The organism is Mycobacterium senriense (assembly GCF_019668465.1).
Taxonomy (GTDB): domain Bacteria; phylum Actinomycetota; class Actinomycetes; order Mycobacteriales; family Mycobacteriaceae; genus Mycobacterium; species Mycobacterium senriense.
Genome location: NZ_AP024828.1, coordinates 2057868 through 2112972, shown reverse-complemented (window position 1 = coordinate 2112972; position 55105 = coordinate 2057868). Strand labels below are relative to the sequence as shown.

General features: G+C 66.1%; 58 protein-coding genes and 5 pseudogenes (2 of these 63 only partly in view). 23 read left to right on the top strand and 40 right to left on the bottom strand.

Annotated elements, in window-relative coordinates:
* Positions 1–39, top strand: the 3' end of a protein-coding gene (locus MTY59_RS10070) for a GNAT family N-acetyltransferase (protein WP_221045508.1). It extends 1179 nt beyond the left edge of the window; 39 of the gene's 1218 nt are visible here — the last part of the coding sequence; the start codon falls outside the window, past its left edge; the stop codon is at positions 37–39.
* 16 nt (positions 40–55) lie between these two features.
* On the opposite strand, the gene MTY59_RS10065 is transcribed toward MTY59_RS10070, so the two are convergent.
* Positions 56–865, bottom strand: coding sequence for an adenylate/guanylate cyclase domain-containing protein (locus MTY59_RS10065; RefSeq protein WP_221045507.1), 810 nt, complete (start codon positions 863–865; stop codon positions 56–58).
* Positions 866–910: 45 nt separating this feature from the next.
* Positions 911–1873, bottom strand: coding sequence for an alpha/beta fold hydrolase (locus MTY59_RS10060; RefSeq protein WP_221045506.1), 963 nt, complete (start codon positions 1871–1873; stop codon positions 911–913).
* Between the two features lie 38 nt (positions 1874–1911).
* Between MTY59_RS10060 and MTY59_RS10055 the strand changes: the two genes are divergently transcribed.
* Positions 1912–2607 carry a DUF998 domain-containing protein gene (locus MTY59_RS10055; RefSeq protein WP_250160794.1) on the top strand — a complete coding sequence of 232 codons (696 nt, stop codon included), beginning with the start codon at positions 1912–1914 and terminating at the stop codon, positions 2605–2607.
* On the opposite strand, the gene MTY59_RS10050 is transcribed toward MTY59_RS10055, so the two are convergent.
* From MTY59_RS10050 to MTY59_RS10035, 4 genes and pseudogenes are all read right to left on the bottom strand, one after another.
* On the bottom strand, positions 2552–3253 hold the full coding sequence (locus MTY59_RS10050) for an ABC transporter permease (RefSeq protein ID WP_221046366.1): 702 nt from the start codon (positions 3251–3253) through the stop codon (positions 2552–2554). The genes MTY59_RS10055 and MTY59_RS10050 overlap by 56 nt on opposite strands.
* A 71-nt stretch (positions 3254–3324) precedes the next feature.
* Positions 3325–4292: pseudogene (locus MTY59_RS10045) on the bottom strand (aliphatic sulfonate ABC transporter substrate-binding protein).
* Positions 4289–5076, bottom strand: a pseudogene (locus tag MTY59_RS10040) (ABC transporter ATP-binding protein). The pseudogenes MTY59_RS10045 and MTY59_RS10040 overlap by 4 nt, the downstream one beginning before the upstream one ends.
* Positions 5077–5334: 258 nt before the next feature.
* On the bottom strand, positions 5335–5616 hold the full coding sequence (locus MTY59_RS10035; protein ID WP_083094372.1) for a hypothetical protein: 282 nt from the start codon (positions 5614–5616) through the stop codon (positions 5335–5337).
* A gap of 245 nt (positions 5617–5861) precedes the next feature.
* Between MTY59_RS10035 and MTY59_RS10030 the strand changes: the two genes are divergently transcribed.
* The gene (locus MTY59_RS10030; protein WP_221045505.1) at positions 5862–7079 is read left to right on the top strand and encodes an MFS transporter; all 1218 of its coding nucleotides are present in this window, start codon (positions 5862–5864) and stop codon (positions 7077–7079) included.
* Positions 7080–7102: 23 nt separating this feature from the next.
* On the opposite strand, the gene MTY59_RS10025 is transcribed toward MTY59_RS10030, so the two are convergent.
* Together MTY59_RS10025 and MTY59_RS10020 are read right to left on the bottom strand one after the other, a co-directional pair.
* Positions 7103–8140, bottom strand: coding sequence for an LLM class F420-dependent oxidoreductase (locus tag MTY59_RS10025; protein ID WP_221045503.1), 1038 nt, complete (start codon positions 8138–8140; stop codon positions 7103–7105).
* Positions 8141–8151: 11 nt separating this feature from the next.
* Complete coding sequence (locus MTY59_RS10020; RefSeq protein ID WP_221045502.1) at positions 8152–8574, bottom strand: nuclear transport factor 2 family protein; 423 nt, start codon at positions 8572–8574, stop codon at positions 8152–8154.
* A 121-nt stretch (positions 8575–8695) separates the two neighbouring features.
* On the opposite strand from MTY59_RS10020, the gene MTY59_RS10015 reads away from it, so the two are divergent.
* Entirely contained in the window at positions 8696–9301 is a 606-nt protein-coding gene (locus MTY59_RS10015) for a PadR family transcriptional regulator (RefSeq protein ID WP_221045501.1), read from the top strand.
* Here the strand turns inward: MTY59_RS10015 and MTY59_RS10010 are convergent.
* The 4 genes and pseudogenes from MTY59_RS10010 to MTY59_RS27675 all read right to left on the bottom strand — a co-directional run.
* Positions 9288–12263 carry an aminotransferase class I/II-fold pyridoxal phosphate-dependent enzyme gene (locus MTY59_RS10010; protein WP_221045500.1) on the bottom strand — a complete coding sequence of 992 codons (2976 nt, stop codon included), beginning with the start codon at positions 12261–12263 and terminating at the stop codon, positions 9288–9290. The genes MTY59_RS10015 and MTY59_RS10010 overlap by 14 nt on opposite strands.
* Before the next feature lie 139 nt (positions 12264–12402).
* The gene (locus MTY59_RS10005; RefSeq protein WP_221045498.1) at positions 12403–13293 is read right to left on the bottom strand and encodes an SAM-dependent methyltransferase; all 891 of its coding nucleotides are present in this window, start codon (positions 13291–13293) and stop codon (positions 12403–12405) included.
* A 94-nt stretch (positions 13294–13387) separates the two neighbouring features.
* Entirely contained in the window at positions 13388–14230 is an 843-nt protein-coding gene (locus tag MTY59_RS27680) for a ketopantoate reductase family protein (RefSeq protein ID WP_284145691.1), read from the bottom strand.
* A gap of 85 nt (positions 14231–14315) precedes the next feature.
* A pseudogene (locus tag MTY59_RS27675) lies at positions 14316–14438 on the bottom strand (2-dehydropantoate 2-reductase N-terminal domain-containing protein); the annotation flags it as partial.
* 93 nt (positions 14439–14531) lie between these two features.
* Here MTY59_RS27675 and MTY59_RS09995 point away from each other — a divergent pair.
* The gene (locus MTY59_RS09995) at positions 14532–15287 is read left to right on the top strand and encodes a haloacid dehalogenase type II (protein ID WP_221045497.1); all 756 of its coding nucleotides are present in this window, start codon (positions 14532–14534) and stop codon (positions 15285–15287) included.
* Between the two features lie 34 nt (positions 15288–15321).
* Here MTY59_RS09995 and MTY59_RS09990 read toward each other — a convergent pair whose 3' ends face one another.
* On the bottom strand, positions 15322–16041 hold the full coding sequence (locus MTY59_RS09990; RefSeq protein WP_221045496.1) for an NUDIX hydrolase: 720 nt from the start codon (positions 16039–16041) through the stop codon (positions 15322–15324).
* Positions 16042–16120: 79 nt separating this feature from the next.
* Here MTY59_RS09990 and MTY59_RS09985 point away from each other — a divergent pair, with 79 nt between their 5' ends.
* The gene (locus MTY59_RS09985; RefSeq protein ID WP_221045495.1) at positions 16121–17014 is read left to right on the top strand and encodes an SCO6745 family protein; all 894 of its coding nucleotides are present in this window, start codon (positions 16121–16123) and stop codon (positions 17012–17014) included.
* The gene (locus tag MTY59_RS09980; protein WP_221045494.1) at positions 17011–17277 is read left to right on the top strand and encodes a YdeI/OmpD-associated family protein; all 267 of its coding nucleotides are present in this window, start codon (positions 17011–17013) and stop codon (positions 17275–17277) included. The genes MTY59_RS09985 and MTY59_RS09980 overlap by 4 nt, the downstream gene beginning before the upstream one ends.
* A gap of 32 nt (positions 17278–17309) precedes the next feature.
* Here MTY59_RS09980 and MTY59_RS09975 read toward each other — a convergent pair whose 3' ends face one another.
* The 5 genes from MTY59_RS09975 to MTY59_RS09955 form a co-directional block, all read right to left on the bottom strand.
* Positions 17310–17663 (bottom strand): VOC family protein, encoded by a 354-nt coding sequence (locus MTY59_RS09975; RefSeq protein ID WP_221045493.1) that lies wholly within the window; start codon positions 17661–17663, stop codon positions 17310–17312.
* A 112-nt stretch (positions 17664–17775) separates the two neighbouring features.
* The gene (locus tag MTY59_RS09970) at positions 17776–18291 is read right to left on the bottom strand and encodes a hypothetical protein (RefSeq protein WP_250160793.1); all 516 of its coding nucleotides are present in this window, start codon (positions 18289–18291) and stop codon (positions 17776–17778) included.
* Between the two features lie 119 nt (positions 18292–18410).
* Complete coding sequence (locus MTY59_RS09965) at positions 18411–19490, bottom strand: zinc-binding dehydrogenase (RefSeq protein ID WP_221045491.1); 1080 nt, start codon at positions 19488–19490, stop codon at positions 18411–18413.
* Positions 19490–20197 (bottom strand): phosphonatase-like hydrolase, encoded by a 708-nt coding sequence (locus MTY59_RS09960; RefSeq protein ID WP_221045490.1) that lies wholly within the window; start codon positions 20195–20197, stop codon positions 19490–19492. The genes MTY59_RS09965 and MTY59_RS09960 overlap by 1 nt, the downstream gene beginning before the upstream one ends.
* Positions 20194–20958, bottom strand: a complete 765-nt coding sequence (locus MTY59_RS09955; RefSeq protein ID WP_221045489.1) for a GntR family transcriptional regulator — start codon at positions 20956–20958, stop codon at positions 20194–20196. The genes MTY59_RS09960 and MTY59_RS09955 overlap by 4 nt, the downstream gene beginning before the upstream one ends.
* 140 nt (positions 20959–21098) lie before the next feature.
* Here MTY59_RS09955 and MTY59_RS27310 point away from each other — a divergent pair.
* Positions 21099–22544: pseudogene (locus MTY59_RS27310) on the top strand (MFS transporter).
* Between the two features lie 90 nt (positions 22545–22634).
* Here MTY59_RS27310 and MTY59_RS09940 read toward each other — a convergent pair.
* On the bottom strand, positions 22635–23519 hold the full coding sequence (locus tag MTY59_RS09940; protein WP_221045486.1) for a cyclopropane mycolic acid synthase family methyltransferase: 885 nt from the start codon (positions 23517–23519) through the stop codon (positions 22635–22637).
* Positions 23520–23867: 348 nt separating this feature from the next.
* Here MTY59_RS09940 and MTY59_RS09935 point away from each other — a divergent pair, with 348 nt between their 5' ends.
* From MTY59_RS09935 to phoU, 3 genes are all read left to right on the top strand, one after another.
* Positions 23868–24443 carry a hemerythrin domain-containing protein gene (locus tag MTY59_RS09935; protein ID WP_221045485.1) on the top strand — a complete coding sequence of 192 codons (576 nt, stop codon included), beginning with the start codon at positions 23868–23870 and terminating at the stop codon, positions 24441–24443.
* Between the two features lie 298 nt (positions 24444–24741).
* The gene (locus MTY59_RS09930; protein ID WP_221045484.1) at positions 24742–26073 is read left to right on the top strand and encodes an MFS transporter; all 1332 of its coding nucleotides are present in this window, start codon (positions 24742–24744) and stop codon (positions 26071–26073) included.
* 75 nt (positions 26074–26148) lie between these two features.
* Positions 26149–26784 (top strand): phosphate signaling complex protein PhoU, encoded by a 636-nt coding sequence (gene phoU / locus MTY59_RS09925; RefSeq protein ID WP_221045483.1) that lies wholly within the window; start codon positions 26149–26151, stop codon positions 26782–26784.
* A gap of 103 nt (positions 26785–26887) precedes the next feature.
* On the opposite strand, the gene MTY59_RS09920 is transcribed toward phoU, so the two are convergent.
* Both MTY59_RS09920 and MTY59_RS09915 read right to left on the bottom strand, forming a co-directional pair.
* The gene (locus tag MTY59_RS09920; protein ID WP_221045482.1) at positions 26888–27643 is read right to left on the bottom strand and encodes a class I SAM-dependent methyltransferase; all 756 of its coding nucleotides are present in this window, start codon (positions 27641–27643) and stop codon (positions 26888–26890) included.
* A gap of 48 nt (positions 27644–27691) precedes the next feature.
* Positions 27692–28672, bottom strand: a complete 981-nt coding sequence (locus MTY59_RS09915; protein WP_221045481.1) for a methylenetetrahydrofolate reductase — start codon at positions 28670–28672, stop codon at positions 27692–27694.
* A 163-nt stretch (positions 28673–28835) separates the two neighbouring features.
* On the opposite strand from MTY59_RS09915, the gene MTY59_RS09910 reads away from it, so the two are divergent.
* The gene (locus MTY59_RS09910; protein ID WP_221045480.1) at positions 28836–30194 is read left to right on the top strand and encodes a WS/DGAT/MGAT family O-acyltransferase; all 1359 of its coding nucleotides are present in this window, start codon (positions 28836–28838) and stop codon (positions 30192–30194) included.
* 77 nt (positions 30195–30271) lie between these two features.
* On the opposite strand, the gene MTY59_RS09905 is transcribed toward MTY59_RS09910, so the two are convergent.
* On the bottom strand, positions 30272–31093 hold the full coding sequence (locus MTY59_RS09905) for a formate/nitrite transporter family protein (protein ID WP_221045479.1): 822 nt from the start codon (positions 31091–31093) through the stop codon (positions 30272–30274).
* 229 nt (positions 31094–31322) lie between these two features.
* Here MTY59_RS09905 and MTY59_RS09900 point away from each other — a divergent pair, with 229 nt between their 5' ends.
* Complete coding sequence (locus MTY59_RS09900) at positions 31323–32540, top strand: cytochrome P450 (RefSeq protein ID WP_221045478.1); 1218 nt, start codon at positions 31323–31325, stop codon at positions 32538–32540.
* A gap of 19 nt (positions 32541–32559) precedes the next feature.
* Here MTY59_RS09900 and MTY59_RS09895 read toward each other — a convergent pair whose 3' ends face one another.
* Positions 32560–32985, bottom strand: a complete 426-nt coding sequence (locus MTY59_RS09895; protein WP_221046364.1) for an ATP-binding protein — start codon at positions 32983–32985, stop codon at positions 32560–32562.
* A 151-nt stretch (positions 32986–33136) separates the two neighbouring features.
* Positions 33137–34060 carry a 2-hydroxyacid dehydrogenase gene (locus MTY59_RS09890; protein WP_415822654.1) on the bottom strand — a complete coding sequence of 308 codons (924 nt, stop codon included), beginning with the start codon at positions 34058–34060 and terminating at the stop codon, positions 33137–33139.
* A gap of 291 nt (positions 34061–34351) precedes the next feature.
* On the opposite strand from MTY59_RS09890, the gene MTY59_RS09885 reads away from it, so the two are divergent.
* On the top strand, positions 34352–35209 hold the full coding sequence (locus tag MTY59_RS09885) for an LLM class F420-dependent oxidoreductase (protein WP_221046363.1): 858 nt from the start codon (positions 34352–34354) through the stop codon (positions 35207–35209).
* A gap of 13 nt (positions 35210–35222) precedes the next feature.
* Here the strand turns inward: MTY59_RS09885 and MTY59_RS09880 are convergent, their stop codons facing one another.
* Positions 35223–36806, bottom strand: a complete 1584-nt coding sequence (locus MTY59_RS09880) for a SulP family inorganic anion transporter (RefSeq protein ID WP_221046362.1) — start codon at positions 36804–36806, stop codon at positions 35223–35225.
* 288 nt (positions 36807–37094) lie between these two features.
* On the bottom strand, positions 37095–37517 hold the full coding sequence (locus tag MTY59_RS09875) for a nitroreductase family deazaflavin-dependent oxidoreductase (RefSeq protein WP_221045476.1): 423 nt from the start codon (positions 37515–37517) through the stop codon (positions 37095–37097).
* A 128-nt stretch (positions 37518–37645) separates the two neighbouring features.
* Between MTY59_RS09875 and MTY59_RS09870 the strand changes: the two genes are divergently transcribed.
* Entirely contained in the window at positions 37646–38575 is a 930-nt protein-coding gene (locus MTY59_RS09870) for a class I SAM-dependent methyltransferase (protein WP_431190733.1), read from the top strand.
* A 133-nt stretch (positions 38576–38708) separates the two neighbouring features.
* On the top strand, positions 38709–39398 hold the full coding sequence (locus MTY59_RS09865; RefSeq protein ID WP_221045475.1) for a class I SAM-dependent methyltransferase: 690 nt from the start codon (positions 38709–38711) through the stop codon (positions 39396–39398).
* A 24-nt stretch (positions 39399–39422) separates the two neighbouring features.
* Here the strand turns inward: MTY59_RS09865 and MTY59_RS09860 are convergent, their stop codons facing one another.
* Genes MTY59_RS09860 through MTY59_RS09850 form a run of 3 tightly spaced genes read right to left on the bottom strand, consistent with a single transcriptional unit; the run spans position 39423 to position 42003 of the window.
* Positions 39423–41117: a PPE family protein gene (locus MTY59_RS09860; RefSeq protein ID WP_221045474.1), complete on the bottom strand. Its 1695-nt coding sequence runs from the start codon at positions 41115–41117 to the stop codon at positions 39423–39425.
* Between the two features lie 2 nt (positions 41118–41119).
* On the bottom strand, positions 41120–41425 hold the full coding sequence (locus MTY59_RS09855) for a PE family protein (RefSeq protein ID WP_221045473.1): 306 nt from the start codon (positions 41423–41425) through the stop codon (positions 41120–41122).
* Positions 41422–42003, bottom strand: coding sequence for a hypothetical protein (locus MTY59_RS09850; RefSeq protein WP_221045472.1), 582 nt, complete (start codon positions 42001–42003; stop codon positions 41422–41424). Before MTY59_RS09850 ends, MTY59_RS09855 begins: the two co-directional genes overlap by 4 nt.
* A 98-nt stretch (positions 42004–42101) precedes the next feature.
* Between MTY59_RS09850 and MTY59_RS09845 the strand changes: the two genes are divergently transcribed.
* The 3 genes from MTY59_RS09845 (at position 42102) to MTY59_RS09835 (ending at position 43567) form a co-directional block, all read left to right on the top strand.
* Positions 42102–42500 (top strand): hypothetical protein, encoded by a 399-nt coding sequence (locus MTY59_RS09845; protein WP_221046360.1) that lies wholly within the window; start codon positions 42102–42104, stop codon positions 42498–42500.
* Positions 42497–43285 carry a hypothetical protein gene (locus tag MTY59_RS09840; protein ID WP_221045471.1) on the top strand — a complete coding sequence of 263 codons (789 nt, stop codon included), beginning with the start codon at positions 42497–42499 and terminating at the stop codon, positions 43283–43285. The genes MTY59_RS09845 and MTY59_RS09840 overlap by 4 nt, the downstream gene beginning before the upstream one ends.
* Positions 43286–43399: 114 nt before the next feature.
* Positions 43400–43567: a hypothetical protein gene (locus tag MTY59_RS09835; RefSeq protein ID WP_170880089.1), complete on the top strand. Its 168-nt coding sequence runs from the start codon at positions 43400–43402 to the stop codon at positions 43565–43567.
* 134 nt (positions 43568–43701) lie between these two features.
* On the opposite strand, the gene MTY59_RS09830 is transcribed toward MTY59_RS09835, so the two are convergent.
* The 6 genes and pseudogenes from MTY59_RS09830 to MTY59_RS09805 form a co-directional block, all read right to left on the bottom strand.
* Positions 43702–43926: a hypothetical protein gene (locus MTY59_RS09830; protein WP_064878624.1), complete on the bottom strand. Its 225-nt coding sequence runs from the start codon at positions 43924–43926 to the stop codon at positions 43702–43704.
* A gap of 197 nt (positions 43927–44123) precedes the next feature.
* A complete protein-coding gene (locus MTY59_RS09825) occupies positions 44124–45386 on the bottom strand; it encodes a TetR/AcrR family transcriptional regulator (protein ID WP_221045470.1) in 1263 nt (420 codons plus the stop codon).
* 203 nt (positions 45387–45589) lie between these two features.
* Positions 45590–46099: pseudogene (locus tag MTY59_RS09820) on the bottom strand (GNAT family N-acetyltransferase).
* A gap of 41 nt (positions 46100–46140) precedes the next feature.
* On the bottom strand, positions 46141–46578 hold the full coding sequence (locus MTY59_RS09815; protein ID WP_221045469.1) for an SgcJ/EcaC family oxidoreductase: 438 nt from the start codon (positions 46576–46578) through the stop codon (positions 46141–46143).
* 33 nt (positions 46579–46611) lie between these two features.
* Positions 46612–47334, bottom strand: coding sequence for an esterase (locus MTY59_RS09810; RefSeq protein WP_250160792.1), 723 nt, complete (start codon positions 47332–47334; stop codon positions 46612–46614).
* 113 nt (positions 47335–47447) lie between these two features.
* Positions 47448–48371: a DMT family transporter gene (locus MTY59_RS09805; RefSeq protein ID WP_221046359.1), complete on the bottom strand. Its 924-nt coding sequence runs from the start codon at positions 48369–48371 to the stop codon at positions 47448–47450.
* A 169-nt stretch (positions 48372–48540) separates the two neighbouring features.
* Here MTY59_RS09805 and MTY59_RS09800 point away from each other — a divergent pair, with 169 nt between their 5' ends.
* Positions 48541–49392, top strand: a complete 852-nt coding sequence (locus tag MTY59_RS09800) for a LysR family transcriptional regulator (protein WP_221045467.1) — start codon at positions 48541–48543, stop codon at positions 49390–49392.
* 232 nt (positions 49393–49624) lie between these two features.
* Here MTY59_RS09800 and MTY59_RS09795 read toward each other — a convergent pair whose 3' ends face one another.
* Positions 49625–51238 (bottom strand): MFS transporter, encoded by a 1614-nt coding sequence (locus tag MTY59_RS09795; protein ID WP_221045466.1) that lies wholly within the window; start codon positions 51236–51238, stop codon positions 49625–49627.
* A 204-nt stretch (positions 51239–51442) separates the two neighbouring features.
* Positions 51443–51796 (bottom strand): UBP-type zinc finger domain-containing protein, encoded by a 354-nt coding sequence (locus MTY59_RS09790; protein ID WP_221045465.1) that lies wholly within the window; start codon positions 51794–51796, stop codon positions 51443–51445.
* Positions 51797–51929: 133 nt separating this feature from the next.
* On the opposite strand from MTY59_RS09790, the gene MTY59_RS09785 reads away from it, so the two are divergent.
* The 3 genes from MTY59_RS09785 to MTY59_RS09775 all read left to right on the top strand — a co-directional run bounded on the left by MTY59_RS09785 (position 51930) and on the right by MTY59_RS09775 (position 53770).
* Positions 51930–52298, top strand: a complete 369-nt coding sequence (locus MTY59_RS09785) for a nitroreductase/quinone reductase family protein (protein ID WP_250160791.1) — start codon at positions 51930–51932, stop codon at positions 52296–52298.
* A gap of 93 nt (positions 52299–52391) precedes the next feature.
* Positions 52392–53288 (top strand): alpha/beta fold hydrolase, encoded by an 897-nt coding sequence (locus MTY59_RS09780; protein ID WP_221046357.1) that lies wholly within the window; start codon positions 52392–52394, stop codon positions 53286–53288.
* Positions 53289–53332: 44 nt separating this feature from the next.
* A complete protein-coding gene (locus MTY59_RS09775; RefSeq protein ID WP_221045464.1) occupies positions 53333–53770 on the top strand; it encodes a VOC family protein in 438 nt (145 codons plus the stop codon).
* Here MTY59_RS09775 and MTY59_RS09770 read toward each other — a convergent pair.
* The 3 genes from MTY59_RS09770 to MTY59_RS09765 form a co-directional block, all read right to left on the bottom strand.
* Entirely contained in the window at positions 53767–54444 is a 678-nt protein-coding gene (locus MTY59_RS09770; protein ID WP_221045463.1) for a Crp/Fnr family transcriptional regulator, read from the bottom strand. The genes MTY59_RS09775 and MTY59_RS09770 overlap by 4 nt on opposite strands.
* 163 nt (positions 54445–54607) lie before the next feature.
* Positions 54608–54739: a hypothetical protein gene (locus MTY59_RS27670; RefSeq protein WP_284145690.1), complete on the bottom strand. Its 132-nt coding sequence runs from the start codon at positions 54737–54739 to the stop codon at positions 54608–54610.
* Between the two features lie 150 nt (positions 54740–54889).
* On the bottom strand, positions 54890–55105 hold the final stretch of the coding sequence (locus MTY59_RS09765; RefSeq protein WP_221045462.1) for an FAD-dependent oxidoreductase. 1218 nt of this gene lie beyond the right edge of the window; the window shows 216 of its 1434 coding nt (coding positions 1219–1434); the start codon falls outside the window, past its right edge; it ends in the stop codon at positions 54890–54892.

Here is a 55105-nt window from a genome sequence, read left to right as displayed (position 1 = left end):
GCGGTGCCCGAAGCGCCGCACGCCGGGACCTTCTTCTAGGCGCAGCGACGTCCGGTCAGTCGGACACCTTGACCGGATAGAGATTATGCGTCCCCTGTAGGCCTTTGAGTTCGGCCTCGTACGGTTCGCACAGCTCGATATCGGGTGTGCCGTCGACCGCGTCGCGCACCGGCTCACTGACGAGAATCTCACCGCCTTCGGCTTGTCCGGCAACGCGAGCCGCCATCGCGACATGGCGCCCGAACAAGTCGTCGCCGCGCCTGACCGACGGGCCGACATGAACGCCGATTCGGACGCGGATGCCTTCCCAGCGGTCCGGGTTGTCGAGGAGGGCGCGTTGCACGCCGATGCCGCACAGCACGGCTTGGCGAGGATCGGCGAAGGCCATCATGAATCCATCGCCTTGATTCTTCACCACGTGGCCGTTGTGGTTGTCGACGAATTTGTGGATGAGTTTGTTGTGCCTGTCCAGCACCTTCACCCATCCTTGGTCGCCCAGGGCCTCGTTGTTGGCGGTCGAATTCTCGATGTCGGAGAAGGCGATGACGACATCGCCGTCGGCGGCGATGCGGGCGAGATCGGGCCGTTCAACCTGCGCCCAGCCGGCGAGGTCTTCGACCGAGTTGCGAACCGTGGCGCCAACGCCTTTCGTCAGTAGCGAATCGGCCGTCTTGAATGCGGTCCTGATCGCGACGGGCGCGACGCCGCGGCGCCGTCGGCGCCGGCCACTGCTACGGCGGCTGCGCTCCAGCGCGGCGCGTGCTCCATTGAGCTGCCGTCGCGACACGATCAACAGGACTCCGAGGGCGACGAGGCCGGCGAATTCGGCCGAAGCGAGCGCGGCCAGCAGTATGGTCACGCTCATTCGTCGTTAGCTTCGGTCATTGGCCGAGTATGCCGCAGCTACGAATCACCGGGTTGGGGCGGACCGTTGCGTCGCCAGACGCACGCCGGCCGCCACCAAATCGGGCTGGTGGATCTGGATGAAGTGGTCGCTGCCGGTCGCGATCAGGTGCGGTGTCTGCGGCCGCAGCGCGATCAGATCCGCCGAGGCCTCTCGCCACGCCCGCTCGAGCTTGGCGCCCTGCTCGGGTGAGACGGTGCCCGCGATCGCGAAAGGTTCGGTCCTGGTCAGCACGACGGTGGGAACGGGTGGGAACGCCGGGGCAGCGCCGACCTGGGCGACACTCTTCTCGATGTCGATCTCCTCAAACCCAGGCGAGTTCGCGAACTGGGGCAGCGGCTGGTCCAACGCCTGGCGATAGGTCGGCCAGTCCACGCCCAGCAGGCCCGGTATCTCAACCGGAAAGGCGTCGACGAACGCCAGCGCCCGCACCTGATCGGGATAGGTCTGCGCGTACAGCCGGATGAACAGCCCGCCCAGCGAGTGCCCGACCAGGACGTACGGGCCCGGAAGATGGGCGGCGGCGAGTAACGCATGCAGATCCTGGACAACGTCCTGCGCGGTGCGGGGCATCGCGACCGGCGAACTGCGGTCGGTGATGCTGGGCGGATCGGGATAGCGCAGGGTGCCGGGCCGGTCGTAGGCGCAGACGCGGTGGTCGGCGGCCAGGGCCGGCAGCACGGCCGGCCCCGTGGCCGGCGCGGCGGCATCGGAGTGACTCCACGGATCCGCTGAGTTGTGGTAACCGGACTCCAAAATGACTGTGGGCCCGCCCTTTCCGTGGCATTCGAGGTACAGGTGCCGTCCGTTGCCGATCTGGATCGGGCCCGCGAACACCCCGCCCGACGACGGCACACCGTGGTTGTGTGCCGGGCCGCCGCATCCCAGGAGGGCAACCAGCAGCGTGGCGGCCAGCAGGCATCGACGAGAACCCGCCGCGAATCTTCGGATCTCCCGGACTGCACGCATCGCGCTATTGTGCGGCTAGCCGGGCCCCACGTGAAAGCATGTCCACCAAAATGGAACGACACAATCTGGCCAGCGCGCGGGGAGCAGCCCTGTGGGTGGTGGCCGCCGTGAGTTACCTGGTCCTGGAGGCGATCGCCGCCGGGGCGTTCGAGCCGGCCTACAGCTATGCACGCGACTACATCAGCGACCTCGGCCTTCCCGGCGGCACGCTGGTTCACGGCCGTCCGATCTACTCGCCCCGCGCCTACTTGATGCATGCGGCGTTCTATCTGCAGGGCATCCTGTTCCTTCTGGGGGCATCGCTGATCGTGGGGGTTCCCGACAACCGAAGGGCCCGACTGTTTTTGGGCGCCGTCGCCACGAACGCCGTCGGCAACATCGTGATCGGGACAGTGCACGGCGGCGCGGTGCACGTTGCCGGTGCTGTGCTGGCCATTGCCGGGGGCAACGCCGCGATCTTGCTGGGGTCCGGCGTCATCGGGCCGCTTGCCGCTTGGCGCCGGTATCGCGGGTTGTCCAAAGCCATTGCGGCCCTTGGCCTGTTGTGCTTGGCCATGCTGATGATCAAATCGGCGACGGCAACGACGTTTCTGCTGCCCGACGGCGCGTGGGAACGCGGCAGCGTGTACTCGATCACCGGCTGGCAGTTGCTCACCGCCGCTTGCCTGCTGGTGGGAACTACCCGCGCCGCCGCACGATCCGGGTCTCGACGGCGCCCAGGGCCCCGTCGGTGAGCTTGCCCAACCCGGCCAACAGCACGATGGCCAGCAGCATCACGTCGGTGCGGCCGCTGTTTTGACTGTCGATGAGAAGAAACCCGAGTCCCTTCGAGGACGCGATCAGCTCGGCCGCGACCACGAAAAGCCACGCGTTCGCCAGGCCCAGCCGCAGCCCGTTGACCAACTCGGGCGCCGCGGCCGGCAACATCACCGTCGCCAACAGCGAGGCGCCGTGCCGCCCATAGGCCCGTCCGACCTCCAGCAAACGGGGGTCGACATGGGAAAGCGCCGACGCCGTCGTCGTATAGATCGGGAAGAACGCGCCGATGGCCACCATGAGGATCTTCGGCGTCTCATCGATGCCAAACCATAAGAGCAGCAACGGCACCCACGCCAAGGACGGCACGGTCCGGAAGGCGCCCAGGGTGGGAGCCAGCAGCCTGCGCACCGTGACCGAGAGGCCGACCAGTGAACCCAGCACCAGGGCGACGCCGGCGCCGGCCAGGTAGCCGACCAACACCCGCGAACCACTGGCCTCGAGGTGTGTCCACAGTTCGCCGTGCCGAAGTAGGCCGCTTAGTGCGGACACCACATCGGCGGGAGGCGGCAGCTGGCTGGCGGCGAAAAAACCGGTAACCGCCGTGGCAAGCTGCCAGATCACCAGCAGCAGTACCGGGACGATCAGCCCGACCAGCACGAGCGGCAACTTAGCCAGCCGCCCGGTCTTGGGCGTCAGTGTGCTTGCTGAGCGAATTTCGGCTCGAACAGTGTGCTCAGTGCGCTGCGGCCGGCGTCCTCGGATTTGATATCGCCGTCCGCCACGGCCAGCGGCACCACCCTGGTCAGCACCGCGCGCAGCGAATCGTCCGGCACCGGTGAGATGTCCAATGCCGTTCGGCCCAACTCCTCTTGCGCCACGCTCAGCGGTACCTTCGCCTGCGAGGCCAGCAATGCCGCCAGCTCGGCCGGGTGCTTCGTTGCCCACTTGCGGGCCTCCTCGTAGGTATTGGCCACCAACTGGACGGAATCCGGATGGGCGGTGATGAAGTCCTCGCGCACGTTCAAGACACCGCCGGAATTGAAATCGGGGTTGCGGTAGATGATGCGGGAACCCTGCTGCTGAATCGTCTCGGCCATGAACGGGTCCAACCCCGACCACGCGTCGACATCGCCGCGCTCCAGTGCGGTTTTGCCGTCGGCGTGCTGCAAGTTGACGATCTCGATGTCAGCGGGCGAAAGCCCGGCTGTCGCAAGCGATTGCAACAGGAAGAAGTAGGGGTCGGTCCCCTTGGTGACCGCGACCTTTTTGCCCTTCAGATCAGCCACGGAGTTGATGGGTGAGTTCTTGGCGACAACCAGCGCCGTCCACTCCCCCTGGCATATACGTCGACGGTCTTGATCGGCGTGCCGTTGGCCCGCGCTAATAGGGCGGGGGAACCGCCGGTGGAGCCGAAGTCCAGCGCCTTTGACCGTAGTCCCTCATTGGCCTTGTTACTGCCCTGCGACAGCACCCAAGTGACGTTGTAACCCTGCTTTTCGAGCAGGTGCTGATCGCGGATGACCAGGCTCAGCGGGTTGTAGTAGGCGTAGTCCAGGTGGAGGTCCTTCGCCGTCGCCGTGCCGTTGCTCGAACAGCAGGCGGACGCCGCGATGACCACTGCGGCGGTCATCGCCATTGTCGTCAGATACCGCCGTTTCACGAGGTTTTCGCCTCCTCATCGATCACGGACGACACGGTGGCACCACCGCGTCGGGGGACGCCGAGTTCGTCCAACAGCTGGTCGCGCAGCGCGGTGATACACGCGGGTCACCGCGGTCGCGTGGCTTGGGAATCGGGATGTCGAATTCCGCGACGATGCGGGCGCCGCCGGTCGCCTCGGCGCGCAGGATCAGCACCCGGTCGGCGAGAATCACCGCCTCGTCCACGTCGTGCGTCACCAGCACCGTCGTGGTACCGGCCTCTTGCTGCACCGTGTCGAGCAGATCCTGCATGCGCAGGCGGGTCAGCGCATCGAGGGCGGCCAGCGGCTCGTCGAGCAGCAGAACGCTGGGGCGCCGGGCCAGGGCCCGGGCCAGGCCCGCACGTTGCGCCATACCCCCGGACACTTGCCGCGGATAATGATCGCGAAATTTGGTCAAGCCGACGACGTCCGGCCAATGCTGCACTGCCGCAGAGCCTTTCGACCGGACTTTGCCCGGTGTCAGGCCGAACTCGACGTTGGCCGACAGCGACCGCCAGGGCAGTAGGCGGGGTTCCTGGAACACCACGGCGCAGCGCGGGTCGATCCCCCGGACGGATACGCCATCGATCTCGATCCGTCCACCGGTGGGTAGGTCCAGGCCGGCGATCAGTCGCAGCAGCGTCGATTTGCCGCTGCCCGAAGACCCGAGCAGTGCGACGACCTCGCCGGGCTCGATCTCGACGTCGACGTCGTGCAGCACGGTGTGCGTTCCGAACGTGCGGTTGACGCCGCGAAGTGACACACGTGCCGGCGCCGGGCTGGTCGATATCACCCCGCGCAGCCTAGGAAGCTCCCGACAGGGCGGGAAGGTTTTCAGGTGGTCATGATTTCAATCGCGGCCCTGGTCCGCCCGATGAACTCGGGCCAACTGCAGATTTGCACCCGGGGTCGCGCAGTAGTGGCCACCATCACGTCGCTCGCCGCGAATTCCGGCTACGCCGTTGGCGATTGCGTCCGGCCCGGCTCCCAATCGGGAACCGGCTGCGCGACCCGGCGGCCGTCAGCCGTGTGGCGCCTCGGAGATCTTGGTGTCGGGCTTGCCGAGCGTCTGGCAGTACGTCATCGCCGAGAGCCGCGTTGCGGAAATCTCCACATTGGTCGGGTCGGCACCGCTCTTGTCTTTGAGCATCTTGCTGACTTCGTCGTTCTGCTTCTTCTCGTCCTGCGTCGTGAAATCTTTGCACTTCGTGTCGCCGCCGGTGTTGATGACCTGTGAGGCCGAACACGCGCTGGACAGCAAGACGGAGATCGCGATCGTGGCTGCCGCAATGTACTTCATCATTTGCCTTCCTGGGTGCGAGTAGTGGTACCAGTACACCAAATCGCCTGATTTCAAACCCCGAAGAGGCATCCGAACCCGCGCTCGCCGTGTTTGCAGGCGCGCGTTGGACGGCGAAATTCAAGTGACATCGAGGTGTCTAACGCGGTGTGATCGCCTCCAGCGGGAATAACCGCCCAGGTGACACCGCGTTCTACCATCGTCGGTCGGCCGCGCATGCACTCTGAGTTCGGGAGGAGAGGAGATCCGTGACCTCGCCGAATGTGCGCACCGGCCACCGTGGCGGTGCCCGGTCGACACGCGAGCCGGCGGGGACCCAGGCGCTGTTCGTCAGCGTGTTGGCGCTGCTGCTGGCCACGGGGTGGGTCGCCAACCACTTCGTCGGGTTGATGCCGGTGATCAGCGACACCGAGCACCTCAGCACGGCCGTGCTCGACGGGATCTTCGGCATTTACGCGCTGGGGCTGCTGCCCGGGTTGCTCGTGGGCGGTCGCGCGTCGGACCCGCTCGGCCGCCGGCCGGTGGCGCTCGCGGGCTCGTCGGCCGCCCTGTTGGGGACGGCGGTGATGCTGCTGTCCCAGCACACGGGCGCTCTGCTGGTGGGTCGCCTGATCGTCGGGATCGGTGTGGGCCTGGCCATCAGCTCGTGCACCGCATGGGCCTCGGATCTGAGAGGCTCCGCGAGTGCCGCGACCGCCGGAGCGGTGCTGACCGCCGGCTTCGCCCTCGGGCCCTTCGCCGGCGGGTTCATCGTGTTGGCCGGACGATCGGGCATCCGGGTGTCGTTCGGTGTCGCCGCCGCCATCGTCGTGCTGGCAGTGTCGGCCGTCGCGGTCACGGCAAGGCGCACCGACGTGGCCGGAACGGCGACGCACTACGACTCGGTACGGGTGGCCCCGGCGGTGAACGGATTCAGCCGGGCCCTGAGTTGGGCCATGCCGCTCGCGCCGTGGGTGTACGCCTCGGCGACACTGGGATTCGTCACCATCCCCACCCGGTTGCATACGGCGCTCGCGGCCCCGATGGCGGCGGGCACGGCCACCCTGATCGTCAACGGTGTCAGCGGCGTCGTGCAGATACTGGCCCGCGCGCTGCGGTGGGGCCCGCAGGCCGGAACGGCGGGTGCGGTGCTGGCCGCGCTCGGCTACGCGACCGCCGCGATCGCGCCGCCCACGCTGACCCCGGCGCTGGGCCTGCCGCTATTGCTTGCCCTCGGCTGCGCGTCGGGGCTGTGCCTGCGCGAAGGATTGATCGACCTGGAGGCCGCCGCGCCGCCGCACCTGCGCGGCGCGCTGACCGGGGTGTTCTACGTCGTTACGTACATCGGCTTCGCGCTGCCGCTGTTCCTGGCCACCGTCGGGTCCGCGGCCTCGGTCGTGATCCTGTCGGTGATGGCGGCGCTGGCGTCGGTGACGGCGGTCGCCAGAGCGGTGCGGTTACGACGGGACAGTCACCGGCAGGAGTGATCGGCCGGGCTCAGCGGCGGCGATCAAACCAATTGGCGCAGCGTCTCGATCAGCTTGATCCGCTCAGCCGTCGTGGACGCAATGGGCGCCACGTTGAGGGTGGTCACCCCCGCCTCGCGGAACGCCGCAAGGCGTTCCTTGACGAATTCGCGGCTACCGATCAGGTTGACGTCTCGCACCAGATCGTCGGGCACCACCTTGGCGGCGCCGTCTTTGTCACCGGCCAGGTAAAGCTCTTGAATCCGGTCGGCTTGGGGGCCGTAGCCGTATTTTGTGGCCAGGGCGTGGTAGAAATTCTTGCCCTTGGCGCCCATCCCACCGATGTAAAGCGCCAGGTGCGGTTTGACGAACTCCCTTAGCGGCTCCACGTTTTCACCGATCGCCAGCACGGGGCCGGCATAGATGTCGAGCTCACCCAGGTCGGGGTCGCGCTTGGCCCGGCCGGCGGCCAGAGCATCCCCCCACACGTCCTGCGCCTTTTCTGGCAGATAGAAGATCGGCTGCCAGCCCTCGGCGATCTCGGCCGCCAGTTCGACGTTCTTGGGCCCCAGCGCTGCCACCAGCACCGGAATGCGCTCGCGGACAGGCTGATTGATCAGCTTGAGCGGCTTACCCAGCCCGGTTCCCCGGTCGGTGGGCAGCGGGATCGTGTAGTGCTTGCCCTGATGTTGCACGGTCTCGCGCCGCCACACCTGCCGACAGATCTCGATGACCTCGCGAGTCCGGCCGATCGGTGCATCGTAGGGAACACCATGGAAGCCTTCGATGACCTGCGGGCCGGAGGCGCCCAGGCCGAGGGTGAACCGGCCGTCGGAGACGTAATCCAGGCCGGCCGCCGTCATCGCGGTCAGCGTGGGGGTCCGGGTGTACAGCTGCAGGATGCCCGAGGCCAACCCGACGCGTTCGGTGCTCGCGGCCAGGTAACCCAGCGCGCTCACCGCGTCGAACGAATACGCCTCGGGGACAAAGACAATGTCCAGTCCGGCGCGCTCGAGGTCGGCCACTTCGGCGGCCACGTCCTTGAACCCGCCCGCATAATTGATGCTCAGCCCAATCCGCATGGTCATTACTTCTACGCGCTACCGGATTGATTGGCCAATTCGAGCGCCTCCTGCTGGATGCGATCGAACTGGGCACCCATCGCCTCGGAAAGCGCTGTCGCGCCTGACAGGGGCCGCACCATCACCATGAAGTCGTCGATCCGACCGTCGTCGTCGAAGTGCAGGAAGTCGCAGCCGGTGATCTTCACCCCCGGCGCCCCGATTATCCCGGTCTCGAATACGAAGGCGTGATCGCGCCCGCTCGGGTCGTGGATCTCGCGGATGTAGTGGAAGTCCTCGAAGATGCGTAACACGCCGCGCAGGATGGCGGCGGTGATCGGCTTGCCGACGTAGGGCTTGAACGCCACCGGGCTGGTGAACACCACGGTGTCGGCCAGCATCGCCTGGATGCGCTTCTCGTCGCGCTCCTCGACGGCCTTGCGGAACGGGTGCATCGGTGACCTCGCATAGTCAACTAGTTGAGTAGGTGGGATCGACGCTAGGGCGCCCGCCACCCGATGTCCAGAGTGCGATTAATCACTTTGTTGAATAATCGCATCGTTGTAGCATCGATCGATGTCGCTGCGTGACGCGGTGTTGGCCGCCCTGCTCGAGGGCGAATCATCCGGGTACGACCTGGCCAAAGACTTCGATGCCTCGGTCGCGAACTTCTGGCCGGCCACCCCGCAGCAGCTGTATCGCGAACTCGACCGGCTCGCCGAGCAGGGTCTCATCCAGGCCCGGATCGTGCAGCAAGAACGCCGGCCCAACAAGCGCATGTTCTCGCTGACCGACGCCGGCCGTGATGCTATCCGGCAGTTCACGGCGAGAGCACCGAAGCCGTCGGTCATCCGTGATGAATTGCTGGTCAAGGTCCAGGCCGCCGACGCCGGAGACGTCGACGCCGTCCGCGAATTCATTCGCGAACGACGGGACTGGGCGAGCGCCAAAGTGCAACGCTACGAACGGTTGCGGACGCGAATGCTGGACGGCCGTAGCGAAGAGGACTACCTCGCCCAGGCCGAACGAGTTGGCCCGTACCTGACGCTGACGCGTGGAATCTCGTTTGAAGAGGAGAACATTCGATGGGCCGAACGCGCGCTGAGCATCGTCGACGCCCGCTTGTCGGCCGGCGCCGCGCGCACCGGGCGGTCACGGCGCCGGGCCGCTACCCGCCGGTGAGTTCGTCCGCCCCCACCTCGGGGACACCGTTTCCGCTTGGCGCGACGGGCGCGGTCAGGCCATCGCCGGGCTGCTGTCGGCCCAGCAGTTCGTCGTGCCCGACCTCGGGGAGGTTGCCGCCCCGGTCGGGGTTGTCGCGCTTCGCCGACTTTTTCTTCGGCGCCTTCCCTGACGCGGGAGCGGGCGCGGTGTCCGCGAGGCGGTCGCCGTTGGACGCCCGGCCGACGGACTGGCTGACCATCTCGATGGCCTTCTCGGTGTAGACGCGGTAGCCGAAATCCGGTAGATAGCCATGGATCTCGGGGGTGTCGAGATCCCGCATGAATTGCAGGATCTCCCGGCTGAACACCTGCCCGGGCACCAGGACCGGAAATCCCGGCGGGTAGGGCGTTACGTAGGTCGCCGACACGACGTCGACGCCCGCATCCAGTTTCTCCACGACCTGCTCGCCGGTGAGGTATTCGCAGTTGGTGTCGTCGTAGGACAGGTAGAACCCGCGGCGCACATCTCCCTCGGGCGTCGGTTCGGTTCCGCTGTGATCCCGGAATGCGGGATGAAATCCGCTGAAATTCGGTAGCGGCAAGGACATTTCGGTGAGGCGAAAGACCGCGCGCTCGAAATGCTCGCGTTCTCCGAGGCTCATCTCGGAGATATTCTGATCCAGCTCGCGGGCGATGTTCACCAGCACTTCCACCAGGAACGCAACCGAGCTGCGGGTGGTGCCGATGTTGGTCATGAACAACACGCTGTTGCGCGACGTCTTGTTGATCTGGATTCCGTAGCGGTCCATCAGCTGCTGACGCTTGAAGGTGTCGCCGTCATAGCCGGTGAGCCCGATGAACAACGTGATCCGGGACGGATCCAGCACGAACTCGTCTTGACCCCAGGCCGCCATCATGTTGCGCAGGCCGGAGCGCAGCGGCTGGGCGATAGCCGATGGCCGGTACTCCTCCGGGATCAGGTCCGATGTGCGCAGGCAGCGCATGTACTTGCTCAGCAGTGGGTGGTTGTCGATGGCATCGCGTAGCTGCATTGCGTTTTCGATCTGCCGCTGCACCAGTTCGACGCCTTCCAGCGCCACCTGACGGCGGCCGAGATCCAGCGACGCGAGTATCTGGTAGTTGGGCGACGTCGACGTGTGCGCCATGTAGGCCTCGTGGAACGGCTCGGCGACCTTCTGGTCGAAATCTTGATCGAAGACGTGGATCATCGATCCCTGCCGCAGCGCGGTGAGCGTCTTGTGCGTCGACTGGGTCGCGTACACCCGTACCCGGGCCCGGGCGGGATCCGGGAGCAGCCGACGGTCCAGGAGGTCGTCGTCGGAGGGTGGGTCGGCGGACTCGGCGGCCAGTTGCTCCTCGTAGCGGCTCAGGTACTCGGGATCCTGGAGCCGCTCGCGCAATGCCCGCGCGGAGGCCATCGCCGTGCGGGTGCGGTAGACAGGGTGGAACCGCGCGAAGGCGAACCACGCCTCGTCCCACAAGAAGACCAGATCGGGCTTGATGGCGAGGCACTCCTGCATGACCCGCTCTACGTCGTAGACGACCCCGTCGAAGGTGCAGTTGGTCAGCGACATCATCTTGACCCGGTCGAGCTTGCCGGCGCGCCGCAGCGCCAGCAGCTTCGATTTGATCTCCCGCAACGGCACCGCGCCGTACATCGAGTACTCGTTGAGCGGATACGCGTCCAAATAAACGACATTCGCGCCGGCCAGCATCATCCCGTAGTGATGCGACTGATGACAGTTGCGGTCGAGCAGCACGATGTCGCCCGGTGCCACCAGCGCTTGGGTGACAACCTTGTTCGCCGTGGACGTTCCGTTGGTGACGAAGTAGGTGTGGCGCGAGCCGTAGGCTTGCGACGCGAGTTGTTGGGCCTCGCGCAGGGGGCCGGTCGGCTCGAGCAACGAGTCCAGGCCACCGCATGTCGCCGATGTCTCGGCCATGAACACGTCCAGGCCGTAGAAACCCACCATGTCCTTGATCCAGTGGGAGTTGACGATCGACTTGCCCTGCGAAATCGGGAGCGCGTGAAAGACACCTGTCGGGCGGTGGCTGTACTGCTTGAGGGCGCTGAAAAATGGTGTGCGGTAGCGCGCGGCCACGCCCTGCAGGATGGACAGGTGCAGCTCGAGCATGCCTTCGCGGGCGTGGAACACCCGGCGGAAGTACTGGCCCAGTCGCCCGGCGATGTCTTCCACCTCGATCTCGGTCATCAAATAGAGGTCCAGTTCGGGCCGCAATTTCGCCAGCGAGAGCGCCAGGATCTGCGCGCGCTCTTCGGGTGACTGGTGATCGTTCAACTCATCCGACACCGCGGTGTCGACGAATTCTGACAGCGCCGAGAGGTCCCGGGTCGATTGGTGGGAAAAGCGCCGGCGGATCACCACCGCCTGCAGGTTGACGTTCAGCCGTGCCGCAATCAGGGCCTCATCCCCGCTGGACACCACCACCAGCTCGTAGACGAATTCGTCGTCGGGCCGTCGCCATTTACGAACCTCGTTGCGCAGCGCCCGCTCCTGCTCTTCGGTCATCTTCTCCACGACGAGCACCTCGAAATACGGCCGGTCGCGCTGCGTCGCGGGTTGATGCTCGAGGAGTTGCCGCGGGTCGGAAGGGAACATGTCCAGCTCGTCAGCGCCGGCGTTGTCCACGTCCCCTGAGCGGTAGGACTCGGTGGTCAGTGCCCGGTTGATCTGCCCGACCGCCTGCGCGAACTTGTCATAGCTGCCAGCCGCGAAAAGCCTTTGGATACGCGCGAATTGGGGTGCACCCGGATACGCCCAGTACGGCTCCAGGGTGCTCAGGCGTGCCAGGAGCTCCTGGCAGGCGCCCGCCCATTTGTCTTTGAGATCTCCGGTAGTGGTTGGGCGGGTCAGCCGGTCAGCGGCCTCCTCGAGCCGGCACCACGAGTCGCTGCGGACCTGCCAGAGACTGTTGTAAGCGCGCAAGTGTTCTGTCATGGCGGCCCTTTCCTCAAGGCGCCGAGACACGTCGGTCCCGATGCGTTGGTCAAGGTTCGCAGAGCCAGTCCGCCCCTTGGTGACCAAAGGACGAACAACGAGCGTCCGTCACATGACAGCCACAGAGATCGCTCGTCGGTCAGCCTTCGCGGACGGCGGTGAAGAATTTAGTGCGCATCAACCGGTCGAAGACCACGGGCAACTCCTGAAAGGGCCGTCCATACTCGGTGGCCGCCTTGTCGACCAGGTCGACGGCCGTGACCTGCCAACCATGCTGGGCCAGAAAGTCTTTGGTGTCCGTGCGCGGATCGTCGTACCACAGGTTGGCGACGGCCGGCTGGCCGGTGTCTTGGCTGATGGTGGGGACGTTGTCGGCGAACTCCTGCACTTCACCGGGCGCCGGTCCGAGCTCGACGGCCAGGCGGCTACCGACAGCCGACAGGCGGTGCAGCTTGTCGAACAGCGCATCCTGCGCCGCCCCAGGCAGATACGGCAGCAAGCCCTCAAGGGCCCATGCCGTCGGTTGGCCGGGGTCGAACCCCGCCGCAATCAGCTCACCCGCCCAGTCGTCGCGTAAGTCGGTTGCGACGGTGACGCGCCGCGTCGACGGTACGGCACCCTGCCGGTCGAGGACATGCTGCTTGAATTCGAGCACTCGCGGTTGGTCGACCTCGAAAATCGTATGTCCGGCGGGCCATTCCAGCCGATACGCCCGGGAATCCAGTCCCGCCGCCAGGATCACCGCCTGGCGCGTTCCGGCTCGACTGGCATCAGCGAAGAACGCGTCGAAGAACCGCGTCCGCACCCCCACCCACTGCGCGTTGAACGCCGCGGCGCTACTCATGTCCGCATTGTCAACTGCCGCAATCAGATTCGGCTCACCGGCAGCAGCGACGAAGCCCGCGGCATACGCGTCGTTCGCCAGCGGCGGCCGCAGCGCCGCGTCGAGGGCACGCGCCGCGCAAACGGCCAACGCGGTGAAGCCGACACTCGTCACGATATCCCAGGTGTCGCCGGCACTTCGGGCCACAACGGCCTCCAATCGTCGATTGAGCCGCCGCACTTTCGTTCGCACGGCTAACGATATGGTACGGCGCGCGCCGGTCCGGCGCATCGCGTCCCGATCAGGTCGGCGATGCGGCGCTCGCGTCGATTCCCAACATTTGCGCCAGGTGCGCCGCCGAGTAGTGCCCCGGCCCCGCACCCTCGCGCACCGCGACGCGGACCGCGCGCGCAACGGCGGCATTCAGCGGCGCCTCGATGCCATTGCGGCGTGCGATCCGGGCGATCTCGCCGTTGAAGAAGTCGGTCTCCACGTTGCCGGTATTGCGGGTGAACGACTGCCAGGTGGAGTTGCTCGACCCGTTGTCCCATCCGGGAATCGGACGGATGGTCGGTCCGTCGGCACGCACCGCTTTCGAGGTTTCGAAGGAGACGAATTCGATTCCGGCGTAGCGCAACACGTCTTCGCCCTCGGCACGTAGCGCGGCCAGGATCTCGCCGGCATCGGTCGCTCCGGCGGTCAGCGCCCCCACCCCATTTCCCAGGTTGCTCAGTAGCTTGTTGTATTTCCAGGGCGCGACATCGGGCGTGACGCGGGTGCGGATGCCCGCCGCGCTCCAGGTCTCGGCGACGCCGGTCAACAGGTCGGCATCGGCCGCGGTTGTGACCGCCGCAGGCCACCGTGCGAGGTGGAACTGGCCGGCGATCGGCCACGACCGCACGATCACTTCGCCGGGTTCCAGGTGTACGGCCGGCAACCACACGCAGATGCCGAACACGCGCGCGAAGTACCGAAGCGCTTTCTCCTCGGCGGCAACACCATTGAGCGCAGTCATCGCCGGGAGCAGTTCGCCCGCGGTGCCGTTCGTCCCCTGTACCGGCCGGTCCACCCACTCCTGCAGGGCACCATCGAGTTGCTGCGTTTTCGTCGTGAAGACCAGCACGTCGCGCTCGGTCAGGTGCACCTGCTCGGGCCGCGTCGCGACCGAGACGGGTGTGGAACGTGCCGTCGGGCGTCCTCAGTGTCAAACCGGCGGCCGCCAGCACCTCGGCATGCCGGCCCCGGGCGACCAAGACGGCGGAAGTTCCTGCGCGCGCCAGCAATCCGCCCAGGGTGCCGCCGATGGCGCCGGCGCCAACGATCACGTATCGGCGTACGTCGGAAGCCGGCATTGCCACGCCCTCTCGGTGAAGTTGCAATCCTCAACGGCGAGATTACGTGTCGCCGCCCGACCGCGCCGCCGCGCGCGGCGTTAGCCTGAGGCGATGACCGATTACCGCTCGCCCTCGACCGGCCGCGCAGTGCGTGCCGTTTTGTTCGACACCTTCGGTACGGTCGTCGACTGGCGTTCCGGGATCGCGGCCTCGGTAGGGCATTTCGCGCACCGCCACCAGCTCAGCCTCGATGCCGCCGCATTTGCGCTGGAGTGGCGCGGTCACTACCTCCCGTCGATGGCCGAAGTCCGCTCGGGCCGCCGGGAATTTGTGTCGCTGGACGTCTTGCATCGAGAGAACCTGCTCGCATCGTTCGAGAAGTTCGGCGTCGGCGCCGAGGCGCTGCCCGGCGGAGAGGTGGACGACCTGGCCCGGTCATGGCGCTGGCTGCCGCCGTGGCCGGACAGCGTCGAAGGCATCCAGGCCATGAAGCGGCACGTGATCGTCGGGCCGCTGTCCAACGGCAACACCGGGCTGCTGGTCGATATGGCGAAGTACGCGGGCCTGCCGTGGGATGTGGTGCTCGGTTCGGATGTCAGCAAGGCCTTCAAGCCCGACCCGCGTGCGTACCGGGCGCCCGCGCAGTTGCTGGGCCTGGAACCCGGTGAGGTGATGCTGGTGGCGGCACACCCCTCCGACCTGGAGGCGGCCCAGGCCAGCGGCTTGGCCACCGGTTTCGTCGCGCGCCCGGCGGAATACGGGCCGGGCCTGCCGGCCGACCCGACGCCCGCGGGCGCCTGGGACGCCTCGGGCACATCGCTGATCGAATTGGCGGCGTCGCTGTTCGGGACGCCGGACCAACGCTGACCTCGGCTGCCCTGCGAGAGGCGGTGGGCGATGGCTACTTCCAGGCGAAGACCGGTTGTTCCAACTCACCCACCGGGTCGGCTCGCCCTTCCAGACCCAGCCAACGCAATTGCAGCAGCACCGCGCCGGTCGGGGCGTGGATGAGGTCATTGCCCAGCGGGATCTGCACGACCGGTCGCGGGCTTTCCGGAATGGTGACGAATCGCGGCGAGTCGTCGCGCTGGAGTTGGTGCAGCCCCACCCGGTACACGGCCACGACCTCGTCGGGCGCCGGTCGAAGCTCGAGCCGTCCCCCTCCCCAGACCACCACCGGGGTGATCACATACCCGGACCGGGTGGGATAGTCGTCGAGCAACCCCAGCACGGTCGAATCGGACAGCTCGATACCGACCTCCTCGCGCAATTCCCGCAGCGCCGCGTCGACCGCCGTCTCGCCCGGATCGAGGCGGCCGCCGGGCAGTGCCCACTGCGCCGCATGTGTGTTGAGCCGAGATGCCCTGCGGCACAGCAAGAAAGCGGCGCCGCCGGACACGTCGACCATGCGACCGTCCAGATGGGCAGCGGGCATCGGACGCCCGGCGTTCCACTCGTCCACCGACACCGGATCGACCCGGTCCTCCCCCACCTCCGAATCGACCAGTACCACCGCTACGGCTGCGTGCCGCTTCGTCGGATCGGTTACCGCGCGGCGGTGGTGGCCGGCCAGGTTGTTCCGAATCCGCTCGCGCAATGGCTGGTCATAAGGGATGGTCACTTCTCGAGCCTAGGCGAGGTGCCTGCTGGGCCGCGGGTCCGTGCTTGGTGGTGGCCGGCGCCAGTGGTTAACTGCGAGCATGCGACGACAACCCGCGTTGGCTCGACGCTTCTTCGATCGCTATGAGCCGGTGCACGCGGTGACCTATTTCGCGCCGGAGGCGCGAGCGGCGTTGGACGCGCTGGGCTACCGGGGTTTCTGGATGGGCTATTTCGCCGCCCGCTCGGCACCGTTGGGTGCGGCGCCCCGCGAGGTGGTCAGCGCGATCTTCTACAACTTCGCACCCGAACGGGTCGCCAAGGCATTGCCGGCGGCATGGGAGATCGCGGGTCCGGAGGCCGCGTTGCAGGCCCGACAGGAGTCCGCGGTGGCCGCGCTGCGTCGCTATGGCCTGGGCTCGGATGAAAACATCCGCGTTGCAGCCGAATTGGCGGGCCGGGCGGCGTGCCATGCTCCGCTCGACGCGCGTCCGCTGTTCGCCGCGAACCTGGCGCTGCCCTGGCCGGATGACCCGCTGTCCGCGCTGTGGCACGCCACGACGCTGCTGCGCGAGCAGCGCGGTGACGGGCACGTGGCGGTGCTGGCCGCGGCCGGCATCCCCGGCCGCGAGTCCAACGTCTTACACGCGGCGGCGGGCAACGTCTCTCGCGATTACATCGCCCGCACCCGCGACTACGACGAGACCACGTGGCGTCACCACGAGCAACGGCTTGCCGAGCGTGGGTTGCTCGACGACGACGGAACACTGACCCCGGCCGGACGGGAATTGAAGGACCACATCGAATTGACCACCGACGCATTGGCCCTGTCCGCGCTCGACGCGCTGAGCGACGACGAGGTGGAGACGCTGTTTCAGGCGCTCACCCCGATCACCCGCGCCGTGGTCGCGGGCGGTGACGTCCCCGCTCTCACCCCGATGACATTGCGCCGCGACGAACTACACGACGACAGCGCGCATTTGGTCAGCCGATGAGCGGCCGGCGCGTGCCCGGCGGCGTCGTGCACAAATTGCCTGCGGACCTGCTCGAGTCGCTGATCGGCAACCCGACCGCGCTCGCCGCCTGGCGTGACATCACGCCGCTGGCCCGAAACGAGTTCATCTGTTGGGTCGAGGATGCCAAGCAGCCGGCGACCCGGGAACGCCGCATCCGCCGGACCCAGGAGGAGCTGGAAGAGGGCAAGCGCCGGCCTTGCTGCTGGCCGGGCTGTAAACATCGCGAGCGCACCGGAAAGTAAACGCGCACCGGCACTTCCGGAGTACGGCGCTCCTATCGGGCCAATGGCTTGTAGAACACCAAGCCGTTGCCCTTGTTGTCGTAGACCACGGCGCGTCGTTCATGGGCATCGTCATAGGGGCCCTTCACGATGCCGCCGCCGCTGGCCTCGACGGCCTTCGCAGCCGCATCGACGTCCGTGGTCTTGATGCCGACCACGACCTGCCCGGGGATGGGGTGGTCGACCGCGGTCGCCAGCGCCAGCGTGACCGGGCCCGCGTCGAGGGCCGCGAAGTGCGCACCATCGCGAAATTTCAGTGGCATGCCCAAGGTCTCGCTGTAAAACCGGATCGACTCATCCAGGTCGTCGGTCGACAAGATGATCATCTTTGCTTCGTGCCCGCCCATGGCGCCTCCTGTGTCCGGATCGCTACCAGACTAGGCCGAGCGCGCATGCCGGCGGCCGGCGGCGCCCGGTTGACGCAGGCGGTTGATGAAACGCAGGTGCCGCAGTGGACCCTCAGGCGGCGCCGGCCGAAACCGCTTGGCCGTCAAGGTTATCCATCGGCGGAGCCTCGCCGTGCCCCGCACCGCGGTAGGCCACCGCGGTGGCCAGTGCCGTACCGCCCTCGATAGTCCCGACCACGATGACCTTGTCGTTGATCGTGAAATGCGGCGCGGCGGTGATGGGTTGGCGGGCGCCATGCGTGACGACGGTGGTGTTCGGGGTGAAGTGGTAGGTCTGGATGTGGCCGTCCGCGCCGCGCATGGTCACCGAGTCCGCCGACACGGCCACCACTGTGCCTTCCTGACTGACCGGCTGCGAGATGGCCGGCGGCTCGAGACTGGCGGCGACACTGCGCTTCTCGTGCTGGCCGACGTTGAGCACCAACGCTGTCAGGCAGGCGGCACACAACAGCGAAGCGGAGATGATGTCGCACACCTTCGCAGCGCCGGACAGGACGCGCCGCTGACCGTGATCGGTCGATGTCGGCATTTGCTCCGGTGACTCGGGCATGCGGTGTTTGGCGCTCACTGTCGGTCCTTCCAGCGGCGTTGCGCCGAAGGAAACCGGCACCCACCGAATCAGGTTGTTGCGGTGGAATTACCCGGGGATCTGGGGCGGTAAACCCAGACCTGGCGTGATCTCCTTTGTCAAGGGGCGATCGAGTATCGCGGCACAGGTCCCGCGGACGCGACCAGCAGGGCGCCGAGGTCGTCGAGTGATCCGGGGTCGGCGACCAACTCGTGCCACGGGAAGCGCTCGCACGTTCGGTGCAAAAAGGTCAGTGCCGCTGCCAGGTGTCGCGGTTCGTAATTGTGTACGCCGAGGATGGACAGTTGACGGCGTACCACCGACTCGGCGTCGACCGCCACGGCCGCATTCGGTGCGACGGAGCCGGCGAGGACGGCTATCCCCTGGACGTCGAGGCCTGCCAGCCCGTCTTGCAGGACATCCGGTACGCCGGAGAATTCCAGCAAGATGTCGCTCGCGTCGGCGCCGCCGACCGAATCCCGCACCGAGGTAGCGCCGAATCGCCGTGCCAACTGCCTTCTGGCCGCGGCCGGATCGACCGCGGTCACCACGGAAGCGCCTGCAGACACGGCGGCGGCGATCGCGGTCAGCCCGAGCATGCCGGCGCCGAGCACAATGACTCGTCGGCCGGCCAGGCTTCCCGCGCGTTCGAGAACGGCCATGACCGTCGCCGTAGCACACGACGCAGGTGCGGCGACCGAATCCATGAGGTCGTCGTCGACCACGGCAACGGGCAAGCCGCGCGGGAGCAGCACGTGCTGGGCGTACCCACCGGACAGCGCCCATTCGGAGTTCAGCGCCTCATGGCCGGCCTTGTGCACCACCCGGCACTTCGCCGTGACGCCGGCCAGGCACCGGTCGCAGGTGCCGCACGGCCACGTCACGCTCCAGATGACGCGTTGACCCACGCGCAACGACCGTCCATCCACGGCCCGTGGCTCACCGGTGCCCAGCGCCACGATCTCACCGACGGTCTCGTGGCCGAGGATCGACGGGCACGGCTGTTGGCGCCGTCCGCTCACCGTAAGTCTGTCGCTACCGCACACCGTGGCAAGCCTGACTCGCACCAACGCATCACCGGGCCCCAGCGGGGGCACGGTCACCGATTCCACCGCGATGTCGGCGCCGCCCCGCCACACGGCCGCCAAGGTGTGGTCGATCCTGACGGCGGCCTTTTGGGGCGATGGCGTCGGCTGCATCACGCGGGGCTGGCCGCCGCGTTGCGCAGCTCGAGCAGCGTGGGCAGGTCGGCCACCGACGCGACCAGATGGGTGTGCCGATGCCTGCCGAGTTCGACCGCGTCCCCGGCCCCGGACAGGACACCGACGACGAACGCCGCGCCGGAGTTGGTTCCGGCTTGCAGGTCACGCGGGGTGTCTCCGGCGATGAGCACGCGGTCCACGCCGACGACACCGAGGTTCTCCATCGCCCGGAAGATCATGAAGGGCGCCGGGCGCCCGGCCGCCACGTCGCTGCCGCAAACGACGTCGTCCGCCACCGAATCGCCGTCCCAGCCCAAAGCGGAAATCAGTGAGTCGACGATGTCGCGATCGAACCCGGTGGTGAGCGCGACCCGGATGCCGGCGGAGCGCAGCACGGCCATCGCGTCGGTAACACCGGGCAGCGGGCATGGCGGCGAGATCGCGTAGGCGGCCGTCAGCCGGGAACGGAAATCGGCGACCACCGTGTCCAGCAGGTCCGCACTCGGGGGCTCACCACCGGGTCCGGTGAGCAGCGCACGCAGCGCCTCGTGTTTGGCCGCCCCGTGCCAGCGAGCGATGTCGGCCGGTGACGGTGTTGCGCCATAGGCGACCGCCGTTTCAGCCAGAACCCGGTAGACCTGCTGTCCCTCGTCAATGGTGGTGCCGGCCATGTCCAGTACGGCCAGCTCGAGCCGGGCGCTCATCGGGCGTCCGCCTCCGCCCCGGGCTTGGCATTTCGGGCGAGGGCGCAGCGCGCGTCCAGGGTGTTCTCCAGTGTGAAGCTGACCATGGAAGGCAGATACCGGTCGTCGTGGTATTCGATGATCTCGCCCCTGACTCCTCGGGTGATCCGCTGCTGCCTTAGCAGCGGATCACCTTGCGCCACAGAGAGATGCGCAGAGTCGACGGGGTCGGCCGCGATCGCGTCGATGACGTGAGAAGCGGTCGAGAACCGCACCCCTTGCGACAACAGGTAAGCCCACAACGACCCTGAGTCGCAATCGAAGTCGAACAACCGGCGACCCACGTCCGCGACGAACGTCGCGCGTTCCAGCATCGCGGGCTCGCCGTCGAGGTAGCGCAACCGCAACATTTGCACGACCGGCGCCCCCTCGTCGATCTGGAGCACCGAGGCCGCGTGTTGATCCGCTCGGCGCAAGGCCAATTCGAGCGTGCGCTGTCCGGGCTTGCGCCCGATCGATTGGGCCCAGGCGGAGTAAGACAGCAGCGTGTCGAACGGCTGGCCGATCGAAGTCGTGCGGACGACCGGCCGTTTCCCGCGACCGCCGGCGATGACTCCTTCGGCGCGCAGCGCCGCCAGCGCCTGGCGCACGGGTCCGCGTGACGCCTTCCACCGGTCGCAGAGCTGAGATTCCGACGGAAGCTCAGCACCCACGGGCAGCTCTCCGGCCCGGATCTGCTCCCGCAGGCTGTCGGCGATCATTTCGTGCAGCGCCACTGCCATGCACTTGACTATACATGCTGACGCTAATAGATCCGGCCCGATGAGCACCGAACCCACTTGTGGTTAACGGATATTGAACATAGCCGAAAAGAACGGTACGCCGTTGACTTGCCTCTGGTGCGTGTTGGACCGTACTTATCATGACAAGTTCGGGGAGCCGGCACGATGTTGGGCCGGCACAGGTCGGTGTCGTCAGGTCGATCGACGACGCAAAGCTCGACATCTTCCACTTCAAGGCGGCGGCGACCGCCGGCGCCGGATTCTTCACGGACTCCTACGATCTCAACGTCATCGGTACGGTAACCCTGCTGACCACTCCGCAGTTCTATCTCACCGGCGGGCAGATTTCGATGCTGACGAGCTCGACACTGTTGGCAGTTGCGTTGGGCGCCATCGCCTTCGGGCGTCTCGGCGACATGCTCGGCCGGCGGCGTGTCTACGGTTTTGAAGCGGTCTTGATGATTGTCGGGGCATTGCTCTCCGCGTTCGCTCCCAACTTCACTGTCCTGGTCGTCGCGCGGCTGATACTGGGAATCGGGATCGGAGGCGACTATCCCGCCAGCGGCGTCATCATGGCCGAATACGCGAACCGGCGAAACCGCGGTCAACTGGTCGGGCTGACCTTCATCTTCTATGTGTTCGGTCAGGTCGTCGCCTATCTGGTCAGCCTCCTGGTACTGGCCGTCGGCGTTCCCGATCACATCGCCTGGCGGCTGATACTCGGGATGGGAGTGATCCCGTCTCTGCTGGTGCTGTATTAGCGTCGTCACATGCCCGAGTCGCCGCGCTGGACCGCCGAACGTGGTGACGAACGGCAGGCGCTGAAAGACTTTGCGGCGTTTGCCCAATCGCGTGCGACATTCACTTCGCCCACCGTTGCCGCGACTCCAGCCGCCAAGATCGGCCTGTCCAATCGGAAAGTCCTCACCATCCTGCTGGGCACCGCCGGGAGCTGGTTCTTCTTCAATGTCGCCGTCTACGGCAGCTACGTCAGCCAACCCTTGCTGATCAAGCACATCGCGCCCCACGGCAGCGTGGTGTCCAACATCGCCCTCAACGCGGTCCTGGTCATTTGTTTCGGTCTCGGCGGAGCGATCGCCGGCCTGCTGGTGCTCGACCGCATGCCCCGACGCGTGCTGCAGGCACTCGGATTCGGTATCTGCGCGTTGGCGATGCTGTTGATAACGGTCTTCCCCGTCATCAGCGCCTCGGTAGTGCCGTTCGCGATCGTGTTCGGCATGTCTTTGTTCGGCGTCGCTTTCGGACCCAACTACACGACGATGCTTCTCGCGGCCGAGTCGTACCCCACCGCCGTTCGCAGTACCTTTCACGGGCTTTCTTCGGCCATCGCGAAAGTCGGGGCCTTCCTAGGTGCTCTGTTTGTGCCGCTCCTGCTCAGCGGCGCCGGGTTACGTGCGGTGACGTTGTTGGGCTTCTGCTGCTACGCCGCAGGGATCGCCACGACCGTCCTGGTGCGCGAACCGGCCGGACTGGCGCTCGACGACGTCAGCGAGGACCTTCGCCGCAAGCCCGCGAGCACCGGCGTGCAGAGCGAGTCCAACGCATCGGAAGGGCTCCCGGTGTGACGAACGGCGCGCGCGGTGCGACGACGCTACGCCCGATCAAAGCCGTTGTCGCTCAGTACGTTTCGAGCGGACTCTCCGGCGGTTAGTGCGTCATCCCTTGGTCAGGGTGAACTGCGCGACGTCGGTGTAGCCCTCGCGGAACAGGTCCGCGCATCCGGTCAGGTACTTCATGTACCGGTCGTAGACCTCTTCGGACTGAATCGCGATGGCCTCGTCCCGGCGCGCCTCGAGCGCCGCCGACCAGGTGTCGAGGGTGCGGGCATAGTGCAGGCGCAGCGGCTGAATCAGCTTCACACCAAAGCCGGCCCGCTCGGCGTGCTCCACGACGCCCTTGGCCTGCGGCAGGTCTCCGCCCGGGAAGATCTCGTCCATGATGAATTTCATGAAGCGCAGCTTGGTCATGGTGATGGGCAGCCCGCGCTCCGCGAATTCCTCGTCGCTGGGCTTGATGATGGTGTGCAGCATCATGACGCCGTCGGCCGGTAGCGCCTCGTAGGCCTTCTTGAAGAATTCGTCGTACCGGTCGCGCCCGAAGTGCTCGAAGGCGCCGATCGACACGATCCGGTCGACCTTCTCGTCGAACTGCTCCCAGCCCTGAAGCAGCACGCGCTTGGACCGCGCCGAGGGATGGCTGTCCAGCCGGCGCTGCACGTGTGCCTGTTGATTGCGGCTGAGCGTGAGGCCGACGACGTTGACGTCGTAGTTCTCCAGGCCGCGGACGATCGTGGTGCCCCACCCGCACCCGATGTCGAGCAATGTCATGCCAGGCTGCAGCCCGAGCTTGCCCAGCGAGAGGTCGACCTTCGCGTACTGCGCCTCTTCCAGCGTCATATCGTCGCGCTCGAAATAGGCGCAGCTGTAGGTCCGCGTCGGGTCCAGGAAGAGCGCGAAGAATTCGTCGGACAGGTCGTAGTGCGCTTGTACGTCCTCGAAATGCGGTTCCAAGCTGACGGCATCACCGGGTTTGTCGGACAAGGCACAACCTCTGACTGATTCGTGTTGGTCTACGGGTGCGATCGAAGCTGATCGCCGAACTGACCGCCCCAGTGTATCCGCCCGGATAACCGCGCCCTCCCGGCGAGTTCCTGTTCAGGGCGTGGCGCCGGCGGGCACCGCGCCGGCGGTGACACCGGCGGCCCACGATCATCAAAGGGCTTACACGTGCGTCAAATTGGTGATTCCGTTGCGGCGCGGAGCACCTCGGTCAACGGCCGTACGCCAGGGAGAGAAACCCGGTTGACGGATCCCGCGTCGGGTTGTTACCTCAGCTGGTAAACGGGGTAAGCCCCGACGGACCGGGATCCAGGGAGGCGGAACTCTCCGATGGCAGATATCACCAGGTTGATCCTGGCCGACCACGAGTGGTTCCGCGAACAGTTCGCGCGCCTGGACGATCTGCAGGCCCAACGCCCCGACGACCCGGGCGCGCTCAAGCGGGTATGGGGTCCGCTCGCCAACAAGCTCGACGTGCACGCCTACATCGAAGAAAAAATCTTCTACCCGCAGTTGCTGATACGCGGGGGTGACGACGCCGAGGGCGAGACCCTCGACGCGATCGGCGATCACAACGACATCCGCGACGGTGTGCGCGACGCCAACGCCGCCGCGCTGGGCAGCGAACAGTGGTGGGCCGCCGTTGGGCGTACCCGGGTGGCGAACGACGACCACATGGCCGAGGAGGAACGCGAAGGACTGTCGGACTTTCGCCGCACCGCCCCCATCGGGCTTCGCGAGGCGCTCGGACGTCAATACAGCGAGTTCATGGCCGAGCACCCGACCACCGAGGGGCTGCCGATCACCGATCGTGACCCCCAGGCCTACGTCGAGCAGTTCGAGGACTCGCCGCCGTCCAAAGCCGCCGACTTCTCGCTGCGCATCGGGAGCTTGAAAGGCCAATGAACCACGCCGCGAACGAGCGGACGTGACGCGAATAACTGATTCTGTTCCGGCGGCGCCGCGCTGTCGTCGTCCGCGGCGGCGGCGACGCGCGCCTAGCTGGAGTTTTCCGGAACCAATCACGTCCGCCCGTGGCCCGGGGGGATGATCTCGGGGGTCTGCGGGTAACCCGGAGAAAGGTCCTATCACCCGACCCCGCCGGTTCGTCCCGGGAATGTTTCGGGTAAGCCATCATTCGATGGGTATTCGACGCCGCCGGAAAAAATGGGCCCGTAAAGACATCAGGGTCGCCGATCCGGCGATGCGGCAGACCATAATGGGTACCGCCATCGGAAACTTCATGGAGTGGTACGACTTCGGGGTTTACGGCTATATCGCCACCACGATCGCCCAGGTGTTCTACCCCGGCAAGAGCGTCAGCGGCGTCCACCTCATCGCGACCTTCGGCACGCTGGCGGCGGCGTTCGTCGTGCGCCCGCTCGGCGGATTCATCTTCGGCCCGCTGGGCGACCGCATCGGGCGGCACCGGGTGCTGGTGGTCACCATCCTCATGATGACGGTGAGCACCACCATGACCGGCCTGCTGCCCACCTACAGCACCATCGGTGTCTGGGCGCCGATCCTGCTCGTCATCGCGCGAATCTTTCAGGGCCTGTCGACCGGCGGAGAGTACGTCGGTGCGATGACCTATCTCGTCGAGCAGGCCCCCGACCACAAACGCGGCATGATGGTCGGCTTCTTGCCGATGGGCAACCTGGTCGGATTCGTCCTCGCCGGGTTGCTGGTGACCGGCCTACAGACCTGGCTGCCGGACGACGCCATGCTGACGTACGGCTGGCGGATTCCGCTGTTGCTGGGCCTGCCCTTCGGCCTGGTCGCCCTGTACCTACGGCTTCGGCTCAAGGAATCCTCCGCCTACCAGAGCGCGAACGACGGGGCGCCCGGGTCGGGCGGCCAAGGATCGCAGCAAATTCTGCGCACGGTCGCGGCCCAGTGGCGCCCGATGCTGATCTGCGCTGCGCTGGTGCTGACCTCCCAGGTCGCCGACTTCATGCTCACCGGATATCTGCCGACCTACCTCAGACTGTTCGTGCGCGTCGGGCGCACCGCCGGACTGGTCATGATCGTGTCGACGCTGGCGATCCTGATGGTCACCGTGGTGCTCGTCGCCGCCTTGTCCGACCGGATCGGCGTCAAACCCATCATGTGGACGGGGTGCGTCCTGCTGATCGGTGCCTCCATCCCGGCGTTCCTGCTCATCCGCTTCGGCGGCGTATACCCGGTGATCTTCATCGGCGTGCTGCTGATCGGCATGATGGAACTGTGCTTCGACAGCACCGGGCCGGCCATGCTGCCGGCCTTGTTCCCCACCAACGTGCGCTACGGATCGCTGGCGATTTCGTACAACATCTCGATCTCCCTCGTCGGCGGCATCACGCCGCTGATCGCCCAGGCGCTGGTGTCGGGCACCGGCAACGTGATGGTGCCGGCCTACATGTTGATCTTCGCCGGCGTGGTGGGGGCGATCACGTTGCTGTTCACCCCTGAAGTCGCCGGCAAGCCGTTGCCCGGCTCCGGGCCCGCCGTCGAAACCGAGCGGGAGGCTCGCGCGCTCGCCGAGGACATCCGCTAGCGGGTAAACCCGTTACGAATTTCTGCCGTTCTGCGCGGGCACGTTTATTTGGCGGTGGCGGGTTATTCAGTGAAGATGAGGACCGGTTTCCACCAGCAGCTGGACACGCTGACCGATCAGCTCGCCGACATGTGCGCGATGGCCGCCCAGGCGATTTCACAGGCGAGCGAGGCGCTGCTGGAAACCGATCTGACGACGGCCGAATCTGTCATCGCCCGCCACGGCAGCGTCCTCGCCCTCGAGGCACACGTCGAGGAGACGGCGTTCGCGTTGTTGGCGTTGCAGGCGCCGGTCGCCACCGACTTGCGCGCGGTCGTCAGCGCTATCCGTATCGCAGCGGATGCGCGACGGATGGTCGAGCTGGCCGTGCACATCGCCGAGATCGCCCGCCGCCGTCACCCCTATCCGGCCGTTTCCGCCGAGGTGCGGCCCTACGTCGCGGCCATGGGTGAGGCGGCCGAGGCATTGGCCCTCGGGGCGCGGCAGGTGCTGGTGTCGCAAGACCCCCGGGGGGCGGCCCAGATTCGCCACGACGACGACGCGATGGACGAGCTGCACCACCGGCTGCTGGCGCTGCTGATGGATCCCGAGAGGACGCAGGGGGTCGCCGCCGCCGTGGACGCCACCCTGTTGGGCCGCTTCTACGAACGCTTCGCCGACCATGCGGTACAGATCGCCCGCCGGGTCATCTTTCAGGCCACCGGGCGTTAGCGGCCGCCGTCACCTGGACATCACGGTGTTGCGGGGCGAGGCCGACGCGGGCGGGTAGGGATCCTCGCGGCGCTTCGCGACTGACGTGGTGTCGCCGGATCGCTCAAGCGTGACGGAGCACCAACAGCTCGCCGGTCAAGGTTCCATCTCCGAGCAGGTCCCCGATCGTCGAGCTTTGACGTTCGGCCAACTGCCATGCCTCCGTGTGTCCGTGTCGGTCGCCGAGGACGCTCTCCACGGTATCGAGACGCGCGTTCCACGTGTCGTCGATCGGCGGAAGGGCGGCGGTGCCGAGCCGCTGCTCGACGTCAAGTGATGCCCCGGCCAACAGCTCGCGCAATCCGGTTGGCGTCGGAAAGTGATTGCCTTCCAGACAATTTGACGGTACATCCCGGTGTGCGACGAACACCAGTAACCCGATGCGCCCTCCAGGCCGCACGACGCGGCGCAACTCCGTGAGCAACTCGAGTTGATCCGGCGTCGTGCACAACACGCCCAACGCCCAGGCGGCGTCGACACTCGCGTCCCTCATCGGCAGGGCCGATCCCGATGCGCACACCACCGAAAAGCCGAACAGTTTGCGCGCCGCGCGGCAGGCACCCGTTTCGGGTTCCACGAGCACAGGCCGCACCGCGCCGGACCGGGCGGCGTAGGCGGCGGGACCCCCGACACCGGCGCCCGAGTCCAGCAGCGTGGCATCGGCCGCCAGCTCCATCCCCTCGATCAGCCAGTCGAGCGCCGCGGGACTCCCGCTTCCCCGGCAGCCGGCGGGTAGGTGGTAGTCCGGCCCGAGTTCCGCGGCGACCTGCGCGGTCCACTCGGCGACGGTATCGAACTCGGCCTCCATCGCATCAGTCATCGTGCCGTCCCTCCCCATCGCCGCACTCTGCACCGTCGGAGACGCGAGTCACGGCGCCGCCTCCGCCCGGACCCGACGACCGACCTCCGCCTTGATCTCCGCACCGATGCGAGGACCCGACGCGGACGCCAGCCCCGAGACGTTGACGCCCTCGACGCCCTCAATCGCCAACAGCGCCCGGGCTTCGCTCACCGCCGCCGCGATCCCGGCGGTCACCGGATCCGGCGCACTCAAAACCTGTTGCATCACAACGGGATCGAGCTCGAGTCCGGGCAAGCCTTCCAGCACCGCCGCCGAGATGCTGTCGGTGAACACCGCCACCGCCGCGATCACCGGGATCGTCAAGCCGACCGATCGCGCTGTCGTCATGAAGTCGGCGACCATGTCGGGCGAAGGCACGTGATTCAGGACGGCCAGGCTCGCCCCGGCGTGCTGCTTCTCGACCAGGCGAGCCGGTCTCCGTTGCACGGGCGGCGCGGTGGGCGTCTCGGGGACCGCCGCGGTCATGCCGACCGAGGCGGCCAGCGAAACCAGCCGGGGCCCGTCGAGGTCGAAGGTCTGCGTGACGTCTGGGCGCACGTCATATCCGCGTCCGTCTCCGGTCACGCACAACACCGTGTCGACATCGATGCTGCGCAATCCCCGCAACTCCTGCTCGAGGACCACGCGGTTGCGGTCGCGGCACGACAACGTGATCCACGGCGTCACACCGGCGTCGAGCAGCAGCGACGCCATAAGGGTGGGCGGGAAGTCGGGCTTGTTCTGGTGCTCGCCGACGAGGACGGCGTCGCACCCGGGTGCCAGAATGTTCGCCGTCATCGCGATGTCGTCGGGATTGAACGGGGTGGCGCTGAAGTCGGTGAGCACCAGCGGAGCGGGCACGCGACGGGGCGCGGGTCGATGGCCCGACCACAGCACCACGTCGTCGAAAGCGCACGGCTTCGGGAGCATCTCGCACCGGCCGTCCGGCCGCACACCGCCGCACGGGCCGAACTCCATCCGCTTGGGACAACCCGAATCCGCCGGCATTTCCTACCTCCTTGAGCGTCAATACCCACGCACACGCCCACACAAGCACTGTGACCGACCGCGAAGTCCGAATGCTCATTCGCGATTAGCAATGCCCGCGGGTGGCTAATACGAAGGGGGCGTGTGCTGGACGGAAGGCACAGCGGAGGGAATGGGAACGACCATGGAACCGATATCACCGACGGACGCGTTGTTCCTCATCGGCGAGTCACGCGAACACCCGATGCACGTGGGCTCGCTGCAGCTCTTCGAACCCCCGGAGGATGCCGGTCCCCATTTCGTGCGCGAGTCATATCAGGCGATGCTCGAGTGCACGGACGTGCAGCCGCCGTTCCGTAAGCGTCCGGCCTTCTTCGGCGGGATCACCAACGTCGCGTGGTCTTTCGACAAGGACGTCGAGCTCGACTATCACCTTCGCCGGTCCGCGCTTCCCGAACCCGGCCGAGTCCGCGACTTGCTCGAGTTGGTGTCGCGCCTGCATGGCAGCCTGCTCGACCGGCACCGTCCGCTGTGGGAGGCGCACCTCGTCGAAGGCCTGCAGGACGGGCGGTACGCGGTCTACACGAAGTATCACCACTCCCTCATGGACGGCGTGTCGGCACTCCGCTTGGTGCAGCGCGCCTTCACGTCCGATCCCGACGATGATGAGGTGCGGGTTCCGTGGAGCCTGGGGCCACGCAAGCGCAGCGGGCGGCGACACCAGCCGTCCCTCTTCAACCGGCTCGGCCGCACCGCGGGTTCGGCGTTCGGCTTGGCGCCGTCCACACTCAAACTCGCGCGCGCGGCGCTGCTCGAACAACAACTGACCCTGCCGTTCCGGGCGCCGCGCTCCATGTTCAACGTGCGGATCGGCGGTGCCAGGCGGGTTGCGGCCCAATCCTATTCGCTGGAGCGCATCAAGGCGGTCAAGGCGGCCACCGGTGTGACGGTCAACGACGTCGTACTCGCCATGTCCGCGGGGGCCCTGCGCGCCTATCTCCTCGATCAGAACGCCCTGCCGGACGCGCCACTGACCGCCATGGTGCCGGTGAATCTGCGCAAAGACGACGACGACCGAAGCGGGAACAACGTCGGGACCTTCCTATGCAATCTCGCAACCGATCTCGACGACCCGGCGAAGCGTCTCGAGACGATCAGCGCGTCCATCCGCGAGACCAAAGAGGTGTTCTGGCAGCTACCTCCGGTGCAGCAACTGGCGTTGTCCGCCTTCAACATCGGGGGGCTGTTCTTCGGTCTGGTCCCGGGCTACCTGTCCGCGGGCTCCCCGCCGTTCAACATTGTCATTTCGAACGTATCGACCGGTAACCCCGATCAATTGTATTGGCGCGGGGCACGATTAGACGGCAACTATCCGCTGTCGATCCCACTCGACGGTCAGGCGGTCAACATCACCGTGACCAACAACGCGGACAACCTCGACTTCGGTCTGGTCGGATGCCGCCGCAGCGTCCCGCACCTGCAGCGGATGCTCGGCCACCTCGAGGCCTCCTTGAAAGATCTGGAGCTCATCGCCGGCATCTGAGACGCGTTGTGTCGCTCGATGAATCGCTCGTGTGCGAGTCGTCGATGCGGCGTTCCGCCGACCTGAACGCCCACCGCTCAGGCGGGGACGGCGGCTTCGGCACGCTCTTCCTCTAGTCGATCCTTGCTGCGCAGCAACCGCAGCAGCGTCACAAACAGTAAGCCGCCCACCAGGTTGCCGACGACGGTGTAGCTGAACCAGCCCAGCCAATCGAGATAGCCGAACGGAGCTTTCCCGGTGACGAGCGCGCCGAAGATGAGCAGGGAATCCAGGATTGAATGGAACAATCGCAACCCGGCCAACAGGAATGCCGCCGCTATGGCTGCGGCGATCTTGGCTGGAACCGAGTCGGTGCCGTGTTGCATCCGGGTCATCAACGTGATCACCATTCCGCCGAGCACGGCCAGACAGAAACTCTGTGCCGATAGTGGCGAGGCAGCGAAGTGGGTCGCGGATTCGACCGTCTGCGAATGCAATTCGGGAAAGCCCGTCATGATCATCCACATGATCGTCCAGCCACCGACGAGATTGGCGAACATGGTGCCGCCCCATAGCTTGAGTAGCTGCGCGAGGCTGGCGCGCTTGGCCGCGACCGTGACGACCGGGATGATGAAGCCCTCGGTGAACAGCTCGCTGCGACCCAGCAGCAGGGCCAAAAAGCCGATGGAGAACGCCAATCCGGCCAGCAGGGGTCGGTGGGTGGCGTCCAGAACGGACAGATAAGCGAGCACGCCGAGGGCTACCTCGGTGCCCCCGAAAAAGCCGGTGACCAGCACACCGCGCCAGCTGCGGTGCAGCCGCTGGGTTCCCTCGCTCAACATCCTGCTGAAGGCGTCTTCGAGCTCGTCCTCGATCGGACTGTCGGTTTTGCCGAGCTGTCGTTGGATGGTCTGGTTCATGATGGATTCCTCGCAGTTGAATGACCGGAGAAAGGGTCATATACCCATTTCTCGGGCGTCCTGCCGCGGCGCTAGGCGTTAGCTGTGCCACACGCGGTGTGCCGGCCTGGCGCCGAACCGTTCGCTGCCCCGATTCGTACCGCCCCCGGGCGCAGCCTTTTGTGGGGAATACCACATCGCCTACTGTAAGGTCCACGGTAATCCAGCGCCGGCGGGAGAAGGGTGGACCGTGCCAAGCACCATCGATACGCGCAGCCAGCTACGGCCCGACGTTGATCTGACCGACGGGGCCTTCTACGCGGGAGATTCGCGGCCGGTCTATCAATGGATGCGTGAGAACGAACCGGTCTTTCGGGACCGCAATGGCCTGGCGGCCGCGGCAAGCTACCAAGCAGTGATCGACGCCGAGCGTGCGCCGGAGTTGTTCTCCAACGCCGGCGGTATCCGACCGGACCAGGACGCTCCCCCGATGATGATCGCGATGGATGACCCCGCGCATCTGCTGCGACGCAAGCTGGTCAACGCGGGCTTTACCCGCAAACGCGTCAAGGACAGGGAGCGCTCGATCGGAGCGCTGTGCGATGCGCTCATCGACAACGTCTGCGAACGGGGCGAGTGCGACTTCGTCTGGGATCTCGCCGCGCCGCTTCCCATGGCGGTGATCGGTGACATGCTCGGGGTGCTTCCGGAGGAGCGCCAGATGTTTCTTCGCTGGTCCGACGACATGGTGACCTTGCTCAGCAGCACGACCGCAGAGAAGGATTTCCAGGTCTCGGTGGATGCGTTCGCCGCGTACACCGAATATATGACGGGCATGATCGCGGCGCGCAAGGCGGATCCGACCGATGACCTGGTCAGCGTGTTGGTGCATGCCGAGGTGGACGGGGAAAAGCTGGCCGACCACGAGATCGTCACCGAGGTGTTGTTACTCCTGATCGGCGGCGACGAGACCACTCGACACACGCTGTCCGGCGGTACCGCGCAAATACTGCGGCACCCGCAACAGCATCAGCAGCTGGTCAATGACGTGGCGCTGCTGCCCAACGCGATCGAGGAGATGCTGCGATGGACCGCCCCGGTCAAGAACATGGCCCGCACCGTGACCGCCGACCTGGAGTTTCACGGTGCACAGCTCAAGCAGGGCGAGAAGATCATCCTGCTGTTCGAATCGGCGAACTTCGACGGGGCGGTGTTCGGGGATCCGGAGAACTTCCGCATCGACCGATACCCCAACAATCATCTGGCCTTCGGGTTCGGAACCCACTTCTGTCTGGGCAATCAGCTGGCGCGCTTGGAGCTGTCGATGATGCTCGAGCGCCTGCTCAAACGCCTGCCGGATATGCGGCTGGCGTCCACGGATCCGCTGCCGGTGCGTCCGGCGAACTTTGTCAGCGGGCTGGAGAAGATGCCGGTCAAGTTCACGCCGTCGGCGCGATCAGGCGCCTGACCCAGGCGATCCCACGGCTTCAACGTTGGTGATGAGCGGCGGCTTGGGCGTCGGTCGCGTAATCCAGGTAGACGCTGGTGCCGTTGGGACGGGCATGGATGGTGCAGTGGTCGGCCAGGCCGTGCATCAGCATGATGCCGCGCGACGCGTGGGGGTCGCTGGAGTGCCTGGACGAAGGCTTCCGCCAGTTGCCGCGGTCGCTGACGCACACGCGGATCGACTCGGCGTCGGGGTCGTAGCTGGCCTGAAGTTTCATGGCACCGACCTGGCCATGCGAGCGGTAGGCGTGCTCAACACAATTCGCCAGCGCCTCGTTCACCCCGAGAACGACGTCCTCACGAATCTCTTCCGGCGCGCGCACCTCTTGTTGCAGCCACCGTTGCAGCGCCCGCCGCCACTCCGCCGCCGTATCGGGGCGGGCTGTGCCGGCAAGCGTCAGCCGCACCGGCGTGGCAGTCTCCGGCAGTAGTGGACTCATAACAGCCGCATACCCAGATGCGGATGGGGCAATAACCTTCGCGAGTATCGCTTCGGCCACAGATGAATAGCCGTCGTGAATCGCCAGGTCAAGGCGACGAGCCGCATTCAAGCAGATCCTAACGGCGCGGCGGCAGGACGGGTGTGACCAATTCGCCGGTTTCGAGGTAGCTGTCGAGATTGCGGATCGCCAGCAGTGCCATGGCCCGCCGGGTTCGCGCGGTGGCGCTGCCGATATGCGGGAGAAGCACCACGTTGTCCAGGTCGAACAATTCGGCCGGTACCTGCGGTTCTTCGGCGAAGACGTCCAAGCCCGCGCCCGCCAGTTCCCCAGCGGCCAGCAATTCCACCAGCGCGTCCTGGTCGACGACGCTGCCCCGCGCGATGTTGATCAGGTAACCCTCGGGACCCAAGGCCTGCAGCACCGCACGGTCGACCAGCTTGTGCGCGTTGGCGTCGCCCGTGGTGGCGATGACCAGGACGTCGACCGACTCGGCCAGCTCCATGGGCGACGTCGCATAGCGAAATGGCGATCCCTCGACGCGGTGGCGGCTGTGATAGGCGATGGCGCAGTCGAATCCGAGCAGCCGGGTCGCGATCGCCGAACCGATCCGGCCCAGTCCCAGAATGCCGATCTGCAGGCCGCTGACATCTCTGGCATAGGGAAACTCACCGTCCCGCGCCCATCGACCGGCGCGCACGTAGCGATCGGCGGCACCGAAACGGCGCAGTGTCATCAGGATCAGGCCCACTGCCGTGTCGGCGACCGTGTCCGACAGCACGTCGGGGGTGTTGCTCACGCCGATGCCGCGGCGCTTCGCCGCGTCCAGGTCGATCAGATCGACCCCGGCCCCGTTGTTGACGATGGCTTTCAGGTTGGGCAGCGCCGCGATGGTGGCGGCATCGACCCCGGGCGATCCCGATGTCACCAGCACGCGCACACCGGCGCCGTGCTCGGTTAGGAACTGCGTTCGCGCGGGTCCGTCGGGCAGTTTCGGAATCGCGTAACGCGCAGCCAGCTCTTGTTCGAACGTCGGCTCCATCTCGCCGACTCTCAGCACCCCACTGACCCTGTTCGCCGTCACGACTACATCATCCTGAAGCCGGTACGGGCGCGCTCATCCGGCAGTGGAATATCCCGCCGACGGTCGTGGTTGATCAGCCCGGCGGTGTCGGTCATTCCCCGGGTACCACACCAGAACCGTCGCTTCGAGCGACCACTTGCGCCAGAGGCGAGAAGACGACACCGCCCCCGAAACATTTGCCGTGCCGATGGCTGCGCTCCGCCTTTGTTGCACGGGAAGTAAACCTGGTGCGGCGTGGTTGCACAGCCAATGCGCATTGGAGTCGTCTTTCCGCAAACCGAGCTCGGCTCGGACCCCGCTGTGCTCCGCACGTACGGTCAGCGCGTCGACGAGCTCGGGTTCACGCACATCCTCGCCTACGACCACGTCGTCGGCGCTGACCCGACGGTGCACCACGGCTTTCAGGGGCCCTACGACATCGACTCGACCTTTCATGAACCGTTCGTCATGTTCGGCTACCTGGCCGCGGTCACCTCGCTGGAACTCGTCACCGGGGTGATCATCTTGCCGCAACGCCAAACGGTATTGGCGGCCAAGCAGGCCGCCGAGGTCGATGTGCTCACGGGCGGTCGCTTCCGATTCGGAATCGGATTGGGCTGGAACGCCGTTGAGTACGAGGCGCTCGGAGAGTCGTTCACCAACCGCGGCAGGCGCTCCGAGGAACAGGTCGAGGTGATGCGCAAGCTGTGGACCGAACGGTCGGTCACCTACGTCGGCAAGTACCACACGGTGACCGCGGCCGGCCTGGCCCCGCTGCCCACCCAGCGCCCGATACCGGTGTGGTTCGGGGCGGCCTCCGATCGCGCGTACGAACGTGCCGGTCGCCTCGGCGATGGCTGGTTTCCGATGCTGGGTCCCGGCCCCGGCCTCGATCACGCCCTCGAACAGGTGAACCGCGCGGCCGAATCGGCCGGTCGCGACCCGAAGAGCCTGGGAATGGAAGGCCGGGTCAGCTGGATCGAAGACCGCGACAAGCTCGCCGACACGATCGCAGCATGGAAAGCCGCAGGCGCCACCCATCTTTCGGTGAACACCATGAAGGCCGGTTTCGCGAATGTCGGCGAACACCTCGCCGCCCTGGAGCAGGTCGCCGCCGACCTGAAGTAGCCGCGCCGGGCGGTCACTTGGCCCCTGCGGCGGACAACTCCTCGACCAGACTCAGGTGCACGTTACGGCGGTTGGCCTTCGAGGACTTCCCGGCGGGGCCAACGGATTCCATGAGGCCGCTGGTGGCCAGGGCGTCAGAGTCATCCGGGTCGACCGTGTCGCGAACATGAACCTGCCCGCCGGTAGCACAGTGCCGGCGTTGCCAGTCGCTGATCGCCTGGTGCGCCGCGTGATCCAAATAATTCGTGAGCAGGTGGATGGTGACCGAAGTGCGTTCGGGTACGGACGCCAGGACTCCGGTCAGCCGGGGCAGCGCCAGGAAGGTGCACGCGCCCTCGACGACGACATGCCACCCGTCGCCAACCGGCTCGGCCTCGATCCTGGCCCGCACCACGCGCCATCCGGTCACGACGACGGCCAGCGCCAGGCCGATCATCACGCCGTGCAGCAGGTTGAGGAACACGACGCAAACCGCGGTCACCAAGTACACGGCGAGATCGCCGTTACGCAAAGCGGTTTCGATGTGTGCGGGCTTCAACAGCTCGATGCCGATGACGATGAGCAGTCCGGCAAGCGCGGCGGTGGGGATCCTTTCGACGAGTCCCGCGAAGGGTACGGCGAACAGCAGTATCCAGACGCCGTGCATGATCGTCGAGGCGCGCGTCTTGGCGCCGGCATTCACGTTGGCGGCGCTGCGCACGATGACACCTGCGATGGGAAGGCCGCCGATGACGCCCGACGCGATGTTCGCCGCGCCCTGCCCGATCAGCTCGCGGTTGAAGTCGGTTCGCGCGCCGGTGTGCATGCGATCGATCGATACCGCCGTCAGCAGGCTCTGCACGCTGGTGATCAAGGTGACGGTGATGACGGCGATGACGACAGCTCCCCAATTCCCGTGCGGGAGCGAGGGAAGCCGCAGCGCATCGAGCACTGAGCCGTCCAGCGCGATGCGGGATACGTCGAACGGGAAGATCACTGAAATGGCAGTGACCACCACGATCGCGACGAGTGGGCCGGGAATCTTGGCCACCCGGGCCGGAACCCAGCGCCAGGAGATCAGAATGGCGATCACGAGCAGGCCCAGCACTAGCCCCGGCCGATGAGCGCCGAGAATCTGAGCCGGCAGTTGGGTGACATTGCTCCAGGCCGAGCTCTTCGAGGCGCCGCCCAGCAGCACATGCACCTGTTGCAGCGCAATCGTGATGCCGATGCCGGCCAGCATCGCGTGCACCACCACCGGTGATATCGCCAGGGCGGCGCGGGCAATTCGGCTGAACCCCAACAGGACTTGTAGGATCCCGGCGATCACGGTGATGAAACATGTAATCGCCCAGCCAAACTGGGAGACGAGTTCGGCGACAACAACGGTCAGCCCGGCCGCCGGGCCACTGACCTGTAACGGCGATCCGCCGATCCATCCACCGACGACTCCCCCGACGATCGCTGCAATCAGGCCGGCGAGAACCGGCGCGTCCGAGGCGATCGCGATCCCGAGCGACAAGGGCAGCGCCACCAAGAAGACAACCAACGACGCCGGCAGATCGTATTGCAGGACCTCACGCACCCGGTCTCGTCGAGACGGAGCGCCATCCTCCATGCCCTGCGGCTCTGGCGGTTTGACGTGTTGCACTGGCCCTCCCCTGAATTGGTCATCGACGGTGGGCTTTTCGATATCCACCCGGTCACGGCATACCGTAAACGCGTAAATCCGTGCAGCGCAGGCGATTACATACCCGAACGTCATTGTTCCACGGGACATGCCTGGCCTATACGTTCGAAGGTAGGTGGGCACGTATAAGGGGTCAACCGGACGAGCCGGGTGCATATCGAATGCAAATTTTTTCGGGATTCAGCGCCGGTGCGGCGCCCACGGGACCTAGAGCGGTTACTCCAGGACGAAAACGGGGATCGGCCGCGCCGTCTTCGCCTTGTATTCCGCGTAGGGGGGAAACGCCTCAACGGCACGCTGCCACCACTGCTCGCGTTCGGTTCCCTCGAGCTCGCGAGCCGTCAACGCGAGAACCTTGTCGCCGTCTTGCAGCGTCACCGCCGGATTCGCCTTCAGGTTGAAGTACCAAACCGGATGCTCCGGGGCGCCGCCGTGCGACGCGACAATGACGTAGCGGCCATCCTTCTCGACCCGCATCAACGGGACATAGCGCTGCTTGCCGGACTTCGCCCCGGTGACGGTCAGCAGAACGATAGGCCGATCGAAAACCTCGACTCCATCGGTGGTGCCCTGACTCAAAATCTGTTCGGTCTGGTCGCGCACCCAACCCCGCGGGCTCATTTCGATCTCATCAGCCATACCTACAGCGAACACCCGAGCGCTACCGCTGCATTCCCCGGGGCTCGCCTGCACGGTCGGCGCCGCTCGGACCGGTGGCCCGCGCGCCAAGGAGTACAGTCGAGGAGTCACTTAAATACGCTAACTAAATGCGCGCAGGACGCAGGGAGGAGATCGGCGTGGGCCGCACCGAGAACGACACATGGGATCTGGCGTCCAGCGTCGGGGCCACCGCGACGGCGGTCGCCGCACAGCGGGCGATCGCGTCCCAAAGCCCGGAGCCCTTGCTGAACGACCCCTGGGCCGATCCTCTGGTCCGCGCGGTGGGCAGCGATGTGTTCATCAAGCTCCTCGACAACCAGCTTGACCGCAGCGACGATCCGCTGCTGAATCGCCAGGCCGTGAAGGAGCAGATCACGGTGCGCACCCGGTTCTTCGACGACTTCTTCATGCGGGCGACCGAATCCGGTATCCAGCAGGCCGTCATTTTGGCGTCAGGCCTGGACACGCGGGCTTACCGGTTGCCTTGGCCGGCGGGCACGGTCGTGTACGAGATCGACCAGCCCGAGGTGGTCGAATTCAAGACGCGCACCCTGGCCGATCTGGGCGCCACGCCCTCCGCGGAGCGCCGCACCGTGTCGATCGACCTGCGCGACGACTGGCCGTCGGCCCTCGCGGCGGCTGGGTTCGACGCCCACAAGCCGACCGCATGGAGCGCCGAGGGACTGCTGGTCTACCTGCCGCCCGAGGCGCAAGACCGATTGTTCGACAACATCGTCGCCGTTTCGGCGCCGGGCAGCCGGATCGCCACCGAACACATGGACCTGCGCGACATCCCCTCGGACTGGGCGCAGAAGCTGACCGAGCGGACTCAGCGCATCGGCTCCAACATCAATCTGGCCGAGTTGTTCTACACCGGCGACCGCAATCCCGCCGGCGAATACCTGGCCGCTCGCGGCTGGCGGATCGATATTCGGACAACCGAGCAGGCTTTCGCCGCCGAGGGGTTCGCGATCCCCAAGGACGAGCTGGCGTCATTCGGCGAAGCGTCCGGCTACCTGACCGCGACCCTCAAGTAGAAGCGGCCCTAACCCCAGCTTTGGCGCGCGCCGATTTCGTCCGGCAACCAGCTGCGATCCGGCGGCCCGGCAGCCGCCGCCCCCTATATCAGGCCCATTGACATGTATCAGGCACATTGATATAAACGATGTCATGACGCAACCGACTCAAGAGATGTTCGAATCCGCCTACCGGGGTGAGGCTCCCGAGATGGGCGAGGGAAACCGGCCGCCGTGGAGCATCGGTGAGCCGCAGCCAGAGATCGCGGCCCTCATCGAGGACGGCAAGTTCCACGGTGACGTGCTCGATGCCGGTTGCGGCGAGGCGGCGGTGTCGCTGTACCTCGCCGAGCGCGGCTACACCACCGTGGGTCTGGACCAGTCACCCACCGCCATCGCGCTCGCAACCGAGAAAGCCGCCCGCCGGGGCCTGACCAATGCCACCTTCGACGTCGCGGATATCAGCGCCTTCGCCGGCTACGACGGCCGCTTCGGAACCATCGTCGACAGCACCCTGTTCCACTCGATGCCCGTCGAATTGCGTGAGGGCTATCAGCAGTCCATCGTGCGGGCGGCCGCGCCGGGCGCCTCGTACTTCGTGCTCGTCTTCGACCGCGCCGCGATGCCGGCCGACGGCCCCGTCAATGCGGTCACCGAGCCCGAACTGCGCGAGGTGGTCTCGAAGTACTGGGTGATCGACGAGATCCGGCCGGCCCGCATCCACGCCAACGTGCCCGAAAACTTTCTGACGGGCTTTGAGGCCTTCGCCGGTGCCGACATTCGCGACGAGGACAACGGTCGCAAGTCCGTGGGTGCCTGGTTGCTGTCCGCGCACCTCGGCTGACCGCGCCACGGAGGGCGGGGCAGCCTACCGGCCGTCCCAGCTCTCCGGGAGCATCGGCATACGGGCGCCGTCACCGGATTCTTTGCCGGCCAACGTGATCAGGCCCGAAGCCCGCACGTCCGGTTTGGGTAGCGTGCCGGTGAAACCCTGTATCGATCCGCCGGTGTCCGAGGGGCGATACCGATCCGGCACTGTCGATGCGACCGCGACTGCTTCGTCGTCGGTCTCGATGAATTCGTAGCGGTAGCCGGGGTCGACGACCGATCGCGGACGCCGGCGGGAGCGTCCCTGCTCCTGCTCGACCGCCGCGACGCCGGCCGCCGATGCTGCCGTCTGCCCGACGGCCAGCCCGCTTCTGGCCCGGGTTTGCGCCTTCGATTCCATGCCGAGGCTGACACTGCCCACCAGGTAGCCGAAGCCCTCGGCTCCGGTCACCGGGGCCGGGGGTATGGGCGGAGTCGTCGGCGGGGTGATCGCGGAGGCTACGGGTGCAGGGGTCGACGCCACCGATGTCGTCGGTACCGCCGGGCTGGTCGGGGCCATCGGAGCCATCGCCGGAGCGGCCGACACCGCCGGCGGTTGCACGCCCACCGCGGCGGGCTGAGGCACGGCAGCGGGAGCGGGGACGCTCGCTGGGGCGGCCAACCCGGCCAACCCGGCCAGGCCCGCCAGACCGGCCAGCCCTCCCAGGCTGGTGATGGACAGGCTCAAGCCGACCTGCAGCAGCAGCGGCAGCTCCTGGAGGATGAACCGCAGCGTCCGGATGGTCCAGTTGATGATCCGGTAGGTCTGCCACGCGATGAAATAGTTGATCAGCGCCGGGAACTGGGAGGGATTGAGCAGACCCGACAGGTTCTGCTGGAGCCAGGCCACGGCCTGAGCGTTGCCGTTGAAGAAGTTCCCGAGGTTCTGCAGGTACTCCGACGGACTCCAGTTCGGCTGGCCCTGACCGGGGATCTGCTCACCGTCGGGCCCGAACAGCATTTCCCAGATCTCTTCGGGGGTGGGCAGCTGAAAGGAACCCGTACCGCCGCCACCCGCACCGGTCCCACCGCCGGTGCCGCTTCCCGCTCCGGCGCCAGTGCCCGTTCCGGTGCCCGTGCCGGTGCCAGTGCCCGTTCCGGTGCCCGTGCCTGTTCCGGTGCCAGTGCCGGTGCCCGCTCCCGTGCCCGACCCGCTTCCGGTACCGGCCTTCCCTCCGGTTCCCGATCCGGCGACGCTGCTCATTTGCACGGCTTCGGTCGTCGCCTGGTAGGTGGTCATGGTGGTGGCCGCCTGAGTCCACATCCGCGCGTAGTCGGCCTCGTTGACCGCGATCGGAATCGTGTTGACCCCAAAGAAATTCGTCGCCACCAAAGCTGCGTGGGTCGCATGATTGGCCGCCAGTTCCGGCAGAGTCGGCATTGCGGCCAGTGCGGCGGTGTATGCGGTGGCCACCCCTTGATGTTGGGCGGCCGCCTCGGCGCTCAACGCGCCGGCCAGTTGTAGCCATGCCAGATATGGCATGTGGGCGGCGACGTACCTGTCGGCGGTCGGGCCATCCCAGACCGGGACGGATCCGCTCAGCACGGCCGTCAATTCGGTTGCCGCCGAATCGTATTGGGTGCTCAACGATGTCCAGGTTGCTGCGGCCGCCAGCAGCGGGCCCGGCCCCGGGCCGCTGCTCAGCAGCGTCGAGTGCACTTCTGGCGGAAGGGCCATCCACACCGGCGCGGTCATGATCAGCCTGCGCCCAGATAGGTCGACGCGGCCGCCGTATCGCCGGCGACGTAGTTGACGCCGGCCAGACTCACCCCCAACCCGGCCCGTCCCAAGACTTCGACACCCTTGGCCGCCGCGGCCGAATGCTGGCTGCCGCGTTCGCTGAACACCGCGGCGGCCGCCAGGGATACGGGGTCGGCCGCCGGCGGAACCACCACCGAGACCACCGGGGCCGCGGCCGCATGCGCCGCCGCCAGCTGAGCGGTGATCGCGTCGACCGCCGCGCTGGTCGCGGCCAGGCCCTCGGGAATAACTCGCAGCGTCATAGCGGCCGCTCCTTGTATCGGCTTGCGTCAAAAAATGCGCCGGCCCGAACCGACGGCGGCCGACCCAGACAAAGTGCCACCACCCAGGCGAGCAGGCCGGCTACAAACCCGAAAACCAGATGCCAGCCTGCCCGCTCGAGCATCCCGTTCGATGCCCAGGCTGACAGGTTGGCTCCGGAGTGCCACGACAACATCGAACTGGCAAGCGCGACAAGGTGAATGGGCGCGGCTGCGATCGCGAGCAACCATCGGCGCACCCGCACCATAGGAAGGAAAACCACGGCATACAGCAACGCGGCGGCGGCCACATAGCGACTGCTCCACAACGGATCGCTCAACCCGTGCATCGGCAACGTCGCGATCGATGACGTCGCACCGACCGCTAGCACCGTCTCGCGCCGCGCCGTCACCAGCGCAACCGCCACCAGCATGGTCAGCCAGATCAACCCGCGGTGTCCCGGCAGGCCCAATGGAATCCGGATATCCGTGGAGGCGACGATGACGGCGACCGCTAGCAGCGGGAACGCCACCTCCCGGACGACACTCGGCGCGGCCGCCGGTCGCTGCATCACGGTCATGCGGGGATCATAAAGCGCCAGGCCCTACACTGATCCTTATTTTCGGCGTATTCACAGGATGGGATCCGTAAATGCGCAGCAATAAGCGTCTGGCTCGCATGATTGCGGTCCTGGTCCTGAGTGCTTGGCTCGTCGCGTGCGGCGGCCCGGAGACCGAGCTGCAACTCGTCGTGCAGGAGAACCACCAAGTGCTGCAACGATTCACCATTTCGCGGCTTCAGCAGCTCCCTCAGGTGGAGGTCGCGACGCGGCAATCACACGGCGCACAGGTCCAGAAAGGACCCAGCGTGCATTCGATCCTCGATGCCGCGGGCGCGACCGGCGTCATCAGGGTGCGGGTGGAGGGCCGCGATCCGGCCCAGACCCTGGCGGCGGCCGAGCTCGACGATCAGACCATTCTCGGCTTCACCAAACGCAACACACTCAAGCTCACCGGTGCAAAACTCGGCCGTGATCAGTGGGTTCGCGACGTCACTGACCTGGTGATCAATCCATGACCGGCCGTACCGCGCTGGCCGAGGTGGACCTGCTGATCGGCATCGACGACACCGACAACCCCTACACGCCCGGCACGGGTCGGCGAGCCCGGGCCCTGCTCCACGAGCTGCAAGCGGCGGGCCTCGGCTCCCCCGCGGGCGCCACGCGTCATCAGCTGCTCGTCGACGACCGCATCCCGTATACGTCCCACAACTCGAGCGCGTGCCTGGCCTGGCGGAGCCCCGACGGCGATCCGCACGCGGTGCGAACCGGGATCATCGAACTCGCCGGGCAATTCCTGGAACGGGTATGCCCTCCCGATGCCGACCCCGGGCTTGCCGTCGTCGTCCCGGGCGAACTCGCCGATGCCGCGCCACGACTGATCGAATTCGGTCGCCGCGCCAAGCGAGAAGTGTTGCATCCCAACGAAGCCCGTGAGCTCGCGGCGGCCCTGGGTATGCATCTGTCCGGACACGGCGGTACCCGCGAGGGCACGACCGGCGCATTCGCGGCAGTCGGACTGCACCTGTCCGGCAACGACGGGCTGTTCATCACTTTGCCCGGCATCCGCAAACTGCCCGACCAGGCTACCGTCGAGACGGTTTTCGCGATGGCGCCCATCGACCTCGCTCGCGACGCGATGCACCGCCGGCCCTGCTCGGGCGAGGTGATCGAACTGGGCGACTGGGTGCGTCCGGTGCTGCTCGACGGGCTGGCAGTATTGCTCCTTGAACCGCCCCGTCAGCAGGACAACGGGAGCAGAAGATGGCGAACGGCACCGCGGGCGGTGGTCAAGCAATATTGAGTTCCCCGGCGCCGTGAGCAGCGCGATCGGCACAGTCAAGATTGCCCGGGTTTCGGGGCCCGTCTTTCGGGAGATCCTGCCTAAAAGTAGAGCAGACGTTCAGAGGAGATCTCGGTGGATCAGCAAGTCAACTTCGACCCGCCCGCTGCGCCCGAGGACGCCCGGAAGGCAACCGAAGAACAGCGCAAGCTGCAGGAACAACTCGATCACCAGGACGAAGATCCAGACGGCCCCGGATTGCACCAATCTCGACACGACCTTCCCGACGAGAGCACGCGGTAGTCATCGAAAAATAGTTATTTGCAAGGTTTTTGACTCCGTTCAGCCATCGTCTGCTCGAGGTTCGGGATTGCGCCGCGGATTCTGATGGCGCCGGCCGCCGGTGGCCATGGGCCGCCGTTGCCCACACGAGCCGCCTAGGTCATGCACACGTTGGCGAAAAGCAGCACCGGCCATGAGACGATCGAGCCGAGGAACGACACCACCAGATCGGCGCCGTGCATGTCGTGCAGATGCTGGGTGTGGGTGCTCGACCAGATCACGCCGACGATCAGGTACGGGGTTCCCAGCAGTATGGCCAGACCTAGCAGTTCGGCGATGGTCAACTGATACTCCAGGAGTGTGCGAATCCTGGCGAGCATGCAACTATGTTAATGCCGGTTCACACGATTCGGTAGTGCCATCCACCGATCGGCAGCGCCCACGAACCGCGATCCATTACGGAGATACCTTGCCGGAACGAGACGTTCGACCGCCCTGGGTGCTCCAGCGAGGCGAATGTCCGACTAGCAAGTGGAGAGTTCATTCTCCGGCTGAGGCTTAGCCCCCCAAAGCCCTGTCAGTGCCGCTGCCGGCCGCCCCGGGAGCCATGACGCGCTGGCGCTGCCGGTCGTCCCAGCACCGTGACCTCCATCAGCCGGCGCACCGTGAGGCTCGCGGCCGCACTGGTGTTGGGGTAGACCAGGCGGCCGGTGTCCACCGCGAGCGCGAACGCGGCGTGCACGGCATAGCGGGCGCGGCCCAGGGTGAGCTCGGGGTTGGCCGCGACGGCGAGGCTGGCCCAGGATTCGACGGTGGAGCGCTGAATGTTGTAGAGCAGCACCGCGTCTGTGTCGGGCAGGTTGTGACGCTCGGTGTAGTACACGCAGGCCAGTTCGGGGTTGGCGAATGACCGGGTGACATAGGCCTCGATGAGTTGCGCGAGCGCCTGTTCCGGGTCGGCGTTGGTGGCCAGGATGCTGGACAGGTCGCCGGAGAGTTGGTCGGCGGCGCGCCGGTAATAGACCGCCAGGATGGCGGCCTTTCCCGGAAAGTACTGATAGATGCTGGCGACCGGTATGCCGACCACTGCGGCGATGTCTTCCATTCCGGTTTCGCGATAGCCGCGCTCATTGAACAGGCGCATCGACTCGTGCAACAGAAGCTCATAACTTCCGGCGGCGCTGGTCAGCGTCGACGACCGCGGCTGCTCGGATCCGCGACCGCGCTGGCTCGGCAACTCGGCTTGCAACACCGCCGTGGCGATATCGGCCAGCGCCGCGCGGATCTCGGCATTACCCAGGCGGGACCGGTGATCGGTGATGCTGCCGATGACACTCAGGGTGGCCGCCGACAAGATCCAGCGTTGCCGCGACGTCAATTTCGGCCGCAGCCGCATCAGCGGACGCTGCAGGCGGCGGTTGATCAGTTTGATCTGTTCGGCCAGAGCGCGCTGATCATCGCCACGCAGGTAGCGGCCCTCCCACCGATACAGTCCGCCGGCGGTGCGGTTGACGATCGTGGTGTCGATGAGCGCAGCCGTGAGCGCGTGGAGTTGTTCCTCGGGATCGCCATCGGCGGGCAAAGCGTCCGCGAAGGCCGTGGCGTCGACGAGTTGCTGCCCCAGCGCCAGGAAGACGTCGCGGAACAGGTCGTATTTGCCCTGCGAGTGGCGGTACAACGCGGCCGCGGAGATTCCCACCCGCGCCGCGATGTTCTCCATGCTGACCGCGTGATAGCCCAACTCGCTGAACGCATCGGTGGCGGCGCGGGCGATCTGGACCTTCCGGTCCTTCGGGCGCCGCCTTACCTGATCTGCGGACGAGCGGCTAGCCGACGGCATACAGATCACCGTAGCCGCAGCGGCGACTGTCCGGGCGATCGGTAGACGACCGGAATCGCGCAGCTAGCGGGCCTTCCACGCACTGCTGGGCGCAGCGTTGTACCCGTGGTCATCAGATGCCCAACTGCGTTACGCTCCGCCGAATTCCGGACGCAGCACCGAGAACACCTTGAGGCAGCGTGGTCATCGATGCGATCCTCCCGCTACCGGGTGTGCGCCGCGAGCGCTGCGTCCAGGGCCTGATCGGACAGCCGGGACCAGGGCAGCGGCTCGGGTGGGACCGGGGGCGGGTCGACCAGCCGGCGATGCCACCAGCCGACGTCCCACCATGTTTCGTGCTTGAAGCCCACGCCGTGGAAGACGCCAACCGGTGTGAATCCCAACGCCTCGTGCAGCCCTACGCTGGCGGGATTGGGTAGCGCGATCCCCGCGTAGGCGTTGATATAGCCCTGCGCGACAAGCACATTGAACAAGGCGGCGTAGAGCCGGCGGCCGTGCCCCTGGCGGTGAATCGACTCACGGGCTCGCATAGGCAAACCCCTTGACGCGCTCGTCATCGGTGACGACCAGCCACGGCAAGCGCGCGAGCGTTGTGGTGATCCTCAACCGCATCTCTTCGACATCGGGGGGCGTCACCTCGAAGGAAATTGCCGTGTCATGCACATAGGGCAGATAGATTCGGCCACCGCACCGGCATCCTGCGGTGTCGCCATTCGCGCCCTCATGACACACAACGCTAGTCGGGCGGCAATGATCAGGAAAACAATTTAGCCATCAGTGCTTCAGCGACCCGCCGGTGTGTGGTGTTCTGCGAGGCGGTGAGTTGCCAGCGGCCGTCTGTCCGAACGGCGACACTGGTGTTCACGCGGGCTCTGCGCCGATTACGCCGTCGCACCCCTTTGATCACCGACGCGTTCGCGTGGACCAGTGCGACATCGGGGGTGAGAAATCGTACTTCGGTGATGTCTATGAGCAGCCGGGTTCCTTTGAGGAGCCGTCGGAACAGCGGAACATACGACGCCGTGATCGCGTCGCGCCCCGTGTAATGGCTGCCCAGAAAGGTGATGTAGTCGGCGTCGGCGGTGAAGACGCTGGCGTAGGCCACTGGATCGCCTGCGGCCCAACCTTTTACCTGCTGATCGACGAGCGCACGAATGGCTTGTTCGTCGGCTCGCTGGTCGCCGCTTGTCATGACGCCTCCCGCAGTTGCACCACTATCGCCCGGCTAGGCGATGCCCGGGCTGATCATTGACGCGATCGCGCTGCGTGGCACCGAGACTTGCGTAGCCTCCATCGCCGGCTGCAGCGCGTTTTGGTCAAAAAAGAACACGATCGCGTCATCGGTGATCGCGAAGCTCTGGTAGTTCCCAGGCTGCAGTCCGGTGGCCGGCGGAATCGAGACGGCAGCACGGTACCGGTCGGCCAATGTCTTCTGCACGATCGGCAAGATGGTCTGCAGCGGTTGGGTTCCCGGCTGGAACAAGGAATCGAAGGCGATCGGCTGCTGATTGGCCAGGTTGTAGTTGAAGGACTTGTACCACACCAGAGGATGAGCGGCGCCGAGGTTCTGATAGACCTCGGTGACCACGGACTGGGTACCGGTCGGTTGGGGACCCGAGCTGTATCGCGTGCCGGTAACCTTCAGCGCAGTCGGCGATTTCAACGTATTCAGCGGTCCGCGGGCATTGCCGAAATCGTCGTTGACCTTGGTCAAATATCCGACCATCGCCTGTTCATCGGGATAGTTGGCCGGAAACACCATGCTGATGTCCGATAGTGGCCCCGAGGCATCGAAATGGCACATTTGATTCGCATCGACACTCGCCGGATTACACAATTGCACGTCGGCGCGGGCAATCGCAGGGCAGAATGCGGCCGCCGTCGCAAGGGCTGCCACCGTCCCCGCTACCCACCCCGATCCGATACGCTGCCCGCTGTCCGAGTTCACCACGCCTCCGTTGAATGTTCCGCAGGGTGCATTGTCACAGACCGGCTGCGGCGGATGGGCGGATGGTGGACAAGCCTATCGGCAGGAGCTCTCAGCCGGAGGCGGGCAAGATCTCAAAGCGGCGCGTCCTGCAGCTCGACCTGCGGCAGCGTGGCGGCGGGCGTGCTCGCGCTCGATGCTCGTCGCCGGCCGGATGCCCGGGTGTTGATCCAGCACGCGAGTCCGCCCAGCACCAGACCGACCGCAATGCCTTCGTCGGGACGTTGGTCCAGGATGATCCACGACAGCACTCCGGCCACCGCGGGGATGACGGCGAACTGCATCGCGACCGCCGTCGCGCCGTGGGTGTTGATGGCACGCACGTAGAGGCTCACCGCCAGGGTGGCATTCAACAACACCATGCCGCTGACCGCGATCACCGCCTTGACGCCATCGTGCACGGTAAACGGCGTGATCATCGCGAGTGCCGACGCGGGTATCAAACCAACGGCATTCTGCATCGCACTCATCGCCCGGAAGTCGACACCTTTGCAGAATCGCTGTTGATAGACACCGCCCGCCGAAAGGCCAACCAGCCCAACGACAAGCAAGGCGATGACAGGGTCGGCGCCGCGGGTGCTCATCAGCCTGTGCGAGCAGGCGGCCAGCACCGCGACGACGCCGAGCACCAGCGCAATCACGCGCAACGGACCGAGTGATTCCCGAAGGAACATCGCCGCCAGGATCGCGGTAACCACCGGGTTCATGGCGATCACCACCGCGCAGAGCACCGCCGGCGCCCCGAGCTGAACGGCCTCGTATAGGCAACAGAACTGAACGCCCTGGATCAGCAGGCCGGTCACCAAGACGTGGCCGAATTGCATTCCGCGCGGCCAGCGGGCCCTCGCCATCAGGGACCAGATCGCCAGAATCGTTGCGGCCAAACTAAACCGCAGCACCAAGGCGGCCATCGGCGTCATCGCCGTCACCGCCAGCGTGCCGATGGGATATCCGAGCGCGTAAAAGAACGTCACCGCCGTGGCGGTGGTCGCAGGCATGCGCGGCAAAGACATGACACCCATGTTCGCGTGGTCGACCGACGCAGTCCAACGATTATTGGCGATCATGATTGATCGCACAACCTTATCGGTCTTGGTACCAGGGACGATGATCCGAGTGATGAACAGGACGATTGATTAGTAACACTGATCGCATTATAGTGCTGCTATGGCCCAGGTGCTCGATATCGCTCCGCTGCGCAGCCTTGTCGCCGTCGCCGACTGCGGGGGCTTCCACCGTGCCGCCGCCGCGCTACACCTGAGCCAATCCGCGGTCAGCCAGCATCTGCGCCGGATCGAAGCTGTGGTCGGCGAACCGATAGTGCAACGCTCGGGACGCGGGGTCGTCTTCACCGAGGTCGGCCAGAAGACACTGCGGCATGCCCGTACGATATTGGCCGCGCACGACACCGCGCTCGACGACCTGGGTGCCACCGAACACAAGGTCCTGACCATCGGCGCCACCGAACACGGCGCCGATGTGATGCTGGCCGGCCTGTCCCGCGTGTTGCGGGAGCGACTCCCCGAGCTGCGCGTGCGCTTCCGGCTCGACCGCAACGTGTCGCTGGCCGACTCGATCGATCGCGGTTTGGTCGATCTGGCCATCATGCTGGACGGGGCGGGTCTGGATCGCGCCAACGCATCGGGATTGGTGCGGTTGCAATGGGTTTCAGCGCGCACGCTGACGATTTCCCCGCGAGAGCCGCTGCCGCTGGTGATCTTCGCCGAGCCGTGCACATTGCGCGAGCCGGCCTTCGCAATTCTGGAAAACCACCACATCGAGTACGAGATCGCCGCTGAGTGCGGCGATCTGTCCGGCCTCTACGCGGCGGTGCGGTCGGGGCTCGGCGTGGCACTGTTGCCGATGATCGGCAAGTTCCCCGACGGGCTCAGCCCGGCCGAGGGGCTGCCGTCCGCCAACAGCGCCTCGATACTGGTTCGCGGTCGTACCGGCGTCGACCCCGACCTGTTGGGCACCGTCGACAGCGCGGTACGCGACTTACTGGCCGCCGCAGCCTGATCCGCCAGGCCCGGCGTCGAACCGATTCGAACCGATTTCACCGCTTCCTGACGTCGCGGCCACCGTCCGGGGTCTGCACGGCCGGAAGAATCAGCGTATCGATACTCGCATCGTGGCCTGAGAAATGCCGAAGGCGGACGCCGCATTCTCGGCGTGCGGTGCCTAAATTGCCTGCCACCAATGGTTTCCGTCGTTCAACCGGTTCCCCGACTCCGCAGCGCCGCTAAAGTCATCATCGGCGCAGGCGCAGCGCGAGATAGTACTCGTGCCGTCGCGTGCGGTCGACGGTATAGCCGATCGCCCTGGTGACGCCATCGGTGTCGTATTCCAGCCAACGCTCGGTGCGCTGGCGCTCAAATTCGGTCCAGGACGGGACCGTGAATCTCTCGAGGAACGTATCCGGTTGTCCGACACTGTGATACAGGCGCCAACTGTGGCCGCCGGTGCGTAGTCGCGACTGTCTGACTGCGCGCATCGCATCGGTGAAATCGTCGAGATTCCCGGGCGGAACCTGGTAGCGAACGGTGACCAGTACCGGCCCGTCCGCGGGAGATGGTTCGAACACGAGTGTGGGCGACGGCCAGGCGCTGGAAACGTCGACGCTCAGCGTCCCGGTGCAGGGCAGCAACGGCAGGACGAACACGCTGAGGGCAACAACGCCGAGCACCACCGCCGACCCGATCAGCGCAATGTGCAACCCAGCCCGCGTGGCCACCGCACCCCAGACGTAGGAGCCGATCGCCTGAGATCCCGTCGCGAAAAGCAGATATAACGCCAGGCCCCTAGCGCGCACCCAGCGTGGCAACGAGAGCTGGGCCGCGGCGTTCAGCGTCGTCAAGGTGATCAGCCACGACATGCCGGACAGCACCAAAATAGGTGTGGCCACGACGAACGGTAGCCAGGCCACCGCCAGTGGCGCCAACCCGTATACGGCCGCGGAGCCGGCGAGCAGCACGTTGTCGGAAAACCTCCGGTGTAATCGTGAGGCAAACGCCACGGAAAGCACGGCCCCCATGCCGATCGCCGCAAGCGCCATGCCGTAGCCGCCGGCACCCAGGTGCCATCGGTGTGCCGCGGCGACCGGCAACAGAGCCAGCACGGCCGACGCCGGGAAAAGGAAAAGGACTGCGCGCAACAGGATCCTGCGGAAAATGGGGCCATTGTTGACAAAGAGCAGTCCGGTCAGGATGGCGTGGCCGAAATGCTCTCGCTCCAGCGGGGCGAATTGCTTCGGTCGTTTCCACGCCACCAGGGCGACGATGATTCCCGCGAATGACAGGGCGTTGATCGCGAAGGCTGCCGCGGGTCCGGATAAGGCGACCACGACACCACCGATAGCCGGTCCGATCGCTCGGGCGGCATTGCCCGCGACGCTGCCCAGGGTCGAGGCGGCCGGTATCTGTTCGCGTGGGACGACCTCGGGCTGGATGGCCTGCCAGGCCGGCCCGGCCAGTGCGGACGCGCAGCCGATGGCCACGGTGAACATCAGCAACGACGTGGGGGTCATCCGGCCCAGGTAGGTCAGGACCGCCAACGCCAGGGCCACCAGCACCGCGTAGGACTGCAGCACAAACAGCAACCGCCGGCGGTCGAACAGATCGGCCAGTACGCCCGCGAACAGGCCCAATACAAGTGTCGGTCCGAGGCTTGCGGTCTGGACCAGTGCCACGATGACATCGCTGCTGTGCTTTTCCACCAGGAACCATTGGGCCGCAACACTTTGCATCCACGTGCCGACGTTGGAGGCCAGCTGTGCGATGAACAGGCTGCGGTACACGCGGTTGCGAAGGGGTGCCCAGGCCGACGGCTGATCGGCACCGGCACGTTCTCGATCCTGGATCACCATTGAATCGGCTGCGGGCGATCACCATGCCGGGACCGCACACGACCAGGCTGATCGGCGATGACGTACACGATGAAATGGGGGAATACCAACGGCGAGCCGTGATCGATCGCTGGCATCGGAGAACGCCTTTCGCGTGGTATCGGGATTAGCAGCTTAAACCGGGATCAACGCACCCGCCACGCAAGGCTTTCCGGGACCAGCGCGTCAGCCGTCTCGATGGCGGAGCAGCTCGAACCAGTTATGCGGGACGCGCCCGCGTGGCCCGGGGACCGACTGGGCCTCGGGACGGCACTGGGGTGGCGCCAGCTCCGGGCCGTCGTAATAGTCGTTGGCCTCGTAGTTCCAGAACCAGTCCTCACCGGGCTCGAACGACCGGATGATCGGATGCCCGGTCTGCTGCCAGTGCTTGGTCGCATGACGAGACAGCGAGTCGTCGCAGCAACCGATGTGCCCGCAAGCGGCGCAGCGCCGTAAATGCACCCACCAACCACCGACCTCATCGCACTCGACGCAGCCCATACCGCTGGGCGGCACCGAAGGATCGACAGGAGCAGTCATCAGCGCCCCCTTCCTCGTTTATGGCAGCCGCTGGAGCATCTGCGCGGGATGCTACCTCGATGGGTAACGGGGCGACATCACGTCGAATTCCAACGGTCGACCGCTCGCCGGTATTTGCTGCGATACTTTCAACGTGAGTCCCAACAACCTTGGCCGCCTCCTGATGCGAGCCGCGCCTGTTTTCAATGCGCCGATAGCCGCTCTGGCCAACTCGCGCCGCTTCGGCCGGCTGATCAATCGCAACATCACGATGCTGACCTACACGGGGCGACGGTCCGGACGCACGTACAGCATCCCGGTCGCCTACCGCCGTTCCGGTGGCGACATCGTCATCAGCGTCAACATGCCTGACGTGAAGACCTGGTGGCGGAACTTCCTCGACGCCGGTGGGCCCCTGACATTGCGGCTTGACGATACCGAGCACGCCGGTCACGCCGTCGCCACGCGGGACGCAAAGGGAGCGGTAACCGTCACGGTGCGGCTGGCCGAGACGAATTCGTGAATTTCGTACTCCCCGTCCGGGCGACCCGCTCTTGGCCACCTCGAGCGAAACCTGAATCTAGACAAAGCGTTTGAATCCTCAGGAGGTTGGAAACTGTTTTCCCGCTCGCGCCTGGTACCTGTTACACCATCCTGGTTCACCACAGCGCTCGATCAAAAACCGGACCACTGCGATGTCGACGTTGACGGTTGCCGCATCCACCTGCGCGTCTGGGGCGATGCGGACCAACCTCCGGTGGTGCTCGTCCACGGTGGCGGAGCGCATTCAGGGTGGTGGGATCACGTCGCGCCGTTCTTTTCCCGTACCCATCGGGTGATCGCGCCGGATCTGTCCGGGCACGGTGACAGCGAAGCGCGTGGCAGTTACGACCTGCAAATCTGGGCGAGCGAAGTGATGGCGGCGGCGGCAGCCGCCGGCCCCGCCGGACGGCCGACGATCATCGGCCACAGCATGGGCGGCTGGGTGGTGTCCACGGCGGCGATGCACTACAGCCAGCAGATCAACAGCATGCTGGTGATCGACTCGCCGTTGTGGGAGCGTGCGCCGGAGGAAGGGCGACTACGCAGGCGCAAACACAACCACTACCGGACGAAAGATGAGATCCTGGCCCGCTTTACGGCCGTGCCCTCGCAGGAGCTGATCCTGCCCTACGTCCGAGAGCACATCGCGGGCGAGTCGGTGCGCAGGACCGACGAAGGATGGATTTGGAAGTTCGACCCGGCGATCTTCGGCGGTGAGTTCTTCGAACCGACGCCCGCCGACGAGGAGTCGTTAGAGACCATGCTGGCCGCGATGCGTTGCCGCGTGGGGTATTTGCGCTGCGAAGCCGGATTGGTGCCGCCCGAGATGGCCGAACGGATCCGTTCCCTGCTTCAGCTCCGTGGCCCGTTCGTGGAGCTGGCCCTGGCCGGCCACCATCCCATGCTGGACCAACCGCTCCCCCTGGTGGCGACGTTGCGGACCCTGTTGGAGTTCTGGTCGATCACCTAGGGCGTGAACTGGGCTACGCGTTCGAGAAAGGGCCAGATGCTGAGATGCCGAGTGTCGGTTCGTGGCCGGCGGCGATGCCTGCCGTTCAGGTGCGGGTTGCCCGCCCCACCGCCCGGCTGGAGCGAATGGCCGAGTTCTACAGGGGCGTATTGTGTTTGCCTCAGCTGCATTTCGCGGATGACGGCGAATGGGCGGTCGTCATGTTCGGCCTGCCCGGCGATCAATACAACATCGAATACGTGGCCCATCGCGACGGCATCGACGGAACCGCGCCCACGCGGGAGAACCTGCTGGTGTTCTACTTCGACTCGGCTGACGCGCAGCAGGCTGTCGCGACCAGGTGCCGCGGCGCGGGAGCCGAGGAGGTCGCGCTCGACAACCCGTGGTGGGGTCGCAACGGTGCGATCGCGTTTCTCGACCCGGACGGCTGGACGATCGTCCTGATGCCGGCGCCCGTCCCCTTGGGTCACGTGGGGCGTTAAGCCCTTGCGCGGCGGGCCAACTTCGCGGGTTGGTCGATGATGAGGGCCCTGCCCTGTTGCCGGATCCATCCGCGTTGGGTGAAGTCCGATAGCGCCTTATTGACCGTTTCCCGCGAGGACCCCACGAGTTGCGCGAGTTCCTTCTGCGTGAGGTGGTGCTCGACCAGCACCGAGCCCCCATTGCTGGTACCGAATCGCATTGCCAGATCAAGGATTTGCTTGGCCACCCGGGCGGGGACGTCGGTGAAGATCAGGTCGCACAGCGTGTTGTTGGTGTGTCGGAGTCGGCGTGCCAACACCCGTAACAGCTGCTCGGCGATTTCGGGGCGTTCGAGGATCCAGGTACGCAATGCGTGCCGGTCCATCCGCACGGCTTCCACCTCGGTCAAGGTGATCACCGTCGAGGTTCGCGGGCCTGGGTCGAACAGCGCAAGCTCACCGAACACGTCCCCGGGGCCCAGCACCGCGAAGACGGTTTCGCGACCGTCGGTCGTCTGATGACTGATCTTCACTGAGCCCGACAGGATGACGTAGAGGTCGTCACCGAGCTCGCCCTCGACGAAGACGGTTCGCCTGCGCGGGAACGATACGTGCTGCAGGTGGCGAGCCAACGCATCGACCGCATCGGGAGCGATCCCCTGGAAGATGCCGGCTCGCGCCAATACCTCTTTCACGCCGCCCCTTTCAACGCGTTTCGCACGGCGTTGCGCGCACTAGGCGCTGCTCCGGAGTGGGGGCGTCTTGGCTCGCGGTCCAGACCTTACACGAGGGTGCGGTTCCGTAACGTGGCAGGTCGCGCCCGCCGCCTCAGCGTGGAATGAGAGGTGGATGAGCCATTCAGGCGGCCGGCGTGGTGACCGACGACGCGATGGTCACCTCGGAGTACAGGTTCCCGCACGCATCGCAATGCACCTGATACTCGAGCTTGTCGTCATCGCGCTCAAGAAACCGGTACTGCGCCCACGCCATGCAACGGGGGCACCGTGCACGACCGTGCTCGACTGCCATTCGCCAACCCCTTAACTCGCCACAGACACACTGGAGGTACCCAGTGCGAAGCCGGGCTAATCATCGGGTGATCGGCGTCCCACGGCAGCCGCGTCCGCGGGCGTTCGGCGGCTAGTAGTTCAGCCCCGAGTACATGACGCGGCCGGGATCGTATTTCTGCCGTACGGCGCTCAGCCGGGACAGGTTTGGGCCGAAATATCGCGACGGCGGCTGGTTCGCCTCGATGTAATTCACATAGCCGCCGACCGAATACTGTTGCACCGCTTGGTGTGCCGTGTTGAGCCAGTTGGTCGCGGCCGCGGGATCGCCCGTCTCCACGTACCACTG

Excerpts from the sequence above, each read along its gene's own strand:
- MTY59_RS10065 (WP_221045507.1), bottom strand. The coding sequence starts at position 865 with ATGAGCGTGACCATACTGCTGGCCGCGCTCGCTTCGGCCGAATTCGCC.
- MTY59_RS10060 (WP_221045506.1), bottom strand. The coding sequence starts at position 1,873 with ATGCGTGCAGTCCGGGAGATCCGAAGATTCGCGGCGGGTTCTCGTCGA.
- MTY59_RS10055 (WP_250160794.1), top strand. The coding sequence starts at position 1,912 with ATGTCCACCAAAATGGAACGACACAATCTGGCCAGCGCGCGGGGAGCA.
- MTY59_RS10035 (WP_083094372.1), bottom strand. The coding sequence starts at position 5,616 with ATGATGAAGTACATTGCGGCAGCCACGATCGCGATCTCCGTCTTGCTG.
- MTY59_RS10025 (WP_221045503.1), bottom strand. The coding sequence starts at position 8,140 with ATGCGGATTGGGCTGAGCATCAATTATGCGGGCGGGTTCAAGGACGTG.
- MTY59_RS10020 (WP_221045502.1), bottom strand. The coding sequence starts at position 8,574 with ATGCACCCGTTCCGCAAGGCCGTCGAGGAGCGCGACGAGAAGCGCATC.
- MTY59_RS10015 (WP_221045501.1), top strand. The coding sequence starts at position 8,696 with ATGTCGCTGCGTGACGCGGTGTTGGCCGCCCTGCTCGAGGGCGAATCA.
- MTY59_RS10010 (WP_221045500.1), bottom strand. The coding sequence starts at position 12,263 with ATGACAGAACACTTGCGCGCTTACAACAGTCTCTGGCAGGTCCGCAGC.
- MTY59_RS09995 (WP_221045497.1), top strand. The coding sequence starts at position 14,532 with ATGACCGATTACCGCTCGCCCTCGACCGGCCGCGCAGTGCGTGCCGTT.
- MTY59_RS09985 (WP_221045495.1), top strand. The coding sequence starts at position 16,121 with ATGCGACGACAACCCGCGTTGGCTCGACGCTTCTTCGATCGCTATGAG.
- MTY59_RS09980 (WP_221045494.1), top strand. The coding sequence starts at position 17,011 with ATGAGCGGCCGGCGCGTGCCCGGCGGCGTCGTGCACAAATTGCCTGCG.
- MTY59_RS09975 (WP_221045493.1), bottom strand. The coding sequence starts at position 17,663 with ATGGGCGGGCACGAAGCAAAGATGATCATCTTGTCGACCGACGACCTG.
- MTY59_RS09965 (WP_221045491.1), bottom strand. The coding sequence starts at position 19,490 with ATGCAGCCGACGCCATCGCCCCAAAAGGCCGCCGTCAGGATCGACCAC.
- MTY59_RS09960 (WP_221045490.1), bottom strand. The coding sequence starts at position 20,197 with ATGAGCGCCCGGCTCGAGCTGGCCGTACTGGACATGGCCGGCACCACC.
- MTY59_RS09955 (WP_221045489.1), bottom strand. The coding sequence starts at position 20,958 with ATGGCAGTGGCGCTGCACGAAATGATCGCCGACAGCCTGCGGGAGCAG.
- MTY59_RS09935 (WP_221045485.1), top strand. The coding sequence starts at position 23,868 with ATGGCAGATATCACCAGGTTGATCCTGGCCGACCACGAGTGGTTCCGC.
- MTY59_RS09930 (WP_221045484.1), top strand. The coding sequence starts at position 24,742 with ATGCGGCAGACCATAATGGGTACCGCCATCGGAAACTTCATGGAGTGG.
- phoU (WP_221045483.1), top strand. The coding sequence starts at position 26,149 with ATGAGGACCGGTTTCCACCAGCAGCTGGACACGCTGACCGATCAGCTC.
- MTY59_RS09920 (WP_221045482.1), bottom strand. The coding sequence starts at position 27,643 with ATGACTGATGCGATGGAGGCCGAGTTCGATACCGTCGCCGAGTGGACC.
- MTY59_RS09915 (WP_221045481.1), bottom strand. The coding sequence starts at position 28,672 with ATGCCGGCGGATTCGGGTTGTCCCAAGCGGATGGAGTTCGGCCCGTGC.
- MTY59_RS09910 (WP_221045480.1), top strand. The coding sequence starts at position 28,836 with ATGGAACCGATATCACCGACGGACGCGTTGTTCCTCATCGGCGAGTCA.
- MTY59_RS09905 (WP_221045479.1), bottom strand. The coding sequence starts at position 31,093 with ATGAACCAGACCATCCAACGACAGCTCGGCAAAACCGACAGTCCGATC.
- MTY59_RS09890 (WP_415822654.1), bottom strand. The coding sequence starts at position 34,060 with ATGGAGCCGACGTTCGAACAAGAGCTGGCTGCGCGTTACGCGATTCCG.
- MTY59_RS09885 (WP_221046363.1), top strand. The coding sequence starts at position 34,352 with ATGCGCATTGGAGTCGTCTTTCCGCAAACCGAGCTCGGCTCGGACCCC.
- MTY59_RS09880 (WP_221046362.1), bottom strand. The coding sequence starts at position 36,806 with ATGGAGGATGGCGCTCCGTCTCGACGAGACCGGGTGCGTGAGGTCCTG.
- MTY59_RS09875 (WP_221045476.1), bottom strand. The coding sequence starts at position 37,517 with ATGGCTGATGAGATCGAAATGAGCCCGCGGGGTTGGGTGCGCGACCAG.
- MTY59_RS09870 (WP_431190733.1), top strand. The coding sequence starts at position 37,646 with ATGCGCGCAGGACGCAGGGAGGAGATCGGCGTGGGCCGCACCGAGAAC.
- MTY59_RS09865 (WP_221045475.1), top strand. The coding sequence starts at position 38,709 with ATGACGCAACCGACTCAAGAGATGTTCGAATCCGCCTACCGGGGTGAG.
- MTY59_RS09860 (WP_221045474.1), bottom strand. The coding sequence starts at position 41,117 with ATGACCGCGCCGGTGTGGATGGCCCTTCCGCCAGAAGTGCACTCGACG.
- MTY59_RS09855 (WP_221045473.1), bottom strand. The coding sequence starts at position 41,425 with ATGACGCTGCGAGTTATTCCCGAGGGCCTGGCCGCGACCAGCGCGGCG.
- MTY59_RS09850 (WP_221045472.1), bottom strand. The coding sequence starts at position 42,003 with ATGACCGTGATGCAGCGACCGGCGGCCGCGCCGAGTGTCGTCCGGGAG.
- MTY59_RS09845 (WP_221046360.1), top strand. The coding sequence starts at position 42,102 with ATGATTGCGGTCCTGGTCCTGAGTGCTTGGCTCGTCGCGTGCGGCGGC.
- MTY59_RS09840 (WP_221045471.1), top strand. The coding sequence starts at position 42,497 with ATGACCGGCCGTACCGCGCTGGCCGAGGTGGACCTGCTGATCGGCATC.
- MTY59_RS09830 (WP_064878624.1), bottom strand. The coding sequence starts at position 43,926 with ATGCTCGCCAGGATTCGCACACTCCTGGAGTATCAGTTGACCATCGCC.
- MTY59_RS09825 (WP_221045470.1), bottom strand. The coding sequence starts at position 45,386 with ATGCCGTCGGCTAGCCGCTCGTCCGCAGATCAGGTAAGGCGGCGCCCG.
- MTY59_RS09815 (WP_221045469.1), bottom strand. The coding sequence starts at position 46,578 with ATGACAAGCGGCGACCAGCGAGCCGACGAACAAGCCATTCGTGCGCTC.
- MTY59_RS09805 (WP_221046359.1), bottom strand. The coding sequence starts at position 48,371 with ATGCCTGCGACCACCGCCACGGCGGTGACGTTCTTTTACGCGCTCGGA.
- MTY59_RS09800 (WP_221045467.1), top strand. The coding sequence starts at position 48,541 with ATGGCCCAGGTGCTCGATATCGCTCCGCTGCGCAGCCTTGTCGCCGTC.
- MTY59_RS09795 (WP_221045466.1), bottom strand. The coding sequence starts at position 51,238 with ATGGTGATCCAGGATCGAGAACGTGCCGGTGCCGATCAGCCGTCGGCC.
- MTY59_RS09790 (WP_221045465.1), bottom strand. The coding sequence starts at position 51,796 with ATGACTGCTCCTGTCGATCCTTCGGTGCCGCCCAGCGGTATGGGCTGC.
- MTY59_RS09775 (WP_221045464.1), top strand. The coding sequence starts at position 53,333 with ATGCCGAGTGTCGGTTCGTGGCCGGCGGCGATGCCTGCCGTTCAGGTG.
- MTY59_RS27670 (WP_284145690.1), bottom strand. The coding sequence starts at position 54,739 with ATGGCGTGGGCGCAGTACCGGTTTCTTGAGCGCGATGACGACAAGCTC.